The organism is Oceanicaulis sp. UBA6590, from assembly GCF_002433705.1.
Lineage (GTDB): Bacteria > Pseudomonadota > Alphaproteobacteria > Caulobacterales > Maricaulaceae > Oceanicaulis.
In genome coordinates, this window is sequence record NZ_DJIQ01000051.1 from 57,672 (window position 1) to 113,681 (window position 56,010).

Sequence of the window (56,010 nt, forward strand, 5' to 3'; positions counted from 1 at the left end):
CGGCGCTGTAAAGGCCGAAGAGTTCGCGCATTTCGCTGACGGAGCCGGCTTCGGGGAACTGGGCCCAGAGGCTGTTCTGGATCAGCGTATTGTACGAGCCGCGCCGCAGGGAGGCTTCGCTGGCGTCGCCCCGCGGATCCGCGATCTCGGGGCGGATGTCGACATCCAGCACCAGCTTGTGCGCGGTGAAGGCGGGGACCGACTGTATGATCAGCGAGCCGAGCAGGACGGCGAGGAACAGCACGGCCGCGCTGATCGCCGCCAGTCCATAGAACTGGAATCGCTGCTCGGCGCGATGCCGCTTGGCCAGGCGCGCCTGAACCGCGTCGCGTATGGTCGGCGCGTTACTCATAGCGTTCCCGGAAGCGTTGCACCACGCGCAAGGCGATGATGTTCAGGATGAGGGTCATGATGAAGAGCACGAGACCCAGCGCGAAGGCGGAGAGGGTTTTCGGGCTGTCGAATTCCTGGTCGCCCGTCAGCAGCATGACGATCTGCACGGTGATGGTGGTCACCGATTCCAGCGGGTTGGCGGTCAGGTTGGCGCCCTGACCGGCAGCCATGACCACGATCATGGTCTCGCCCACGGCGCGCGAGACCGCCAGCAGCAGCGCGCCGACAATGCCCGGCAGGGCGGCCGGGAAGACCACATGCCGCACGGTCTCGGACTTGGTCGCGCCCATGGCGTAGCTGCCGTCGCGCAGGGCCTGGGGCACGGCGTTGATCACATCGTCAGACAGCGAGGAGACAAAGGGGATGATCATCACGCCCATGACCAGGCCCGCCGACAGGGCGGACTGGGTCACCGCATCCTCATAGCCCAGCATCATCGCGACCTGACGCAGGAAGGGCCCCACGGTCAGAAGCGCGAAGAAACCGTAGACCACAGTGGGCACGCCCGCGAGAATCTCGAGCGCCGGCTTGGCCCAGGCGCGCAGGCGCGGGCTCGCGTACTCAGACAGATAGATCGCCGCCATCAGGCCGATGGGGGCAGCCACCAGCATGGCGATCAGGGTGATCAGGGCCGTGCCGGCGAACAGGGGCACCGCGCCGAAGGCGCCGGACTGGCCCACCTGGTCGGCGCGAATGGCGATTTGCGGGCTCCAGTGCAGCCCGAACAGGAATTCATGAATGCGCCAGTCGATCGAGGCGAAGAAGCGGATCGATTCAAACAGGAGCGAGAACACGATCCCCAGCGTGGTGAGGATGGCGATGGCCGAGGTCATCATCAGGGCCAGCCCGATCACGCCCTCCACCCGGTCGCGCGCCCTGAACCCGGCGCGAATGCGGGTGCGGGCGAAGGCGAGGCCGCCGACCGCGAGGGCGAGGGCGACGCCTGCCGCGCTCCAGCGGAACAGGTCTTCCCAGGGGCGCAGGGCCAGGGCGGCCGCGCGGATTTCCTCGGTGTTGCGGCTGGCGAGCCCTTCATTGAAGGCGAGCGCGCGGGCGTCCGAGATGAACAGCTCGCGCCGTTCGCTGGGCGCGCGCCAGTATTCGAAACCGGCCCGGGCGCGGACCCCGGGGACAGTGTGCGGCGCACGGGCCGCCACAGAGATGGCGACGCGATCGCGACGCGCCTGGCGTTCAGCGGCGATTTCATTGCGCTGGGCGGTCAGGGTTCCGAGCGCGCGCAGATAGCGCTCGGCGTCGCCGCCTTCGCGTTCCGCGCGGAACATCTCGTTCCGGGCGGACAGGGCTTCCGCCTCGATCTGAAGCGTCTCCTCAGCCAGCGCCTGGTATTCGGGATCCCGCGCCAGCTGCGCCTCGTATTCCCGGATCAGCGGCGCCGCCTCACGCTCGAGCTCGCCCAGGGCCAGCGTGTTGACGAGGCTGGCGCCGAACAGGCCGTACAGGGCCAGCAGGATGAAGGCCGGCAGGCCGGTCCAGAGCGCCAGATAATACCCGTAATAATTGGGCAGGGAGTGCAGCCAGGACGCACGACCATTGGCCGCCGCGACAGCGCGGCGCCGACCGATCAGAAATCCGACCGCTGTCAGCACCAGAAGGGCGAGGACAGCGAAAAGCGAGGACTGCATGAAACCACCTGGTCAGGGAGCTGAACTCTGCGCCGGGCGCAAAACTCCCCAAAGCTTGATCAGCGGCGGACCATGGTCAGGAACGATCAATCCAATATGTAAGTTTGGTGACAGTTATGTGACGCCGCGCGTGCCTCACTGCGCCGCCGAGTCCGATTGATCCCTGAGCTCAGGCGTTTCAAGGGTTTTCATCGCCGCAGCGACCGGGAAGAAGACTGTAAAAACCGAGCCGGTTCCGGGCGCGCTCTCCACCGTGAAGCCGCCCCGGTGGCGATTGACGATGTGCTTGACGATGGCGAGGCCCAGACCGGTGCCGGAGGTGGGGCCGCTCTTTTGTCCGTCCACCCGGAAGAAGCGTTCCGCCAGACGCGGCAGATAGCGCCGCTCGATCCCGCCGCCCTGATCCTGCACGCGCACAACGCCGAACTTCGCCTCGGGGTCGAGCGCAGGCGCGGTCAGGGTCAGGCGTCCGGAATCAGGGTCGATCCGGGCGCCCAGATGTTCGGCGGCGTCCCGGGAGATCCCGTATCGCACGCTGACCTTCACCTGCGAGCCGTCCGGAGAATACTTGATGGCGTTCTGGACCAGGTTTTCGATGACTTCATAGAGCTGGTCGCGATCGCCGCGCACCTGCGCGCCGCCCTCGGTTCCCGCTTCATCGATCTCGACACTGATATTCCGGCTCGCGGCCACAGGCGCGAGGGCTTCGGACACATCCGCGGTGAGATTGTCGAGATCCACCGATCCCGTGGGCGGCATGTGCTCGTTCATCTCGACCCGGCTGAGAGACAGCAGGTCATTGATCAGACGGCGCATGCGCTCGGTCTGCACCGTCATGATCTCGAGGAAGCGGTCGCGCGCCTCTTCGTCATCCCGGGCGGGACCGGACAGGGTCTCGATGAAACCCGCCAGCGAGGCGAGGGGCGTGCGCAGCTCGTGGCTGGCGTTGGCGAGGAAGTCCGCCCGCATCCGCTCGGCGCGCTTGGAATTGGTGTCGTCCGCCAGAACCAGCATGGCGCGAAACGGCATGGGGCCGGGCGCTGAGAGGCGGATTGGCTCCACATAGGCGCGCACATGGCTCTCCAGCGGCGCCAGGGTTGAATATTCGACCGTCGCGCCGCGATCCCCGCGCAGCGCGGCGCTGACCGCCTCCAGAACGCGCGGCTGGCGCAGAACCGTGGACAAAAGGCCGCGTTCGGTCCCCAGCCCCAGGAAAGTGCGCGCGGCTGGATTGGCGCGTTCGATTCGTCCGCCTGCGCCGATCAGCAGCACCGGAATGGGCAGGCGCTCCAGCATGGTGACGCTCGCCTCGGCCTCCAGGTCTCGCGGCGCGTTCACCGCCAGCGGGCGCGGATTGGGCTCTGCCGTGGTCAAGGCGGTGAGATAATAGACAAAAGCCAGTGCGATGAAGGCGGCCGCCCCGCCCAGGAACGCGCCGCCGGAGAGCTCGCCGGCCACAGCCAGAACCAGCATCACGACCACGCCGATCGAGGCCGTCAGGGCAATATCACGGCGACGCGGCCGGTCCCCGGTCATGCGTTTCGCAGGGGTGTTACGATCTTCAGTCATACCTTCTCGTAGCATGGGAATGTGACACCTCGGAAACCCTTGTTGTTTTGCGGATTTGTTCGGAGGCCCGGGAAGAATGCCTGTATAAATTTTTTGTAATTCGAGAAACTTTTATCGTTTTTCGATAAGTTTTGATTGACTTTCGAGAGCGCCCAAATAGGGTGCAGTTCAGGTTTTGTAATTTTCCCGGGGGAGGGCCCGTGTCCCTTTTGCGTATTTCACCGTTTTTTGCGCCCTTGCTGTTGAGCGCCTGCGCCAGCGTCGTCACGCCGGGCGCCAGCGATCTTGTCCTGGCGCCGGAAACGTTCTCTGCGGCGCCGGCCGAGCTGGACGCCTCGCCGTCCGACTGGATCGCGGCGTTCGAGGATCCGGTGCTTCAGGTGCTGGTCGCCGAGGCGCTGGACGCCAATCCGACGGTTGCGTCCGCTCTTGCAAGCTATGATGCGGCCCGCGCCGGCGCCCGGTCTGCGGGCGCAGCCCGTCTTCCAACGCTGGACGGCTCTGTGGGCTACACTGACCAGGAGCCGGGCAATACCGGCTTCAGCACCGGTCTTGAAGTCAACTGGCAGGCGGATGTCTGGGGGCGTCTGGGTGACCAGGCGCGCTCTGGCGCCCTGACGGCGGAAGCCGCGCGCGCCGACTGGTATGGCGCGCGCCTGTCGATCGCCGCCTCCGTGGCGCGGTCCTGGTATGCCCTGATCGCCGCCAGCCAGCAGGCTGAGCTGGCCCAGGCTGATGTGGAGGCCCGGACCAATCAGCTCGAAATCGTCGAACGGCGCTTCCAGCGCGGCGTGGTCCGCTCCTCGGATGTGCGTACGGCGCGTTCGGCCCTGGCCTCTTCCGAAGCCACGCTGGCCTCGCGTCTGCGGGCGCAAGCGAATGCGGCGCGGGTGCTTGAAGTGACGCTGGGCCGGTATCCGTCCGCCTCGATCGCCGCTGGCGCCGAACTGCCAGCGCTGGGCGCCTTGCCCAATCCGGGGCAGCCTGAAACGCTTCTGGCGCGTCGTCCGGATGTGGTCGCTGCGCAAGCGCGCCTCGCCGCCGCCGGCTATTCGGCGTCCGCGGCTCAGAAGGCGCTCTATCCGGGGCTTGGCCTGCGCGCCAGCCTGGCCGATGGCGGCGCGGACATCGCCGATGCGCTGAACTTTGATGATCTGGTGAAGACCGTTGTCGGGTCGATCTCGGCGCCGATCTTCCAGGGCGGACGCCTGCGCGCCGAGCGCGACCGGGCCGAGGCCCAGGCGGAACAATTGTCCGCCAATCTGGTGAGCACCGCCCTGACGGCGCTGCGTGAAGCCGAGGACGCGATCGAAGCGGATCGCCGCCTGGCGCAACGGGTCGATGCGTTGACGGTCGCTTCTGATGAAGCCCGCGAAGCGCTGGCTCTCGTGCAGCGTCAGTATGCGTCGGGCCTGTCGACAATCTTCGAGCTGATCGACGCTCAGACGCGTCAGATCTCGGCGCAGTCGGCCCTGATATCAGCGCGCAATGAGCGGGTGGACAACCGCATCGCGCTGCATCTGGCCATTGCTGGCGACTTCAGCGCCGGCGGCGGCGTCACTGCATCCAATATCGAGAACTAGGACATCATAAGACCGGTAAAACCGGTCAGGGGACAAAAGAGGTTGGTCATGAGCAAGTTTTTGGGTCGTTTGTTGATTATAGGGCTGCCGGTTGCGGTGCTCTTTGCGTTCATCGTCGTCTATGTCGTGCTGGCTGCGGCGGCGCCCAAGCCCGAGCGCGCCGAGATCGTCGCGCGTCCGTCTGCGGTCTTCGTCACCGAAGCCGCTCTGAGCCCGGTGCAGCTGTCTGTCACCACACAGGGCGAGGTCACCCCGCTGACCGAGATCGATCTCACCGCCCAGGTGTCAGGTCGGATCACCTATGTGAACCCGAACTTCGTTGATGGCGGCTTCTTTGAAGCGGGCGAAGTGCTGGTGCGTCTCGAGGACGCCGATTATCGCCTGGCGGTCACGCGCGCCGAAGCGCTGGTCGCCCAGAGCCGTCAGGCGCTGGTGCGCGAGCAGGCCGAATCCGAGCTGGCGCGTGAAGAATGGGAATCGCTGGGCGATGGCGAAGCCAGCGCGCTGACCCTGCGCGAACCGCAGATGGCGGAAGCGCGCGCCCAGCTGGCCTCGGCCCAGGCCAGCCTGGACGAAGCCCGTCTCAATCTGAGCCGGACGCGCATTTCCGCGCCGTTTGACGGCCGCGTTCGCGCCAAGTCGGCCGATCTCGGTCAGTATGTCGGCCCCGGCACCCGTCTGGGACGTGTCTTCGCGACCAATCGCGTTCAGGTCCGTCTGCCGCTGACCAATGCCGAGCTCGCGATCCTGAACCTGCCGCTGGCCTTCCAGTCCAGCGACGCCAATCCGGGCCGCCCCGCGCATCTGAGCGCCAGCGTCGCCGGTCAGGAGCGTCACTGGGAAGGTCGCCTTGTGCGCACCGACAGCGCCATCAACCCGCAAACCCGCACCATGAGCGCCATCATCGAGGTCGAGGACCCCTATGGCGCGGCTGCTGAAGAGGCGGGCGCCCCGCTGGCCGTGGGTCTGTTCGTCGCCGCCAACATTGATGGTCGCGAGCTTGAGAACGCCATCGTGCTGCCCCGCAGCGCCCTGCGCGGCTCGAACGAGGTCTATGTGGCCGAACTCGACGGCACCCTGTCGATCCGTCAGGTCAATGTGGTGGACACCAGCGCCGAGCGCGTGGTTCTGACCGCCGGTCTGGAACCGGGCGATCGCGTTGTCACCTCGCCGCTGCGCGGCGCCGCCGAAGGCATGCTGGTGCGGGCGATGGACGCCAATGGCGATCCGCTCGATCCCGAACCGGAAGCCGACGCCGCCAATGATAATGACGCCGAGAGCGAAGCGCTGGTCCAGGAGACCACGACCGCCTCGCGCGCCAACTAGTCAGGATCGGGGAGAACGGACATGGTTCACAATCCTGAACACGACAAGCACAAGGGGTTGCTGGCCTGGTGGGCCAAGAACTCCGTCGCCGCCAACCTCTTGATGCTGATCGCCCTGATCGGCGGCGTGGTCGGCTACTTCTCCATGCAACGGGAGAACAATCCCGGCGCCGTGTTCCCGGGCGCGTCGATCTCGGTCGCCTGGCCGGGCGCGTCGCCCCAGGAGATCGAGGAGCAGATCATTGTCCGCATCGAAGAGGCGCTGAGCGATCTGGACGGCGTGGACGAGCTTGAGGCCGTCGCCCGCGAAGGCTCAGGTTCGGTCTATGTGTCCGGCCTGCCGTCCCAGGAAGCGTCAGCCTTCATCGACGAGATCAAGCTGCGCGTGGACTCCATCAACAACATGCCGCGCGAAGCCTATCGTCCGCAGGTCCAGCGCTGGCAGAACTCTGACCAGATCGCCGGCTTCGCCCTGCACGGCCAGGTGGAGCGCCGCGACCTGCAACGGGTGGCGCGCGAGATCCGGAACGAGATCTCCTCCACCATTCCCGGCGCCTCGCTGGTCGAGGTGATGGGCACGCTGGGCGAGGAAGTCGCGATCGAGGTCTCCGAGGAAGACATGCGCCGCTATGGCGTCAGCTTCGCCGAGATCGCCCAGGCCATCGCCAACTCCTCGATCAACACCTCCGCCGGTTCGGTCCGCACCGATCTCGGGGATGTCCGCATCGCCTCGCGCGAGCTGGCGGACACCGCTTACGAATTCGAGAACATCATCGTGCGCCAGACCTCTGACGGCGGCGTGGTGCGCGTGGGCGATGTCGCCACCGTGATCGACGGTCTCGTGGACGCCAATCTGAACGCCACCTTTGATGGCGAGCAGATGGTGATCATCGCGATCCGCTCCACCGGCAGCTCGGACATCATCGATGTGTCCAACGCCATGAAGGAGTATCTCGAGCGCAAGAACGCCGAACTGCCCTCCACCCTGCAATTGTCGGTGTGGTGGGACGGCGCGGACCAGTTCAACTCGCAGCTGACCGTCATCGGCAGCTCGGCCCTTCTGGGTCTGGCGCTGGTGCTGGGCGTGCTGGTGCTGTTCCTGCGTCCGATCGTGGCGTTGTGGGTGACGGTGGGCATCGCCACCGCCTTCGCCGGCGCCTTCCTGATCCTGCCCATGCTGGGCATCACCCTGAACTTCCTGTCGCTGTTCGCCTTCCTGATCGTGATCGGGGTGGTGGTGGATGACGCCATCATCGTGGGCGAGAACATTCACGCCCGCGTCGAGCGCGGCGAGCAGGGGCTGACGGCGGCGGTCGTGGGCACCCAGATGGTGGCCAAGCCGGTCGTCTTCGCGGTCATCACCACCATGATGGCGTTCGCGCCCTGGATGATGCTAACCGGGCCCGAAGTGCAGTTCACGCGTCAGATCTCTCTGGTCATCATCGCGGCTCTGGCCTTCTCGCTGGTGGAAGCGCTGTTCATCCTGCCGGCGCACCTGGCGCACATCAAACCGCAGAACACGAACGGCTTCTTTGGTCCGTTCATCAAGTTCCAGGCGATGATCGCTGACAGCCTGATCGCCTTCGCGCACCATGTCTACGCGCCGGTTCTGGCGACGGCGATCCGCCTGCGCTACGCCACCTTGATGTTCTTCATCGGGGTGTTCGGCCTGGCCATCGCCCTGCAGGCGAACGGCTATGTGAAGTCCGCCTTCATGCCGGAGATCGAAAGCGACCTGATCCGGGTGAACATCCAGCTGGCCGAGGGCACGCCCTGGTCGCGGACCGACGAGATCCGCTCGCGTCTGGATGAAGCCGAGCTGGAAGTGCAGCAGGCCTATCGCGAGGAGTTCCCGGGCGAGGACGACATGATCCGCTCGCGCTCCACGCTGGCGACCGACGGTTCGGTCCGGGCCTGGATCAATATCGCGCCGCCGGAGAACCGTCCGGGCCGCACGCCCACCGCCGAGGTGGCGCAACGCCTGCGCGACGCCCTGGGGCCGGTGCCGGATGCGGAGGAAATCCGTTTCGAGGCCACCCTCAATGACAGTGGCCCGGCCATCCAGTTCGCCATCAACCATCCCGATCTGGATGTGTTGCGGGCGGCGGCGGCCGAACTTCGCCAGCATCTGGCGACGTTCGAGACCACCTATGACATCGTGGACAATCTGCAGTCCTCCGCCGACGAGCTGCGCCTGACCCTGCGTCCGGACGCCCAGGCCCTGGGCCTGACGCTGGCGGACGTGACCCGTCAGGTGGGCCAGGCCTTTTATGGCTATGAAGTCCAGCGCCTGCCGCGCGATGGCGAGGATGTCCGGGTGATGGTCCGCTATCCCCGGGAGGCCCGGAACAGCCTGGATGCGGTCAACAATCTGCGCATCCGCACCAATGACGGCCGCGAAGTGCCGCTGGCGGCGGTGGTCGACGCCGAGTTCGCGCCGGGGATCAACCAGATCCGCCGTCGGGAGCGTCAGCGCACCGTCACGGTGAGCGCCGAGCTGACCGACAATGACGCCGCCGCCAACATCCGCCAGGAGCTGGAGGAAGAGTTCTTCCCGCAATGGCGCGAGCGGTATCCGGGCATCTCCACCGGCGCCATCGGCGAAGCCGAAGGCGAGGCGGAATTCCTGTCCGAGGTCATCCGGCTGCAGCTGATGATGGTGGTCATGATGTATGTGCTGCTGGCGGTGGCGTTCCGCTCCTACGCCCAGCCGCTGATGATCATGACGGCCATTCCCTTCGCCTATGCCGGCGCGGTCTTCGGCCACATGATCCTGGGCGAGCCCTTCGCGCTGTTCTCCATGTTCGGCATCGGGGCCGCCGCCGGGATCGTGATCAACGACAACCTGGTGCTGGTGGACTTCGTGAACCGCCTGCGTGAACGCGGCGTCGGGGCCATGCAGGCGCTGGTGGATGCGGGCGTGCAGCGCTTCCGCCCGATCCTTCTGACCACGGTCACCACCTTTATCGGCATCCTGCCGATGATCGCCGAGCGCTCCACCGCGGCCCAGTTCCTGAAGCCGATGGTGATCTCTCTGGGCTTTGCGGTGATCTTCGCCCTGTTCCTGACGCTGCTGATGGTGCCGGCGCTGTATGCGATCGGCGCGGATATCGGCCGCTTCTTCAAGGGGCTGTGGACGGGTGAGAAGCAGCCGCGCGTCGGCGAGAGCTACATCGGCCATGACTCGGGCCCGGACGGGGTTGATGTCGGCCATCCGGATGAGGGAACGGCTCCGGCCGAATAACCCTCACGATCCTGCGGCGCGGGCGACGCCTCACACGCTTCGCGCCGCAGGACCTAACTTCAGCGCCCGCTTTTTCGGCGCCTGCAATGACACGATTACCAAGGGGAAAACGCATGAAAAACCTGTTGTCTGGCGTTGCGTTCATCGCGCTCGCCGCCGCAGCGCCCGCCTTTGCGCAAGATGCGCCGGTTCTGGGTGATTTCGGTTTTGACGTCACCGGCATGAACGCCGAGCTCGATCCGGGCGATGACTTCTTCCAGTTCGCCAACCAGGCCTGGCTTGAGCGCACCGAGATCCCGTCCGACCGCTCCAATTACGGCATGTTCACCAAGCTCGCCATCGAGGCGGAAGACCATGTCCGCGAGATCATTGATGAAGCCGCCGCGGTTGATGCGCCGGACGGCTCCAACACCCAGCTGGTGGGCGGTCTGTACAAGTCCTGGATGGACGCGGACGCCATCAACGCCGCCGGTCTGGCGCCGGCACAGCCCTATCTTGACCGGATCAACGCCGCGTCGAGCTGGGAGGATGTCGCCTCCCTGTTCGCGACCGTGCATTACGCCTCGCCCTGGGGCGTGGGCGTGATCCCCGATCCCGCCGACACCTCCCGCTACACCCTCTATATGGGCCAGGGCGGTCTGGGCCTGCCCGATCGCGACTATTACCTTGAAGAAGACGAGGCGTCCGAGCGTTATCGCACCGCCTATGTCGCCTATATCGAGCGCATCTTTGACCTGGCCGGCATTGAAGGCGGCGCTGACAAGGCCCAGGCCATCATGGCGCTGGAAACCGCGCTGGCCGAGGTTCACTGGAGCCAGGAGCGCACCCGCGAGATCACCGAGATATACAATGTGCTGTCGCTCGACGAAGTGGTCGAGCTGGCGCCCGAGTTCGATTTCCGCGCCAATCTCGAGGCTTTCGGCCTTGGCGGTCAGGAAAGCTTCATGGTCGCCACGCCGAGCGCCATCGCGGACGCCGGCGAGATCTTCTCTCAAACCGATCTCGACACGCTGAAGGCCTATCTGACCTTCCACTTCCTGTCCGACCGCGCCAGCTGGCTGGGCGATGACTTCGACCAGGCGAGCTTTGACTTCTTCTCGCGCACCCTTAACGGCGTGGAAGAGCAACGCGAGCGTGAGAAACGCGGCGTGGACCTGATCGGCGGCGCGCTCGGTCACGCCATTGGCCAGATCTATGTGGACCGTCATTTCCCGCCCGAATCCAAGACCCAGATGGAAGAGCTGGTGGCCGGTCTTCAGACCGCCTTCCGCGAACGTCTGGAAAATCTCAGCTGGATGGATGACGAAACCCGCGCCCAGGCGCTGGAGAAGCTCTCCACCTTCGAGCCGCGCATCGGCTATCCCGAAGTCTGGGACACCTATGAGGGTCTCGAGATCCGGGCGGATGACTATTTCGGCAACCGCATGCGCATGGCCGAGTTCGCCTGGGCCGAGCAGCTGGAAGACCTCGCTGGTCCGGTGGATCGCCGCGAATGGGACTGGCCGCCGCAGATCGTGAACGCCAGCTATAACCCGCTGCTGAACCAGATCACCTTCCCGGCCGGCATCCTGCAGGCGCCGTTCTTTGACCCGAACGCCGACATGGCGGTCAACTTTGGCGGCATCGGGGCGGTGATCGGCCACGAGATCGGCCACGGCTTCGACGACCAGGGTCGTCGCTTTGACGCTCAGGGCCGCATCCGTGACTGGTGGACTGAAGAGACCAATGAGCGTTTCCTGGAGCGCTCTGACGCGCTGGTCGCCCAGTACGACCAGTACGAGCCGCTGGAAGGCCACACCGTCAACGGTCGTTTTACCCTGGGTGAGAATATCGGCGATCTGGGCGGCATGGAAATGGCGTATTCGGCCTGGCGCGATTATGTCGACGCGCACTATGGCGGCGAGGCCCCGGTCATTGACGGCTTCACCGGCGATCAGCGCTTCTTCCTGGGCTGGGCCCAGGTCTGGCGTCGCCTGTATCGCGAGGACAACCTCATCAGCCGTCTGCGGACCGACCCGCACAGCCCGTCCGAATATCGGGTGAACGGCGTGGTGCGCAATATCGACGCCTGGTACGCCGCCTTCGGCGTGGATGAGAGCGACGATCTCTACCTGCCGCCCGAACAACGCGTTTCGATCTGGTAGACCAACCTCGATCGGAACCGTTCAAGCCCGGCGCTCAGGCGCCGGGCTTTTTCATGGGTTTAGCCTTGTCTGTCCGCATTTTCACTTGCCATCCATCTTGGCGGGCGTGAGGGTGCGCCACATTTATGACATCATCTCGCACTCCGGGCGGGTGTCGTTTGTGAATGCTAAGGGGAACCCTATGAAACAGATTCTGATGTCGTGCTCGGCGCTGGCCGTGCTCAGCCTGGCCGCGTGCGGACCGACCGACGCGCCCGAGAGCAACACCTCGGCGCAAACCGAGACCGCCGCCCAGACCGAGACCGCGCAATCGGGCGCGCCGGTCTATGGCGAGTTCGGCTTTGACGTCGCCGGCATGAACACCGATGTCGATCCGGGCGACGATTTCAACCAGTACGCCAATGGCGGCTGGATGGAGACCACCGAGCTGCCGGGCGACCGTTCGCGCTTCGGCATGTTCACCGTGCTGTCCGAAGAAGCCGAGGAAGACGTTCAGGCGATCATCTTTGAAGCCGGCGAAGCCGACGCCGAAGCCGGTTCGAACAACCAGCTCGTGGGCGATCTCTATGCCAGCTACATGAATGAAGCGGCGATCAGCGAAGCCGGCACGGCGCCGCTGCAGCCCTACCTGGCCGAAATCAACGCGGTGGAGAGCCTGGACGACGCCACGGCCCTGTTCGCCAGCGTGCATCATCAGTCGCCCTATGGCTTCGCCGTCTGGGCCGACCCGGCCGATCCGTCCGTGAACGCGCTGCGCCTGTTCCAGGGCGGCCTGGGCATGGGCAATCGCGACTACTACCTCGATGAAGGCGAGCGCTTCCAGCAATACCGCGACGCCTATGTCGCCTATATTGCGCGTATTTTCGAACTGTCCGGCATTGAAGGCGGTCAGGAGAAAGCCGAAGCGATCCTGGCGTTCGAAACCCGCATCGCGGACGCGCACTGGACCCGTGAAGACAGCCGCGACGTCACCCTGACCTACAACGTGATGTCCGTGGCCGAGCTCGACGAGCTGGCGCCGGCGCTGAACTTCCCCGAAGGCATGGCCAATCTGGGCCTGAACGTGGACGAGCTGATCGTGGTTCAGCCCACCGCCATCGCCCAGACCTCCGCCATTCTGGAAGACACCGACCTTGAGACCATCAAGGACTGGATGGCGTTCAACTTCATCTCCGACCGCGCCGGCTGGCTGCCGACCGAGTTCGAGGACGCCAATTTCGACTTCTTCGGCCGCACCCTGCGTGGTCAGACCGAGCAGCGCCCGCGTGACCGTCGTGCGGTCAACCTGGTGGGCGGCGCCCTGGGCCACGCCGTGGGCCAGATCTATGTGGAGCGTCACTTCCCGCCGAGCTCCAAGACCCAGATGGAAGACCTGGTCGCGCGTCTGACCACGGCCTTTGAATCGCGTCTTGAGAACCTTGAGTGGATGGACGACGAGACCCGCGCCGAAGCGCTGACCAAGCTGGCCGGCTTTGAAGCGCGCATCGGCTATCCGGAAATCTGGGATTCCTATGAGGGCCTGGAAATTTCCGCCGACGACTATTTCGGCAACCGCACCCGCATGGCCGAGTTCAACTGGGCCGAGCAGATCGAGGATCTCAACAGCCCGGTCGACACCCGTGAATGGGGCTGGCCGCCGCAAATCGTCAATGCGTCCTACTCTCCGCTGGCCAACCAGATCACCTTCCCGGCCGGCATCCTGCAGGCGCCGTTCTTTGACCCGAACGCCGACATGGCGGTCAATTTCGGCGGCATTGGCGGCGTGATCGGTCACGAGATCGGCCACGGCTTTGACGATAACGGCCGTCGCTATGACGCCGAAGGCCGTCTGCGCGACTGGTGGACCGAAGAGACCAATGTCCGCTTTGAAGAGCGCGCCGGCGAGCTGGGCGCTCAGTACGAAGCGTTCTGCCCGGTGGAGGGCCAGTGCGTCAGCGGTCGTCTGACCATGGGCGAGAACATCGGCGATCTGGGCGGCCTGCAAATGGCCTACACCGCCTGGCGTCAGTATGTGGACGAAGTCTATGGCGGCGAAGCTCCGGTGATCGACGGCATGACCGGTGACCAGCGCTTCTTCCTGGGCTGGGCCCAGGTCTGGCGCAACCTGATCACCGAGGATGCGTTGCGCGCCCAGCTGCTGGGCGATCCGCACAGCCCGGCGCAGTACCGCATCAACGGCGTGGTCCGGAACCTGGACGCCTGGTACGACGCCTTCGGCGTGACCGAGGAAGACGATCTGTACCTGCCGCCGGAACAGCGCGTGCGCATCTGGTAACAGGGCGATTGCTCGCAAACGGAAAGCCCGGCGCATCGCGCCGGGCTTTTTGTTGGGCGGCAGCCGGTCCTAGCGGTGCAGGGCCTGTGTCTTCTGCGGCGTGAAGCGGTTCTCTCCGTCCTCGGCCGCGAACACCGTCAGGCTGAGCCCTTCGAGGGTGTGATCAAACAGGTTGAAGCTGGGCGGTTCGCCGCGCGTGCGATGTGACAGCGCCGTGCCCGCGCCGACAAACCAGCACGACCCGCCATCGGGCCGGCGCTGGGGCAGGGCGAAGACCTGGTGCAGATGGCCGGTCACCACAAGGTCGAGGCCCGCCTGCACGAAGATATCCGCCGCCTCGCGACCGCCGCGGGTCTTGGCCCGGCCTTTCAATCCGCCTGGCGCCATCAGCGGGTGGTGCGCTGCGACAACCTTGAGTCCTCTGAAATCATTGAAGCTCTGTGCGATCCGGGCGGCGTGGCGGGGATTGGCCCGGCCCAGAGACCAGTCGAGCTGGGCCTGCAGCCCGCGTGCGGTCAGATAGGATTCCACCGCCGCCGTGGGGGAGCGCCAGCTGGGCGTGACGCCCTTGCCCAGCCGTTTCTCGAAGCGCGCCCAGGGCGCGGCCACGCGGGCGGCGAGGTTGAGATAGGGGGTGTCGTGATTGCCCGGCGCCGCGATGACCGGCGCGTTGATGGCGCTGAAGAAGTCCCGCGCGGCGTCAAACTCGCGCCGGCGGCCATACTGGGTGAAATCGCCCGAGGCGATGACAGCGTCAGGCGCGAGAGCGTTGAGCGTCTCCAGCAGGGCCTCGGGCAGGCCAGGGGATTCCGCGCCGAAATGAAGGTCCGAGATTTGCGCCAGTCGCGTCATGCGTCAGGCTCCGGGGCTGCGAACAGGGCGGCGTTGGGTCTCAAGGAGATGCGTATCGGGGTCTTCAGGGTCAACACCTCCCCATCCAGCATCACGGTGATCTTCGAGGGCCCGTCGAGCACGGCGCACTCCTGCGAGCGGAGCGGATTGAGCTCGCCCATGTTCAGCATCTCCCCCAGAAAGCCGGTCAGCGCGCCCAGGGCGTCGGAGAGGTCTTCGGTATGAGTGAACACATGCTCGAGCACCTCTTCCCCGGGGCGGGCGCCATGGATCATGGCCGCCGCCCCGCCCGGAAGGGTCATCAGCGCGTTTGCGCGGCGCAGTTTCATCGTCTCGTCCTCATCCACCTTCAGGCGCATGCGGGTCTGTCCAAACGCCTGCATGGCCTTGCGCAGATAGGTCAGGGCGCGTCCGGGCTGACGGCCCTCGCCATCCGGTCTCAGGGCTTCGCGCGCCTGTCCGAAGCGGACCGGGAAACCGGCCATGAGCGCGCAGAAGAACAGATGCCCGTCCACCTCGCCTGCGTGCAGCGGCTCAACGGGATATTCCGGCGCCTCGCGCAGGATCGTCTCGATGGACCGGGCGCCATACAGCCGCTTGGGCAGAAGGTTTGCGGTGCCCAGCGGCAGGGGAATGACCGGCGTGCGGCAATTCGTCCGCACCAGCTCGTTCAGCACCGCCGCCGCCGTGCCGTCCCCGCCCGCCACGGCGATATAGTCGGAGGGTTCGGCGCAGGCCTTGCTGACGCGCTCTTTGAAGGTTTCCGAGCAGTCATGCACGATCACCTTCGCCCAGTCCGCCGACCCGTGCACCGCTTCCAGCACTTTTTCCCTGCCCAGCTCGCGCGTGGTTCCGGAATGGGCGTTCAGCACAAGGGACAAGGTTTTCAAGGCGGTGGTCTCCGATGAAGGCGGCGTACTTGTTCTATAACGCATGATTGGCAGGAGGGATGCTTTGATCCGTCACAAAGCCGCGCTAAACCAACGCCAGTGTCAGAGAAGGGATCCATCATGATCTTCCGCGCCGCCCTGTTTTCCGCCAGCGCGCTCGCGCTGTGCGCCTGCCAGAACGTCTCCGTTCAGTCTGATCTGGACTGGTCCGGTCGCAGCGAGGCTCCAGCCCCGACCATCGCCCAGCCGGCCGAGTTCGAGGGGCCTGGCGCGGAATGGCGATCCCGCTCTCAGGACGAGATCCTGGCGCGCCTGAACCGACCGCACCGCGAAGGCCGCGCGCGCAATGTCATCGTCTTTGTCGGCGATGGCATGAGCCTGGGGACCATCGTCGCCAGCCGCATCCTTGACGGTCAGAACCAGGGCATGAGCGGGGAGGAGAACTATCTCCCGTTCGAGCAATGGGGCCACACGGCGCTGATCAAGACCTATTCGGAAAACGCGCAGGTGCCTGACAGCGCCGCCACCGCCTCGGCCATCCATACCGGGGTGAAGACCCATTCGGGCGCGATCTCGGTCTATGCGCGCGACATTCTTGAACCCTGCGAAGGCGGCCCGGTGCCGCAAACGCTGGTGGAGATGGCCGAAGAGCACGGACTGTCCACCGGCATCGTGTCGTCCGCGCGCCTGACGCACGCCACCCCGGCCACCACCTATGCCCACGTCACCGACCGGGGCTGGGAAAGCGATGCAGCGCTGCCCGACTACGCCGTCGCGGCGGGCTGCACCGATATCGCCGCCCAGCTGATCGGCACCCGGACGGGCCCGTATGGCGACGGCCTTGATGTGGCGCTGGGCGGGGGTCGCGCGGCGTTCACCACGCAAGACCAGGGCGGCCAGCGTCGCGATCGCGACCTCACGGCGGAATGGGTGTCCGAAGGCGGCATCTATGTGGACGATCTCGCGGGTTTCAACGCGCTGGACGCCGATGACGACAAGCCGGTGCTGGGCCTGTTCACCAACTCCCACCTCAGCTACGCCATCGACCGGGACCCGAACGAGGAGCCGTCGCTCGCTGATCTGACCGAGTTCGCCATCAACCGCCTGTCCAATGACGAGGATGGCTTCTACCTGCTGGTGGAGGGCGGCCGGATCGACCACGCCCATCACGGCGCCAACGCCGCGCGCGCGCTCAATGACGCGCTTGCCCTGGCCGAGGCCATCGAGACCGCCCAGTCCATGGTGGATCTCGATGAGACGCTAATCATCGTCACCGCCGACCATGGCCATGTCTTCACGATTGCGGGCTATCCGCGTCGCGGCAATCCGATCCTGGGTCTGGTGCGTCCGCCGGCGCCGAACCTGACCGACGCCGAGACGCCGCCCATGCCGGCGGGCGACGGCCGTCCCTACACCACGCTCGGCTATCAGAATGGCGGCCCGCTGCGTCCGCGCGGCGAGGACGCCGAACCGCTGACCGACGAGATCGTGATGGATCCGAACTATCGCCAGCAATCGGCGATGCCGATGGGCTCTGAAACCCATTCGGGCGAAGACGTCATCGCCTTCGCCGTCGGCCCCTGGGCGCACCTGGTGGACGGCACGATGGAGCAGAACACCCTCCACCACGTCATCACCCACGCTTACGGGTGGAGCGCCACCGCCGCGATGGTCGAGGCGGATGACGACGACGATGAGGACGATGAGGATGGCGACGACGACTAGGTCGCGTCACCCCTGATACGAAAAGCCCCGGTCGATGTGACCGGGGCTTTTTGTTGTTAGGGACTATTCAGGCCTGTTACCTGCCCAGCTCAGCAAGGCGTCGAGCGCGGGACAAAGGGACTGGCCCCAGTCGGTCAGCGCATATTCCACCTTGGGCGGGACTTCGGGATAGACGGTCCGTGCGACAATGCCATCCGTTTCCATCTGCCGCAGCTGCTGGATCAGCATTTTCTGGGAGATGTCGGGGATCGCCCGTTCAAGCTCGGAAAAGCGCAGGACCTGTCCGCCGAAGAGATGGAACAGGATCGCCAGTTTCCAGCGCCCCTCAATCATTTTCAGCGCCGCTTCAAGGCCTTCGGTTGCGCTTTCGCGGGTGTGTTCAACGGGGGCGGGGCGGATTTCCTGCATCTCCGGACCCCGTCAAGCGTTACATGACGGCGCAAAGCCCAGAAGACATTGCATCCTGCTTCACCGAGGACGGCGTCGTCACCGACGAGCGCCAGTCCCATCACGGGCGAGCCGCCATCCTGAAATGGCGCCAGGACGTACAGGCCATCAGCTTCAGGGAACGGGTCCTGTCCGCCGAAGGCGACGACGCGGCGGTGACGCTGACCTGTGAAGTTTCGGGCGCCTTCAAGAACAGCCCGATCCTGTTCACCTATCGGTTTGTCCTGTCTGAGGGGCTGATCCGGTCGCTGGAGATCATCGATGAGCTTTGATCTCGGCCTGAACGGCAAACGTGTTCTGGTGACGGGCGGCACGCGCGGGCTCGGCCATGCGACCGCCCAACTCTTTCGCGATCAGGGTGCGCGCGTGCTCGTCGCGGCGCGCAGCCTGCCTGAGGCCCCTTTGTCGGGCGTTGACTATATTGCTGCGGATCTGATGTCGGCGGAGGGGTGTGCGCGACTGGCGGGACAAGTCGAGGATCTCTGGCGTGGCGTCGAGGTCGTGGTGCATGTGCTCGGCGGCTCCAGTGCGCCGGCGGGCGGCTTCGCCGCGCTGACCGACGCGATCTGGGAAGACGAGCTGTCGCTCAACCTCATGGCCGCGGTGCGCCTGGATCGCGCGCTGGCGCCGGGCCTGATAGAGCAAGGCGCGGGCGTGATCGTGCATGTGACCTCCATCCAGAGCCGCATGCCTCTGCCGCAATCCACCACCGCCTATGCGGCAGCGAAGGCGGCGCTCTCCACCTATTCCAAGAGCCTGTCCAAGGAGCTGGGCCCCAAAGGCGTACGGGTCGTGCGCGTCTCGCCGGGCTGGATCGAGACCGAGGCCGCCCTTGATCTCGCCGACCGGCTGGCGGACGAGGCGGGCACGGACCGGCAGGGCGGCATGGACATGATCATGCAGGCGCTGGGCGGCATTCCGCTGGGCCGCCCGGCGAAACCCGCCGAGGTCGCGGCGCTGATCGCCTTCCTCAGCTCAGACCTCGCGGGCGCCATCACCGGTAGCGAGCATGTCATTGACGGGGGCACCATCCCGGTGGCGTGAGCTATGCAGATGGTTGAATTCCCGGCTCTGCGCTGTGCTTGGCCGGGGTTTCAATTCCTGTGAATAGCCCCCTAAATCACCACTTCATCCGCGGGTTCGCGCAGATTGTAGCGGCTGGACATGACCGCGCCATAGGCGCCGGCTTCGGCGATGGCGATGATATCGCCTTCCTTTGTCTCCGGCATCAGGCGGTCCGCGCCCAGAAGGTCCGCGCTTTCGCAGATCGGGCCGACAATGGACGCCATGCCCGTGCCCTCTTCATCATAGCGGCTGAGGTTCACGATCTCATGGCGGGCGCCATAGAGCGCGGGGCGGATCAGCGAGTTCATGCCGGTGCCAAGACCGATAAAGCGCGTGCCGAAGGCGTGCTTGATCTGGGTCACCGCTGAGAGCAGCACGCCGGATTCCGCGACCGGATAGCGGCCCGGCTCCATCCAGATCTCGTAATCGGGCAGGGCCTGTTTGAGCTTGGCGAGCTCGGCGTCCACCAGCGCCAGATCAAGCGCCGGCGCTTCGGCGCTTTCGGGCACCCCGAGGCCGCCGCCCACATTGAGGACGCGGATATCGGAAAAGCCCTCGGCGGCGCGGGCGAGGATCGCCCCGATCTCGCGCCAATGGCCCGCCTCGATCACGCCGGAGCCGGCGTGGGCGTGCAGTCCGATGACCGTGGCGCCGGCCTTGGCCGCGGCGTCGCGCGCCGCGTCAAGCTGATCAAGCGGAATGCCGAACTTGGCCTTGGGGCCAGCCGTTTGAACATGCTGGTGGTGGCCGCGCGGACGATCCGGGTTGATGCGCAGGATGACCTCGACACCCTTGAAGAGTTCGGGCCATTCGGTGAGCGGGTGCAGCCCGTCAATGGTGAGGTTGGTCCCCAGTTCGATCGCGGCGGCGTATTCATGGCGCGCGGCGAAATTGGGGGTGAACAGCACCTTCTTCGGATCAAGACCGGGGAAGGTGTCCTTGAGCCGCATGAGCTCGCCCGGCGAGACGCACTCAAAGCCCAGCCCGGCCTCGAAGATGGTTTTCAGAACGTCCGGGTGCGGGTTGGCCTTCATGGCGTAGAAGGCGCGATTGACGCTCTTGATGTTTGCGACAGCGCTGGCGCGCGCCTTGATGGTCTCAAGGTCATAGACATAGCGTCCGCCGGTTTGCGGCGCGATCTTGATGAGCGCGTCGCGCTTGGTCACCCACCACGGATCGGGGCGCTGCGGCTTGCTCGACGCGGTCTCATTGAGCTCTGCCCAGCTCGGCCCGAACACGGGACCGGACGGGGCGGGCGCGATCAGTTCTTCATGCAGGCGCGCAGCGAGGGCGCGGCCTTCGCTGGCGTCCACCACCACGGTGAAGTTGAGGTCATTGGCGGCCTGGCTGACCAGCCGGATCGGCTTGTCCTGGAACATTTCCAGCGCCGGGGCGAGCTTGTGCAGGATGCGGCGCACGCCATATCCGACAAGGGACACCGCCGCGCCATCGTCCATGATCTTGACCCGGCAGAAGCGTTCCAGCCGGGCGCGCAGGGCGTCGAGCCGCGCCTGATCAAGGCTGGGATCGGGATCAAGGCTGACGGTGACGTTGGTCTCGGAGGTGGAGACGAGGTCCACCGACACGCCGCATTCCTTGAAGCAGGCGAAGACATCGGCGAGGAAGCCCGCCTGACGCCACATGCCCGCGCCTTCCATGGCGACGATGCGCACACCCGATTTCACCGACACGGCCTTGAGCTGCGGCGCGTCATCGCCGGGCTTGGCGGTGATCAGCGTGCCAGCGAGTTCGGGGCGCAGGGTGGAGCGCACTTCCACGGGCACATTGGCGCGGCGGGCCGGGCCGATGCAGCGCGGATGCAGCACCTTGCCGCCCATGGTCGCGATTTCCTGCGCCTCGTCATAGGACAGCGCCTGCAGGAGCCGGGCGCCCTCGGTCAGGCGCGGATCGGCGCTGAACAGGCCCGGCACATCAGTCCAGATCTCGAGCTTGGCGGCATCGAGCTTGTTGGCGAAATAGGCGGCAGACGTGTCCGACCCGCCCCGGCCCAGCAGGACGGTCTCGTCGCGGGCATTGCGGGCGATAAAACCCTGGGTCAGCACCAGCTCGGCGTCCTTGAGGCGCATCTGCAGACGGGCGTCCGCGCCCTCGATCACCGAATTGGACAGATACCCGCCCGCATCCTCGCTGTTGGAGGCGGCTTGCAAGGCGTCGCGCGCATCGAGAAACACCGGGCTCAGTCCTTCCTGGCGCAGGCGCTCCATGCCCAGAACGCTCGCCATCTGTTCCCCAAGCGCCAGCAGTTCGGCGCGCACGCGCGGGCTGGCCTCACGCACCAGCGCAATGCCGGCGGCGAGACGGTCGAGCGTTTCGAAATGGCCGGCCAGCAGGGTGGAGCCGTCCAGAAGCGCGGCTTCGGCAAAGTCCAGATGCACCGCCTTGATGGCCGCGATCTCGCTGCTGACATCGCCCAGCAAGGCCTGATCAGGCAGGGCCTCAAGGCGGTTGGACACGCCCGACAGCGCGGAATGGACGATCAGCACCTTCCCGCCCGGTTTGTCCTGTTTGAGCCGGGCCTTCGCAAGCTTTGCGATAACAGCCCAGTTTTCCGGCTTGGCCACGGAGGTGCCGCCGAATTTCAAAACAGTCCAGACACGGTTGGCGAGAGGGGTTTGATCAGTCATCGGATCGTCCAGAATTCAAGAGAGGCCGATCCCATAGCGCGCCATGTTGCAGTGCGAAAGTTTTCATTCGCGATGTTCACTTTACCCCGGTTCGCGCATGGGCTAGGGCGGGCTGGAAATTTCCAGTCATCGCATGGGGATGCGTCATGTTTCGATCATTTGTCTATACTATAGCGGCGTGCAGTGCGCTGGCTCTGGCGAGCTGCGCCAGCGTGTTTGACACGGCGTCCGCGCCGGACGTCGCTGCAAGCGAGCAGCCCGAGCGCGTGCTGATGATCGGGCTCGACGGGTTCCGCGCCGACTTCCTTGATCTCTATGATGCGCCGAACATCGAGGCGCTGGCCGAGCGCGGCGCCCGCGCCGAGCGCATGATCCCGGTCATGCCGTCCAAGACCTTCGTGAATTTCTACTCCATCGCCACCGGGCTCTATCCCGAGAACCACGGCATGACCGAGAATGCGCCTTACGACCGCGAGGCGCGCACCGGTTTCGTCAACCCGATGTCGGCCCAGGACCCGTTCTGGTGGCAGGGCGAGCCGATCTGGATCACGGCCGAGAAACAGGGGGTGGAAAGCGCGATCATGTTCTGGCTGGGCTCGGAGGTCGAGCATGATGGCGTGCGTCCGTCCATCTGGACGCCTTATCAGCATGACAAGCCCTATCAGGAACGCGTGGACGAGGTTCTGGCCTGGTTCGACGCGCCCTCTGAAGACATGCCGGGTCTGGCGGCGGTCTATTTTGATCGTGTGGACAGCGTCGCGCACCGCAATGGGCCGGAGAATGACGCCGTCGCCGAAGCGGTCGCCGAAGTGGACGGCTATGTGGGCCAGCTGGTCGAGGGCCTGCGGGCGCGCGGCCTTCTGGAGACGACCGACATCATCATCGTCTCTGACCACGGCATGGCCCAGCTGTCGGACGAGCGCATCGTGGCGGTGGATGAGTGGATCGATTTTGACCGGGTCTATTCCCCGCACATGGAAGGGCGCTGGGGCGCCGGCGCGCAGCCCTATATCTTCCTGTTCTCCGAAGAGGGCGAGGAAGCGGCCATCGACGAGGCCTTCGAGGCCATCAACAATTCGGGCAACGCGCATGTGGTCGCCTACAAGGCCCATGAGATGCCGGCCCATTATCATCTCGATCACCCGACCCGCGGTCCGGACCTGCTGGTGGTGGCGGATGCGGGCTGGTCGCTTGTGGCGCCGAGCCTGGAGCAATCGCCGCGCCGGATCATTCCGGGCAATCACGGCTATGACAATCTCGATCCGATCATGGGCTCGACCTTTGTGGCCGCCGGTCCGCGTTTTGACGGCGTGGGAATGGTCGCTCCGTTCGAGAATGTGAACGTCTATCTGATGATCGCCTGCGCGCTGGGCCTGGAGCCGGCCCGGACCGATGGCGATCCGGCCGAGGTCGCCCGTGTGACCGCAGGTCGCTGCCCGGCGCAGTAAAAGCCTCGCCCCAGACGGTCATCCCGGCTTGGAAGCGCGCGGAGATAGCGGTACGACTTAAAGGACCGCGCTCCGCGCGCATCTAAGTTTCTAAGGAGGCCGCCATGGCAGACGAACCGCATCGCATCACCTTCCTGGCCAAGACGTTTTCGGCGGCGGCGCTCGAATTCCATCGCGGCCGCATGGCCGAACGCGGCTATCGCATGGAAGGTCGCATCGAGCCCACCTCCTTCCAGATGATTGATGAGGAAGGCCGGACCGAGCCGGTCTTTGACGGCGAACCGCTGTTCACGGTCACCTTCATCAAACGCGAGGACTAGATTTTGGGCGATACCGACATCGTGTCTCACGAAGCGGTCGAGAAGACTTTCAAACGCGCCGCCAGCGCCTCTGAAGCGGTGGATCGGCTGTGCCTGTTGTTCGACGCCTCGGTCAAGGCGCTGCGCGACGAGTTGAAGATCTATCTCGATGGCGGACCGCCGCCGTCCGAGGCGGATCGCTTCGCCGGCGCTTTCGCCTATCCCGCCTTGCGCATCATCTATCAGCCGGACGGCGCCGTGCCGCCGATCAGCCGGGCTTTCGGCAAGTTTTCCGAAGCGGGCGTCTATGAGCAGACGATCACCCATCCCGAACAGTTCCGCCGTTATCTGGTGGAGCAGATCGAGCTTCTGTCCGACACCTATCCGGTGAAGATCGAGACGGGTCTGTCGGTGCAGGAGATTCCGTTCTCCTATGTGCTCGACGGCGCGGATGATCTGGATATGGACGCCGCCTCGCCCGCCGAGCTCGTGCGCCATTTCCCCTATGCCGATCTGGCCGGAATTGATGACGCCCTGCCCAATGGCGAGCGTCCCTCCATCCCCGGACGCCCCCGTCCGCTGAGCCTGTTTGACGCGGTGCGCACCGATTACTCGCTGCAACGCATCCGGCACTATACGGGCACGCCCTATGAGGACGTGCAGCCCTTCATCCTGTTCACCAACTATCATCGCTATGTGGATGCGTTCGTGGACTGGGCGGTGGAGCAGGTGAAGGATGACAATACCGATTATGTCGCGCTGTCGGCTGCGGGTTTCGTCAATGTGGACGCCAATACCGACGATCCGGTGGGCGAGATCAGCGCGGCGCCCTGGCGGCGCTTCCAGATGCCGGCCTATCACCTGAAGGCCAAGGATGGCCGGGGCATCACCCTTGTGAATATCGGGGTGGGTCCGTCGAACGCCAAGAACATCACCGACCATCTCGCGGTGCTGCGACCCGAATGCTGGATGATGATCGGCCATTGCGGCGGCCTGCGTCACTCCCAGCGTCTGGGCGACTACGTGCTGGCGCACGCCTATCTGCGCTATGACAGCGTGCTCGATCGCGATCTGCCGGTGGAGATTCCGATCCCGCCGATCGCGGAGATCCAGGTCGCCCTGCAGGAGGCGGTTGAAAGCGTCAGCGGCGATGACGCCGGCGAACTCAAGCGCCGTCTGCGGACCGGCACGGTGGTGACTTATGCCGACCGGAACTGGGAGCTGCGCTATAATCAGGAAGCGCGGCGCATCAACCAGTCGCGCTCCATCGCCGTGGATATGGAAAGCGCCACCATCGCCGCGAACGGCTTCCGCCTGCGGGTGCCGTACGGCACGCTGTTGTGCGTGTCCGACAAGCCGCTGCATGGCGAGCTGAAACTGCCCGGCGCGGCCAACCGCTTTTACGCCAAGTCGGTGTCCGAGCACCTGGCGGCGGGCATTGAAGCGGTGGAAATCCTCAAGCGTCAGGGGGCGGACGCCCTGCATTCGCGCAAGCTTCGCAGCTTTGACGAGCCGCCTTTCCGCTAGGGCCTAGCCCGCGTGTCCGGACGCCTGTGTGGCGGCCTGCTCTGCGGGTCGCCACATCACGTCCAGCGCAGCGGGCGGTTGCCCGTTCACGCTGGGCGCCGGGCGACCGATGAGATAGCCCTGAGCCTGCTCGCATCCCATCATGTTCAGAAGGTCCAGCTGGTCGGCGGTCTCCACGCCCTCGGCGAGGACGGGGATGTCGAGATTGTGCGCCAGCGTCACCACGGCGCTGATCACGGCGCGCGACCGGCCGCCATCGGACAGGCCGTCGGTGAACCCCTTGTCGAGCTTGATCTTGTCGAACGGGAAACGCCGCAGCGTCTCGAGCGCCGAATATCCCGTGCCGAAATCGTCCAGCGCCATGGACACGCCCAGCGCCTTGATCCGCCGCAAAACATTCAGCGACTGACCCAGATCATGGATCAGGGCGGTCTCGGTCAGCTCGATCTCGAGCTGGCTGGGGCTGAGCCCGGTCGAGACCATGGCCTGCAGCACCTTGCCCACAAGGTGGGGGTCATTGAGCTGTATGGCGGACAGGTTGATCGCCACCTTGGGCGCGCCCGGCCATTGCGACACTTCCTCGCACGTGGTTTCGAGCACCCAGTCGCCCAGACGCCCGATCAGGCCATTGGCCTCGGCCAGGGGCACGAATTCGGCGGGCGAGATCATCCCTCGCACCGGATGCGGCCAGCGCACCAGCGCTTCATAGCCGCAGACCTCACCGGATTTCAGGTCGATCTGGGGCTGGTAGAACATGCGCAGCTCGCCGGTTTCGAGCGCTGTGCGCAGATCCTGCGCCAGCTCGCGGCGTTGACGGACCGCCTCGCCCAGGGCGTGTTCGTAATGCTGGATGCGATTCAGCGGATCGGTCTTGGCCTTGTACATGGCCAGGTCCGCGTTGCGCATCAGGGTTTCACAATCGCGTCCGTCCTCGGGGTAGACGGCGACGCCCAGGCTGGCGTTGGTGACGATCTCGAAATCGGCGTGGCGGACCGGCGTCATGAAGAGCGATTCAATCAGCTTCAGCTCTTCGACCAGCTCGGTCTCCCCCTCTACCGGGAAGACGATGCCGAACTCATCCCCGCCCAGTCGGGCGGCGTACCCGCCCGGCCGTTCATGCCCGCGCAAGCGATCGGCGATGTCGCAGAGAACGGCATCGCCCGCCTGATGTCCCCAGACATCATTGATTTCCTTGAAGCGGTTCAGGTCAATGACGAGCACGGCGATATTCTTGCCCTTGCGGTTCTCGATCGCCTGTTCGACGAGCGCCGTGAAACAGGCGCGGTTGGGCAGGTCGGTGACGATGTCATGCAGCGCCAGGTGCCGCAGACGCCGATCCGTGCGTTCGCGCAGGCTCGCCTCCACGGCATAGCCCGCGCCACCGGCGCCCACGACCACTAGCGTGGTCACGGCGGTGGTCAGCGCCAGGATCTGGAAGGTGACCGGATCCAGCCCTTCGGACACGCCCAGGGAGACCACGGTCATGGCGCCCATGCCGGTGAAGTGCAGCGAGACCACGCCGATGGCGAGCAGACCGCCCGGAATGAGCCGGTGCAGACCCTTGTCGAATTTCTCGGAGGCTTCGAAGGCGAGGGCGCCGAAGAAGACGGCGAACACGACGGACGCGATGACATAGCGCATGTCCCATGCCACGATCGCATCCAGATTGTACGCCATCATCCCGGCATAGTGCATGCCGGTCACGGACACGCCGATCACAGAGCCGGCCAGGGCTTTGGCGAATGTGAATTTCAAGGTGGCCACATAGCAGCCGATCAACGCGCCGCACATGATGATCAGCGCGGAAAGCGCGGTTTCATCCACTTGCAGGCTGACCGTTGCGGAGGGCCGATAGCCCAGCATGGCGATGAAATGGGTTGACCAGATGCCGGCGCTCAGACAGGTGGCGGTGACCACCAGCCAGGCGACCTGGACGACGCTGTCGCTCTCTTCGCTCCGCCGGAGCAGGCGCATGCTGAGCAGGCAGCTGATCACACAGACCAGCCCCGCCAACAGAACGCTCGGGAGATGATGTTCGAATGCCAGGCAGGTCAGGACGCGCAATGAGTTCTCCTTGAGGATGAACTCTGTAACGTGCCAGTGTTAATTTGCACTTAGCCGCACAGACCTGTTTCGCTTCCCCTTGCTCATAATCTTATTCGGACTTAACTCAGCGCCATGACTGATCGTGTTCTGCCGCTCGCCGGCGTCTACAATTTCCGCCATTTCGGCGCCTATCCGCTCCAGTCGGGGGGGAAGGTGCGAGACCGCCTGTTTCGTTCGGGCCAGTTTTCCAGGGCGACGGAAGACGACGTCCAGACCCTGGCCGGCCTGAATATTCGCTATGTCGCCGATCTGCGCCGACCGCGGGAGCGCGAGGCGGAACCGTCCCACTGGGTGGATCATGACGGGGTGACGATACTCAGCTCCGATCATGCCGGTCACGCCGAGCCGCCGCATCTGGCCTTCCTGCGCGAGTCTGATCTGACGCTCGACAATATTCGCGGCTTCATGATGCAGACCTATCAGCGCTTGCCTTTCGACGCCGGCAACAAGGCGGTGTTCAAGGCCGGCTTTGAGGCGCTGGCCCAGTCCGACGTCGAGGACGGGTTTGTGGTCCATTGTGCGGCGGGCAAGGACCGGACCGGGATTTTCTGCGCCCTGCTGCTGACCGAGCTGGGCGTCGATCCCGAGGCCGTGCGCGAAGACTATCTGATGACCAACACGGCCGTGGACTATGACGAGCTGGCCCCCCGTTTCGCCAAGCGCATTCGCGACACGATGGGCCGGGATGTGGGGGATCGGGAAATCCGCGCCTTCCTGGGCGTCGAGGGTGACTATCTGACCACCGCACTGGACGCCATGGGAGATGTGTCGGGCTATCTTCGCAATGAGCTAGGCTTGAGCGAGACCGTGATCGCGCAATTGCACGAGCGGCTGAAAACTCCGTGAGTCCCGCCCCTGACCGGGCTTCGGCGCTGGGCTGGGTCGAGCCGGTCCAGGCCTTGAACGCCTTCGAGGCCGAACCCTATACGCTATTGCTGCACGGCGGCGGCCCACAGCCCTGGGGGCGCAAGAGCTATCTGTGCGCCTATCCGGATTTCATCGTGGAGGATGCCGATCCGGCTCGCGGCTTCGACCGGTTGAAATCCGGATTTCGACCCGCCCGCCAGCCCGACCAGCACGGCTTTGCGGGCGGCTATGCGGGCCTTCTGGGCTATGATCTCGGACAGGCCTTTGAAAAGACGCCCGCCAGCCCGCCGGGGCTGGGGCCATGTCCGGCTGTCGCCATGGGCTGGTATGACGCCGTTTTGGAGTTTGACCACCAATCGCGTCAGGTGCGTGCCTTGGGGCAGGCGGATGCGGCGCAGCGACTTGTGCGTCAGTTGAAGAACTGTCCTCGACGGCCCCTCCAGGCGCGAGGCCTGACGGGCGAGGCGCTCAGACAGGACTGGCCCGATAAGCGGTATCTGCAAGCGGTGGCGCGCGCCCGCGACTACATCGCCGCAGGGGATGTGTTCCAGGTCAATCTCTCCCATGCCTTCACCGGCCATGTTGACGGCGAGCATGCGCCCCTGTCGGTCTTTGAACGTCTGACAGCGCGCAGCGCCGCGGCTTTCTCCGCCTTTTTCAGGCTGAGCGCGGACCAGGTGATCGTGACCAATTCGCCGGAACGGTTTGTTCAGGTGTCTCGCGACGGCGCAGTGGAGACCCGTCCCATCAAGGGTACGCGGCCGCGCCGCGCCGATCCTGAACAGGACCGGGCCGAAGCCGAGGCCCTGGCGGCGTCCCTGAAGGACCGGGCCGAGAACCTCATGATCGTGGATCTGATGCGCAATGATCTGGCGCGGGTCTGTGAAGCGGGCAGTGTGAAGACGCCCGAACTGTTCAGCGTCGAGAGCTACGCCAATGTCCATCATCTGGTCTCGACGGTGCAGGGGCGGTTGAGTCCCGGGCGAACGGCATTCGACCTGATCCGGGCCACATTCCCGCCGGGCTCGATCACCGGCGCTCCCAAGGTGCGCGCCATGGAGATCATCGCCGAGCTCGAACAGCAGAGCCGGGGTGCCTATTGCGGCGCGCTGGGGTGGCTGGGGGCGAACGGCGCTTGTGATCTCAATGTGATGATCCGGACCGCAAGCCTGTTTCGAGCGGGCGGCGGCTGGGATGTCGAGGTCCGGTCCGGCGGCGCCATCACTATCGATTCCGATCCCGAGGCCGAGCTTGAGGAGACCCGCCACAAGGCGGCCGCTCTCAGGGGCGCGCTGGAGGACGGAGCATGAATCCGGTCTGGCTGAACGGGGAGCTGGCGCCGATAGACGCCGCGCGGATCGATCCGCAGGATCGCGGCTTTCTTCTGGGCGATGGCGCCTTCGAGACGATGCGCCTGGAGGCGGGCGAACTGCGGCGCTGGCCCCGGCACAGATTGCGTCTGACCCGGGCGCTCGAAGCGCTTGAGATCACCGCGCCGGACTGGAGCCGGATTGAAACAGGGATCGCCGATCTGGTTCAGGCGGTCGGGCTGGAGGCGGCCGTTGTGCGTCTCACCGTCTCGCGAGGGCCTCTGGGCGGCGGCATGACCGCGCGGTCCGGCGACACGGCGACTGTGCTGGCGACAGCACAGCCTGCCCCCGAGCGCCCGAGCGCCCTGTCTGCGCATCTGGTGGACGAGAGTCGGCGGGATGTTCGCAATCTCTCCAGCCGGCACAAGCTCACAGGTTACGCCGACATGCTGGGAGCGCGCCGTGCGGCGCATCGCGCCGGGGCGGACATCGCAATCGTGCTCTCCGGCGCGGGGCATGTGTCGAGCGCGGATAGCGCGAACCTGTTCTGGGTGAAGCAGGGCGTGGTCTTCACGCCCGCGCTGGCCTGCGGTTGCCTGCCGGGCACGACGCGAGCGGCCCTGATTGAAAGCCTGAAGGCGCGGGGCGTCGCCGTCGAAGAGGGCGCGTATTCTGCTGACCAGCTCGGCGATGCAGACTGGATCTTCGTCACCAATGCCGTGACGGGGCTGACCCCGGTGGCGGAACTGAACGGACGCCCGGCGCCGGCGCTCGGCGCGGATGTCGCGCTGTTTCGGGCGGTCTGCGACAGCGCGCTCTAGCCCCGGCGAACCCAGGGGCCGCGCCTTGGGCGCAGATAGGCGGTATCCGACAGGGTGATCGGCGTCTTCGTCAGCTCGCCCAGATTGGTCGCGAACCGGTAGTTCGCCTCGACCATGATGATCGAGTTCATGGGCGCCAGCAGCCCGTCCGGCAGGTCCGGCAGGCTGTCGGTGTCGAGCGCAGGCATGCCGTCGCCCTCGCTCCAGTCCACAAAGATCTCGCCATCCGCATCCATGCGAACAGACGTGATGCGCAGGCTCAGCGGGGCAGGGGCGAACGGGTTCAGGATGGCGTCCGCAGCGGCGTAGATGTCCAGCAGGTCTGCATCCGTAACGAAATCGTCCTGGGTGACGAGATCCGCCACCGAATTGGCGACCTGGGAGACCTTGCGGTCCGCAGTCAGACCGAGCGTGAGCTGGACCGAACCCAGATACAGCGCGATCATGAAGGGGGCGAGCAGGGCGAACTCCACCGCCGAGACGCCGCGCTCATCACGGTGAAAACCCAGACATTTGCGGATTAGCTGGCGCATGGCTTACTCGAAAGGCTCGTTCCGGAAGACGGCGGTCGCCGAGATCAGGCGCTTGTTTCCGCTCATATTGGTCATGCCGGACACCACGCCGGGCGCCATGAGCTGCCAGTCATAGAAGACGCGCACCACGACCACATCCCCGCCGCCGCCGGGATCGAAGGTGAAGTTCGTATCGTCGATCTCGCCATCCGCGTTCAGCGGGCTGGTCATCGAGCTGGAGGAAAAGGAGTCAAAGGTGCGCACATCGAGCTGGATGCGGCTGCAATCCGCCACCGAGCTGATCCGCTCGCAAATGGCGCCGCGAAAGTCTTCGACCGTCTGTCCCGATTGCTGCAGCTGGCCCGTGCGGATGCTGCGCGCGGCTTCGTTGACGCCATTCTCGATGATGGTTGAGCCCAGAAAGAACAGCGCCACTTCCAGCGTGGCGAAGATCAACAGGAAGAACGGCGCGGCGATCAGGGCGAATTCAACCGCCGCAGCGCCCTCGCGCGCACGATGAAACCGCGTGATGCGGTCCCTGATCCTGGCAGATGCTGACATCATTCATCCCTCAAACAGACGAATAATCTGTCAGACAGCGCTTAATGCCCGATGAAGCGGCGAGGTTAATTGGAGTTGGCCCCGGTGCGCGTGGTCTCGCGCTGCTGGCTCATTTCGGCAAACCAGTCCGCATCGTCGCCGATTTGCGGGATGGCCTGACAGGTCGGAGCGCAGACAAAGGTTTCCGGGCGGCTCTTGCTGCGGAACACCTGAACCGTCTGGGAGTCAGGCTGGGTCACCACAAGGTCGGAGGTGTAGAGCACCCGACCGGCCTCATCGAGGACAATCAGATTGGTGCGCCCGAAGACCTTGCCGGTCACAAAGAGCGTGCGGGAGTCATAGAGCATGGCGTCCGCAATGCCCGGATTGCCCACGATCACCCCGGAGGCGTCGCCCGGCAGACGGATCAGTCCCGCCTGGTCAGCGGTGACGACAAACTCCCGCGCCTGGGCGACGCCCAGACCCAAAGTCATCACAAGTGCGGCAGCGATCGCTCGAAAACCCATGACAGGCCTCTCTGTATATGGCTGGCCAGAGTATGGGGGCGGGCCGTGAAGGAAACCTAAACAGGCAGAGCATGCAGTCCGTCGCTTGCCAGACGGGTAGGGGAGGCGTAGTAGAGCGTGCTCTTAATGCCGCATTTATTTGTATTGATTTGCGCTGGATAGCGATATCTGGCGTTTACGCTTTATTCACCATGCTCTGCGTTTCGCAGATTTACAAAAAATAAAGCATGGATTTTTACCCGGTTTAAATCGTCTTCGGGTTTTACTCACCGTGCATTCAGGACGGGGCGGGACAAGTCTGCGATCCTGGGTCTGATAAAACCAAACGGAGTGGATGGGATGAAAAACCTGGTTTCGCGCTTTCTGAAAGATGAGTCTGGCGCTACTGCTATCGAATACGGTCTGATCGCCGCGCTGATCGCCGTCGTGATCATCACGGCCGTGACCACGCTGGGCACCAACCTCAGCACCACCTTCACCAATGTCGGGACCCAGCTCTCGACCGCCAACAGCGCCGGCAGCGGCGGTTCTGGCGGCAGCGGCACCTAAGCCGTTGCGCTGATCATCTGATCGCATGTCTGAAAAGCCGTCCCGGAAGGGGCGGCTTTTCTGCATTTGCGATCAGGTGCGAGCTGTTTGAAAAGCCTTAAGCATGACGGCCTAGGCTCCGCACATCGAATTGACGGATGCGGGCGCCAGCCATGATTTCAAATATCGCCCTTCTGGGCTTTGCCTTCCTGATGCTGTGCGCTGTCTGGTATGACGTGCGGAGCTTCACCATCCCCAACTGGGTGCCGGGGGCGCTGATTGCAGGCTGGGTCCTGGCGGCGCCGTTTCTGGGGCTGAGCTGGATGGATGCGGGCTTCTCGCTCCTGACCGGGCTGGGCGTGCTGGCTCTGGGCATGGCCTTGTGGGCGCCGGGCTGGGTCGGCGGCGGCGACGTCAAGCTGCTGGCGGCGGGCGCGCTCTGGTTCGGCTGGCCGGACGGGCTGGCTTTCGTGCTGATTGCGGTGGCGGCGGGCGGCGTGCTGGCGGTGATCCTCGTGATCCTGCGCCAGATGGCGCATCTGCTGCCCATCTCGTCGGACCGCCTGGGATCCACGGCGCTCGCCCAGGGCGCGCCGGTGCCTTACGCCATCGCCATTGCGGCGGGGGCTTTGCTTGTCTTGCCGCAAGCCCAGATGTTCGCCGTCTACACAGGCTAGTTAACGGTGTAATCACCGTGCATTAACGCGGCCTTGAGAATTATCGGCTCTGATGCCTGCTGACGCCTTGTGCGCAAAAGGGTTTTGGGGTCCGTCATGAATGCTGTCCGCCTGATCGTGCTTGCTGTCGCTGCGCTGGCGGCCGTGTTCGCCGCACTCTTCGTGCGCAGCGCCATGCAGCCTGCCGCCGCGCCGGCGCCCGTCGTGGTCGAACAGGCTGCGGCTCCCGAAGTTGTTCAGGTGCTGGTGGCGGCGCGCGACATGAGCCCGTCCTCACGCGTCAGCGGCGCGGATTTTCGCTGGACCAACTGGCCGGTCGAGGCCGTGATGCCGGCCTTCATCACACGTGAGGCGCGTCCGGACGCCATGGATGAGCTCAGCGGCGCCGTGACGCGCGCCGCCTTTGTGGATGGCGAACCGATCCTGCCGGGCAAGCTGGTTCAGCCAGGCGAGGCGGGCTTCATGGCCGCCGTCATTGATCCGGGCATGCGCGCCGTCGCCGTGCCGATCTCGGCGGAGTCCGGCGCCGGCGGCTTCATTCTGCCCAATGACCGGGTGGATGTGCTGGTCACGACCTCTGCGCGTGATATGGGCTATATCTCTGAAGTTCTTGTTGAAAATGTTCGCGTTCTCGCCATCGACCAGACCTATGTGGATGACGGCGAAGGCGTGGTGCTCGGTTCCACCGCCACGCTGGAACTGACCCCGCAACAGACCAGCTCGGTGGCTCTGGGCGTCGCCGAGGGCGATATCGTTCTGGCGCTGCGCTCGGTCGCTGATCGCGAGGGCGGCCCCCGCTTGCCCAATGGCGCGGACGACGAGGCGGGCGAGCGGCGCGGTCGTGAAGTGCGCATCATCCGCTATGGCGCCGAACAGCGCGTCGCGTTGGGAGGGACGCCGTAATGGCCCGCTTCTCTCAAACCCTCTGCGCGGCCGCCCTGATGGCGGTTGCCTGCGTGTGTCCGGCCGAGGCGCAACTCTCCGGCGGACGCACCGAGGCGAACAACACCCTGCAGGTCCATATTCGCGAACCCGGCGCCGGTCCGGCCTCCGAAAGTCTGCAATTGCCGCTGGGCCAGGCGGCCGTGATCCATCTGCCAGAGGATGCCGCCGACGTCGTCATCGCCAATGACGAGGTGGCCAGCGCCGTGGTCCGCACCACGCGCCGCGCCTTCGTGATGGGCCAGGCCGTGGGGCGCACCAATATCTTCTTCTTCAACGCCGACGGCGGACTGATCCTGGATCTCAATGTCCGGGTCGAACGCGACATCGCCGCCTTGCAGGACGCGCTTGACCGTTTCGTGCCGGAGGGCCGCATCCAGGCCGAAAGCATGAACGCCAATATCGTGCTGTCCGGGCAGGTTCCCTCCGCGGCGGCCGCAGACACGGCGCTTCAGGTCGCCCAGCGCTGGGTGGACACGCCCGAGCAGGTGGTCTCCTTTCTTACAGTGGAAGGGCGCGACCAGGTCACGCTGCAGGTTCGCATTGTCGAGATGGAGCGCACGCTGGTGCGCCAGCTGGGCGTCAATCTCAGCGGCGAACAGGCCTTTGGCGAATTCACGCCGACCGTGCGCACCGCCGCCACCAATGATCGCGGCGATCCGTTGTTCGACCAGAATGGCGCGCCGATCTACGAAGTCTATCAGCAGGGCCGCTTCCAGAACTCTGCGGGCTGGGGCACATCGAACGCCTTTGGCGTGGCGGGCGCCGCGCTGGGCGGGCTGACGGGCACTCTGGGCACTCAGAATCTGGTCGACGGTGTGCTGCAGAGCTCGATTTCCGCCACCCTCAATGCCCTCGAACGCGTCGGGCTGGTGCGCACCCTGGCCGAGCCGAACATCACCGCCATTTCCGGCGAGCCGGCGCAATTCCTGGCGGGCGGCGAGTTTCCCGTGCCGGTGGGCCGTGATCGCGACGGCAATGTCACCATCGAGTTCAAACCCTTCGGGGTCGGTCTGGGCTTCACGCCGGTCGTGCTCTCCGAAGGCCGTATTTCGTTGCGGGTCTCGACCGAAGTCTCGGAGCTGTCCAATGAGGGCGCCATCTCGCTGAACTCCCAGGTGATCACCGATGATCAGGGCAATGTCACCGGGACGGTTCAGGGCGTCACCATTCCGGCCCTGTCCGTGAACCGGGCTGAAACCACCGTGGAGTTGCCCTCGGGCGGTTCGATGGTCATCGCCGGCCTGATCCGCGAGGAGACGCGTCAGGCCATGGACAGCGTGCCGGGCATCGAGCGCATGCCGGTCCTCGGCTCGCTCTTCCGGTCGCGTGATTTCGCCAACAATGAGACCGAGCTGGTCGTGGTCGTCACGCCTTATCTGGTCGACCCGCTGAATCCCAATGATGTGGAAAGCCCGGCGGAGGGCTTCGCCGTGTCCTCGCTGGCCGCAGGCGCCTTTCTGGGCCGCCTGAACCGGGTTTACGCCGCGCCGGGCGCGCAGGTCGAGAACCGCGGTTGGTCGGGCCCCATCGGCTTTGTGCTGGAGTAGCTGAGATGAAATCTGTCTTCAAAGGCCTGCTGGCCCTGAGCGCTCTGACACTGGCGGCCTGCGCCGCAACGCCCCAGCCTCTGCCGCGCGCCACTGCAGCGCCGGAAACCGTCCGCGTGAGCATGGATGTGAGCGCGCTCGACAATGGCCTGACCTGGAACCAGATCGATGTGATCGAAGCCGTCGCCGCCGAGTACAAGGCGCGCGGTCACGGTCCGCTCGTGATCTCCTATCCCCAGAACGCCGGCAATGCGGACGCCGCCATTGGCGCAATCGCGGAAGCCCGGACCCGGCTCTACGAAGCCGGTCTGGACTGGCGGCAGATCAGCGGCGGCGCCTATGAGGCCGGCGGGCAAGTCAGCGCGCCTGTGATTTTCTCCTTCACGCGCTACCAGGCCGTTGCGCCTGAGTGTTCCACCGCCTGGAACGATATGGCCCATATGCGCGCCAATCAGGACTGGCCGCGCTTTGGCTGCGCGACGGCGAACAATCTCGCCAACATGGTGGCCGATCCGCGTGATCTCGTGGCGCCGCGGGGCATGGATGCGCCCGACAGCGCGCGCCGCCAGACCGTTCTAGACAGATACCGGCAGGGCCAGTCGACGGCCAGCCAGCGTTCCGAACGCGAGAGCGGCGCTGTCAGCTCTTCGGTCGGCAATTAACAGGGTATGGCTATGAACCGCACCGCTGACGCCTTTGATGATGACTCCTTTGACGCGGCTGACGAATTTGTCTCCGACGACGCCTTTGCGCCGATGGAGCCTCTGGACGAGGCTCAGGATGACCCGTTCCTGGGCGCCGAGAGCATCGAGCGCCGCCTTCTGGGCGAGGATGACGGCTTCGGGGATGTCAGCGACGCCCCGCTCAATGAATCCCCGGGCGCCCGTCCGTTCGGCGCCCGCCTGGCCGACGCCAACCGTCATTCCGATTACGAGGATGATTTCAGCGGCTATGAGCCTGCCGAACCCATGCGACCGATGGCTTCCGCGCCGAAGCCGGCGCCGTCATCCGCTCCGGCGTCCAATCCGTTTGAAGATGATGAGACCTTGCCCCTGACCACGCCGCTCGGCGCGAGCGGGATCAGCGGGGAGATCTCGGCGGTATCCGGCCCGGATGACTCGCTGCTCAATCAGCCTGTGCCGCGGATCGCCATCCACGCATTCTGTGAAAGCCCGGAAACCGGTCGTCTGATCCATCATGCGGCGGATGATCGCCGCATGGCGCGCACTCATGTCACCGTCGAGCTGGGCGGGCTCTCCGCGGCCATCGAGCGCTTTCATGACGAAAGCACGCCCGAGCTTCTGATCCTTGAAACCGGCATGCGCGGACGCGAGCTCTTCCAGCAGCTCGAGGATCTGGCGGCGGTCTGTGATGGCGACACCAAGGTGATCATCATCGGCGCCGCCAACGACATTTCGCTCTATCGCGAGCTGATCAAGCGCGGGGTGAGCGAATATCTCGTGCCGCCGATGACGCCGCTTCACCTGATCTCGACGATTTCGGGCCTGTTTCTGGATCCCGAGGCGCCGTTCGCCGGCCGTTCGATCGCCTTCATCGGCGCCAAGGGCGGGGTGGGCTCCTCCACCATTGCTCACAATGTCGCCTGGCAGATGACCGAGGGGTTGCGCTCCGATGCGGTGCTGGTCGATCTCGATCTGTCTTTCGGCACCGCGGGGCTCGATTTCAACCAGGACCCGGCCCAGACCATCGCCATGGCGCTGGAAGAGCCGGACCGACTGGACGACGCCTTGCTGGATCGCCTTCTGGTGCGCTGCACCGAGCGGCTGAGCCTGTTTTCCGCGCCGGCCACGCTCGAGCGTGACTGGGATTTCCAGCCGGACGCCTTCGAGACCGTGCTCGACAAGGTGCGCCGTCAGGCGCCGTTCGTGGCGCTGGATCTGCCCCATGCCTGGAGCCCCTGGGTGCGACACACGCTCCTGAGCGCGGATCAGGTGGTGGTCACGGTGACTCCGGACCTGGCCAGCCTGCGCAACGCCAAGAACCTGTTCGATCTCGTGCAGAACGCCCGGCCCAATGACGAACCGCCCAAGGTGGTGGTGAACATGGCCGGATGCCCGAAAAAGCCTGATATCCCGCTCAAGGATTTCTCGGATGCGCTGGGCGCGGCGCCGGTTCTGGTGCTGCCGTTCGAACCGGCGCTCTTTGGCAAGGCCGCCAATAACGGTCAGATGATCGCCGAGGTGGATCCCAAGTCCAAGGCCTCTGACGGCTTCGCCCATCTCGCCGCGCAGCTGACGGGCCGGGCGCCGGCTGCGCCGCGCCGCAAATCCCTGTTCGGCTCCCTGTTCGGAAAAGGCTAACGCGCGACGATGTTCGGAAAGCGCCCCACCGGAATGCAGACCCCGCCCCGCCAGTTCGGCGGCGGCGCGACCCGTCCGTCCCAGGACAGCGCAAGCGGTGTTGCGACGAAGCCGCGTCCGGCCGCGCCCAGCCCCGCTCCGGCCAAACCCGCCAGTGCGCCAGCCGCCGCGCCCGTCTTGCCGGCCGCCAGCGCCACCCGGCCTAAAGCGGCGGCCTCTGCGCCCATCAAGGCCAAACCCGCCGCCCAGCTCGCCAATATCGGGGCCGAACGGTCGGCGGAGTACTATGCCGTCAAGACCACGATCTTCAACGCGCTGATCGACACCATCGATCTGGGTCAGCTGGCGCGTCTCGATAATGAAACCGCGCGCGACGAGATCCGCGACATCGTCACCGAGATCATCTCGATCAAGAACGTGGCCATGTCCATCGCCGAGCAGGAGCAGCTGCTTCAGGACATCTGCAATGATGTTCTGGGCTATGGCCCGCTCGAGCCGCTTCTGGAGCGCGACGACATCGCCGACATCATGGTCAATGGCGCCGGCGACGTGTTCATCGAGGTGAAGGGCAAGGTCCAGAAGACAAATATCCGCTTCCGCGACAATGGCCAGCTGATGAACATCTGCCAGCGCATCGTGTCCCAGGTGGGGCGGCGCGTGGATGAAAGCTCGCCGATCTGTGACGCGCGCCTCGCCGACGGCAGCCGTGTGAACGTCATCGCGCCGCCGCTGGCGCTGGACGGGCCGACGCTGACCATCCGGAAGTTCAAGAAGGACAAGCTCAAGCTCCAGAACCTCGTGGAGTTCGGCTCGATCTCGCCTGAAGGCGCGCGCATTCTGGAGATCATCGGCGCCTGCCGCGCGAATGTGCTGATCTCGGGCGGTACGGGCTCGGGCAAGACCACGCTGCTGAACTGTCTGACCGGTTTCATTGGCGAGGATGAGCGCATCATCACCTGTGAGGACGCGGCCGAATTGCAGCTGCAGCAGCCGCATGTGGTGCGTCTTGAAACCCGCCCGCCCAACCTTGAAGGCCAGGGCCAGGTCACCATGCGCGACCTGGTGAAGAACTGTCTGCGGATGCGCCCCGAGCGGATCATCGTGGGCGAGGTGCGCGGCTCGGAGGCGTTTGACCTGCTGCAGGCGATGAACACCGGCCATGACGGTTCGATGGGCACGCTGCACGCCAACTCCCCGCGCGAGGCGCTGAGCCGGATTGAATCCATGATCACCATGGGCGGCTACAACCTGCCCACCAAGACGATCCGCGAGATGATCTCGGGCTCGATCGACGTGATCATTCAGGCCGCCCGCCTGCGCGATGGCTCGCGCAAGATCACACACATCACCGAAGTGCTGGGCATGGAAGGCGATGTGATCATCACCCAGGACCTGTTCCTGTACGAGATCACCGGCGAGGATCAGAACGGCGACATCACCGGCCGTCACGTCTCCACCGGCATCGCCCGTCCGAACTTCTGGGAGCGGGCGCGCTATTTCGGTCTCGACGCCCAGCTGGCCGCCGCGCTCGACGCGTCGGAGGCCTAGTCCCATGTCGCCTGATCTCGCCCTATTCGTCGCAGCAGCCTGCGCCTTCATGGCGGTCGCCGGCCTTGGCTGGGTCTTTGTCGGCTCCAGTGCGGACAAGGCGCGGAAGGCGCGCCTGGAAGGCGCTGTCGGCGGACCCGTGCAGAGCACGCGTCGACGGGTCGGCGCGGTGGACGCGGCCGCCCAGAAACGCCGTCAGATCCAGGAAGGCCTCAAAGAGCTTGAGGACAGCCAGAAAGCCGAGCGCAAGAAGTCGCTGACCCTGCGGGCGCGGCTGGATCAGGCGGGTCTGTTCAAGACCGGTCCCACGCAATTCTGGATTTTCTCCGCCATACTGGGCTTTGTGGCGGCGTTCATGGTGGTCGTGACCGGGCTGAACATCCTGTTCGCCGTCGCCGCCGCCATCATCGCCGGTCTGGGCCTGCCGCGCTGGGTGCTGGGCATGATGCGCAAGGGACGGCAGAAGAAGTTCACCGAGAATTTCGCCGATGCGCTCGACATCATTGTGCGCGGCGTGAAGTCCGGCCTGCCGCTGAACGAGACGCTGAAGATCATCGCCCAGGAGGGCGAGGCCCCGGTGAAACAGGAGTTCCAGCTTCTGGTCGAGGGCCTGGCGGTCGGGGTCGATGTCGAGGAAGGCATGCGTCGCATGCATCGTCGCATGCCCTTGCCCGAACTGTCCTTCTTCACGACTGTGCTGGCGATCCAGCAAAAGACCGGCGGCAATCTCGCTGAAGCGCTCAACAACCTGTCCGCGGTCCTGCGTGCGCGAAAGATGATGCGCGAGAAGGTCGGCGCGCTCTCGTCCGAAGCCAAGGCTTCGGCCTGGATCATCGGCTCGCTGCCGCCGGGGGTGGGCGTGATGGTGTCCATCATGTCGCCCGATTACATGACGCCGCTCCTGACCACGCCCATGGGACACTTCCTGCTGCTGGGCGGGGGCGTGTGGATGCTCACCGGCATTCTGGTCATGCGCAGCATGATCAATTTCAAAATGTAGGGGGCGGTCATGGACGATTTCATCCGCTGGATCGTGACCCCGGCCAATCTGTTCGCCGTGATCGCCGCAGGTCTGGTCTTCGCGACGGTCTGGACGCTGTCCGCCCCGGCCATGGGCGGGGACAATCTCAACAAGCGCATGAAGGCGGTCGCCAACCGCCGCGAGGAGCTGCGCCGCAAGGCGCGCGAAGAGCTTGAGAAATCCGCCAATGAGAAAAAGGGCGGGCTTCGCGGCAAGGATACCCGCTCGCTCTATCGCAAGGTGGTGGAGAAACTCAATCTCGCCACGCTTCTGGAAGACGCCAACCTCAAGACCAAGCTCATCCAGGCCGGCTATCGCGGGCAGGGGCCGGTCTACGCCTTCTACTTCGCCCGCTTCGCCATCCCGCCGGTCATGGGGCTTCTGGGCTTTGTCTATCTCTGGGTCGTCAACGATTTCGGCCTGCCGGTGATGCAGCGCCTGACCATCGTCATGGTGCTTGCGGTGCTGGGCTATTATGCGCCGGGCATCTATCTGTCCAACCAGGCCGCCAAGCGGCGCGATTCCATCATGCAGGCATTCCCGGACTCGCTGGATCTCATGCTGATCTGCGTGGAGGCGGGCATGTCCATCGAAGCGGCCCTGCACAAGGTCGCCGCCGAGATCGGGACGAACTCGATGGAGCTGGCCGAAGAGCTGTCGCTGACCAATGCCGAGCTGGCCTATCTTCAGGACCGGCGCGCCGCGTTCGAGAATCTGGGCATGCGCACCAATCTGCCGGGGGTGAAGGCCGTGGCGACGGCGCTGATCCAGGCCGAGCGCTATGGCACGCCGCTGGGGCAGGCGCTCCGGGTCATGGCCAAGGAAAACCGGGACATGCGGATGAGCAACGCCGAGAAAAAGGCCGCCGCCCTGCCGGCGAAGCTGACGGTTCCGATGATCCTGTTCTTCCTGCCGGTGCTGTTCGTCGTGATCATCGGACCCGCCGCGATCAGTTTCCAAAACATGTAAGCCCAGCTAGTCTGGCGCCTTCGCCCTGCACCCGGATGGGGCGTTGCGTTCTGAGGGAGCCGTCAAGGCATGTTCGGTGGTGAAAAGGCTGTGGCCAAGCGTCGTGAAGCGATCCGCATCGCTGATCAGGCGGCGGAACACGCCCTGGACGCATTGGCGGAAGGTGATCTGGCGCGGGCGCGCCAGGAATTGTCCGCCGTGCCGCGCAAGCTCAAATTCGCTGATGGCGGCTGGAAGCCGGCCCTCGCCCTGGCTGTGGTGGAGCTGGCCAGCGGCAAGCGCCGTTCGGGCAACGCCAAGCTGCTGGAAGTCTGCGCGGGCCTGGATGAGACCTCGCTGAGCAAGGACGACAAGGGCTATCTGCGCCTGTACGCGCTCTATCGCGCGATCGAGGCGTCCAAGGATGGCCGCGCGCCGGCGGAGTTGCGCGAGGAGGCGGAGGATTTCCGCTTTGACCAGATCATGGTCAGCAAATGGCTGAAGACGCGCTTTCCGCTGAAGAAGGTGGAGGAAGTGCAGACTGCGCCTCCCCCGATGGCGCCGCCGCCGGATGTGGACGACGTCTGACCGGTTCCGCCTAACCGCCCAGGGCTTCCGAACGACGCAGCTGGTCCCAGCTGCGCGGGCTGCTCATCAGATTGCGGATGTAATCAAGATTGGCTTCCGCCATTTCCGGCGTGGAATCGATCAAAGCGATTTCCCGCGCCTCGTCGAACCGGCCTTGCAGGGCCAGCGCCATGGCGAGGTTCTGGCGCACTTCCGGGCCGGCGGAGATGTTCTGCATGGCCTGGCGCAGCACCGCTTCGGCGCGTTCAGGTTCGCCCGCCAGCAGATGAGAGAGCGCCAGATTGTTCATGATCGCCGGTTCGCCCGGTTGCATTCCGAGCGCTTCCATGAAGCGCGCGCGCGCCTGATCGGGCCGGCCGCTCTGTTCCAGCGCCACGCCCAGCGTGTTCACCAGTCGCCAGTCGGGCGTTCCGGCGTTCATCGCCCGCATCAGGTATTCCACCGCCTGGGCGCCGCGCCCATCGGCGGTGAGCGCCATGCCGTAGGCGCTGAGCAGGTCCTGATCGTCGGGGTAGAGCGCCAGAGCCTGCCGGGAGACTTCCGCGGCGCGCTGGGTCGATCCCAGCTGCCGCAGGACGCTCGACAGCTCGAACGCCGCTTCGCGGTCGCCGGGGTTGAGTTCATAGGCCTCGGCCCAGAACGCAGCCTGGGTCAGCAGGTCCTGATTGTGAATGGCCTCGCGTTCGGCCGCGGTCGCCGGAGCGATCGAGCGGCCCTGAAGCGTCTCGGTGAGCTCCGCTTCCTGTTCGGTCGGCTGCAAGTCGGCATGGGTGGCGCAGCCCGTCAGGGCCAGCAGGCACGCGCTCATGCTCAGTAGGGCGATTGCAGGAGACGGGGTGGCCATGCTCTACCTTTTTGCTGTCAGGCGCTCTGTATCTATCTGAGTGTCGCGAGAGTGCCTGTGCGCTGGTCAAGAAGTCGTTAACGTTTCCGGGGCGTTCACCGTCCGGGCGTCGACGCGGGGCCGGGCGTCCGCAGCAAGTTCATGAGTGAAAGACGTATTATGACAGACCTGTTTGCTTCACCTTCCGACTTCGCCCGTACTGCGCGCCTTGTGCCATTTGCTGATCTCGATGCCGAGCTTGAGCGACTGAGCGATTCGAGTGCGGCGCACGCCCGGGCCAGCGGATTTGAAGGCGCGCCGGGTCAGGTCGTGATGCTGCCGGGTGAGGCCGGGCTTGATGCGCTGGTCGGCGCCGGGACAGCACAATCCCCGTTCGAGGCGGCCGGCGCGGCTCTGGCCCTGCCCGAAGGCGACTGGAGCTATGACGGGCTGCCCAAGGGCTGGGACGCCACCCAGACCGCCATTGCGTTCGCCCTCGGCGCTTATCAGTTCACCCGCTACAAGACGCCCAAACGGGCGCCGGCGCGTCTTGTAGCCCCGCAGGGCTGTGATGTGGCCGAAGCCGAGCGTGTGGCGCGCGGCGTTTACCTCACCCGTGATCTCATCAATACGCCCGCCGGCGACATGCTGCCCTCTGATCTTGAAGCGGCGGCGCGCGAGCTGGCTGAAGCCCATGGCGCGAGCGTCAGCGTCATCACGGGCGATGAGCTGCTGGAGCAGAACTATCCCATGATCCACGCCGTGGGGCGGGCGGCGGACGACGCCCCGCGCCTGATCGAGTTTGAATGGGGCGATGAGCGCCATCCGCGTCTGGCGCTGGTGGGCAAGGGCGTGTGCTTTGATTCAGGCGGTCTCGACATCAAGCCGGCCGACGGCATGCTCCTGATGAAGAAGGATATGGGCGGTTCGGCCACCGTGCTGGGCCTCGCCTCCATGATCATGGACGCCAAGCTGCCCGTGCGTCTGCATGTGCTGATCCCCGCAGTGGAGAACGCCATCTCGGGCAACGCCTTCCGTCCGGGCGACATCCTCAAGAGCCGCAAGGGGCTGACGGTCGAGGTTGGCAATACCGATGCGGAAGGACGGCTCGTACTGGCGGACGCCATCACGAAGGCGTGTGAATCCGACCCGGAGCTTCTGATCGACATGGCCACGCTGACCGGCGCCGCACGTGTGGCGATGGGCCCGGATGTTGCGCCCTTCTATACGGATGTGGAGGCGATCGCCGACGGCGTGTTCGAAGCGGGGGGGCGCATTGACGACCCGGTTTGGCGACTGCCGTTGTGGAGCCGATATGACGAGTGGATGGACAGTCCGATCGCGGATCTCAGCTCGACCGGCAATGGCAAGTTCGCAGGCTCCATCACCGCGGCCCTGTTCCTGCGCCGCTTCGGTTCTGACGCGAAGGAATGGGCGCATTTTGACATCTTCGGATGGACGCCGTCGGCTCGTCCGGGCCGACCGCAGGGCGGAGAGATGCTGGCGGGGCGCGCGGTGTTCGACTATCTCAAAACACGCTTCAAGAGTTAGGCTCGGGCCATGAGCGAGACGTCCAGACCCTACCAGGTGATCGCCAGCGTCACGGCCCTGCGCAAATCTCCCTCGCGGGAGGGCGCGCGGGAGACCCAGATGCTGGCGGGCGAAGTCTTCCACGTCCATGACCATGTGGATGGCTGGGCGCAGGGCGTGGCGACGCTCGACGGCTATGAGGGCTGGGTGAAGCTGGATGATCTGGCGGAGCCGGCCCTGATCCCGACCCATACCGTCAAGACGCTGCGCACCTATGTCTACGCCCAGCCTGACATGAAGAGCGAACCCCTGGCGCTCATCTCCATGAACGCCAAGATCGTGGGGGCCCGGCGCGAAGGCCGTTTTCTTGAGGCCCAGCGGATGGGCTGGGTCCTCGAGGATCACTTGCGAGCGGTTGGCGAACCGGTCGAACCCGACTGGGTCGCCGTGGCTGAACGCTTCGAGCATGCGCCCTATCTGTGGGGCGGCAAGGAAAGCCTGGGGCTGGATTGCTCGGGTCTGATCCAGAGCGCCATGGAGGCGGCGGGCCGCTTCATCCCGCGCGATTCCGGTCCTCAGGAAGCCTGGGCCAAACAGCACGGCCGCGCGATTGAAATCACCGAGACCTTCAGCGGACTGCAACGCGGGGATCTGGTCTTCTGGCCGGGCCATGTGGGGGTGATGACCGACCCCGAGACCCTGCTGCACGCCAATGGCCATCACATGCTGGCGGTGAAGGAGAATCTGTCCCGCGCCGCCAAGCGGATCGCGTTCAACTATGCGCCGATCAACGGGATTTACCGTCTGGGCTGACACAATCCGGTTCTCTTGATTAAAGCTTGATCAAACCTGCATCCCCATTCTTGGCGCTGGCTCTGGCCAAGACCGTTGAGGATGGAGGCGCCCTTGCTGGGCAAGGTGAAACTGGGCGACGAGACCGGCCGGCTGGCCGCCTTGCGCCGATACCAGGTGCTGGATACCGAGGTTGAACGCCCGTTCGAAACGGTCGTTTCCCTGGTCGAGGATATTCTGGAAGTCCCGATGTGCGCCGTCAGCCTCGTGGATGCGGACCGCCAATGGTTCAAGGCCAAGCGCGGACTTGCGGTCTGCGAAACCGAGCGGGATATCGCCTTCTGCAGCTATGCGATCGAGCAGGAAGAGCCGATGGTCGTGCCCGATGCGACCGAGGATCCCCGCTTCAGCGCCAACCCGCTGGTTACTGGCGATCCGCACTTGCGGGCCTATGTCGGGGTGCCGCTGGTCAGTCCGGACGGATACCAGGTGGGCACGCTGTGCGCGATGGATGTCCGGCCCCGAGATTTTTCAGATCACGAACTCAAAATTCTTCGCAAGTTCGCAAGGCTTGTCGTGGATGAACTTGAGCTGCGGATCCAGGCGGGCAGTGATCAGCTGACAGGCGTCATGGCGCGTCGGCACTGGGTCTCGATGGTGAAGGAAGAGATCCAGCGCGCCGCGCGGAACTCCAATCTGCTCTGTATCGCGTTGTTTGATATCGACCGGTTCAAGCGGATCAATGACGCCTATGGTCATGCTGTCGGTGATCAGGTCATTCGCAATGTCATCGCGACCTGCAAGCACGAACTGCGCGCGGGCTCCAAGCTGGGCCGGATTGGCGGCGAGGAATTCGCCATCCTGTTTACCGAGTGTGCGCTGGATCAGGCCGTGGTCGCCGCAGAGCGCTGCCGCAGGGCCATCGAGCGCCTGACGCTGACTGCGCCGGATGGAGAGGATATCGAGATCACCGCAAGCTTTGGGGTGGCCCCGCTGTTTTCCTACGCCCTGTCGCCGGATGAACTGATCGAGCTGGCGGACCGGGCGCTCTATCAGGCGAAGTCCGGCGGACGCAATCGCGTCGAGGTCGGTCAGGTGGTGAACACCTTCTATCCCGGAACGGCCTGATCAGCTCAGCGCCCTGGCCAGCCAGGGCAGGCTGACATCCATGCGGTAGTCGATGCCGGAATGGGTGTCGGGGAATTCCTCATAGCGATGGGGGACGTCCAGCGCCTCAAGGCGTCTGTGCAAGCGACGCGCGCCATAGACTAGGTCGTACTGGTCCACATCGCCGCAATCAATGAATAGCGCCTTCATCCCCTTGAGGCCCTCGAAATGGGTCTCCACCAGCGTTAGCGGATCCCAGGCCAGCCAGTTCGCCCAGAGGTCCTCAAGGCGCTCGCAGGTGTCGAGCGTCACCGGCAGGCGCACGCCGAAAGGCTGGCCGGGATCCGGGTCATAGGTCGCCGCCATGGCCAGCGACATCAGGGCGTGAATATCATCACCCTTGGGCTTGTTGCTGGTCTCGATCTGATCAATGAAGGCTTCGACCGAGCCGTGTCTGGCGATGGCGCGCAAAGCTGCGGGAAAATCGCGCGCATAGCACAGCTCGAAGGCCATATCGCCCGAATGACACGCCGCCGCTGACCAGAAATCATTATGCTTGAGCGCGTGGATGATCGCGCCATAGCCGCCCGAGCTCTTGCCGAACACGCCGCGCTTACCCGCTCCGCCGCACTTGAAACGCGCTTCCACAGCGGGCACGAACTCGCTGATCAGGATGTCCTCCCACGGCCCCATGGCCGCGGAGTTGATATACTGGTTGCCGCCCAGCCGGGTGAAGCAATCGGGCATGGCCACCACGACCGGCGGCAATGCGCCGTCCCCGATCAGCCGGTCCAGCCGTTCGGGCAGGTTCTCGCCGAAATTCTTCCACGCTGAATGGCTCAGCCCCGAGCCGGTATACCCCGCCAGATCGACCAGCAGCGGAAGGCCCGCCCCGTCATGGCCGTGGGGCACATAGACATCGATGACCCGCTCGGTCGGGTCGCCCAGCAGATTGCCCTCCAACAGCTTGGACTGGACCGTGATGCGTGTGACAGTACCGGCGGGATGGGTCGTGCGACGGGTCATGAAGGCTCCTGGGTCAGGCGGGGCGGCGTGATCTGAACGCCGCTGTCAGCGTGCCGTCATCGAGATAATCGAGCTCCCCGCCGACGGGCACGCCGCGCGCCAGCGAGGTGATGTCCACGCTCGCTTCGGCCAGTTTGTCGGCGAGGAAGTGGGCTGTGGTCTGACCATCGACCGTGGCGTTGAGCGCCAGGATGACCTCCTTGACGTCTTCACGGTTCGCCCGCTCGATCAACTTGGCCACATTCAGGTCTTCCGGCCCCACGCCGTCGAGTGCGGACAGCACGCCGCCCAGCACATGATAGCGGCCCTTGAAGGCCCCGGCGCGTTCGAGCGCCCACAGATCGCCCACGGTTTCGACCACACAGATCACGCTGTCATCGCGGCGATGGTCACGGCAGACCGAGCACGGATCCGTCACGTCCAGATTGCCGCATTCGGCGCAGGCGCTGATCTTGTCCGCGGCGTCCGCCATGGCTTCCGCCAGCGGCTTCATCAACTGATCGCGCTTTTGCAGAAGCGACAGCGAAGCGCGCCTTGCAGAGCGCGGCCCCAGCCCGGGCAGCTTGGACAGGAGCTGGATCAGACGCTCGATTTCAGGACCGGCAGACATGGAAGCCTCGACGCAGGGAATCACGCTGACACCCTAAAGCCATAGGTCCGGAGCGGCTAGCAGACCGCGCGGATCCATCATGATCAGGCGCGAGAGGATTCAAGCGTGTCGTCTTGACACGCATCAGGTGAGCTGAGCCTATTTCGGGCACACTCATTGGGGGATGAGGGATGTCGAAATCACTCCTGGATACGGCGGTGGACGCGGTTCTCGCCATGCGCGAGGTCGGGTTCCTGGATCGAGCGGCGCTGGAAAACGGGCTGAGCGCGGCTTTGCAAACGGCGGATCACAAGCCGAGCTGGTTTGAAAAACTGCGCAAGGTCTTCGGGCTTCATCGCCCCTATGCCCGGAACCTGCCCGGGCAGATCGCGGAATTCATAAGGACTCCGGACACTCTGACCCGGGCCGAGATCAGAGCCGGGCTTGAAGCCCTTCTCTCGCGTGAGACGGTTCGCCAGACAGTCGGGCGCTATCTGCGCCAGGCCGGCTACGCCGAGTACGGGTTCCCCATCCGGGAGCTGAGCGCGCTGGCCTTCTCCCGTGTCCTGTCCGGTTTCACCTATCGCTTCGCCTATGGGGAAGCGGCCGCCGTTCGGTCTGACGAGATGACCAAGGCGTATGAGTATCGGGGATGTTACAAGATGATGGTGCGCGCCCAGGGCGCGGACTGGACTCGCGTCCACCTTCTCTTCGTCTTTGATGTGGGCCACCACAGGATCGAGTGCCTGGAAGTCTTTCCCGTGGGGGATGGACTGACCGCTCGTGCGGGCTTCCTCGTTCCGGCGCATGACGGGATCACAGCGATCCTGTCAGATCAGTATGATGAATCCATGGCCCGCGAGACCCTGTCCCAGTTCATAGGCGACTGGGAGGCCTCTGACCGGCGGGTGGATCTTGATGTCGAGGCGCGCCCCTCCAATCAGATGGATATCGTTCAATCCAGGAACCTGGCCCATCTGGAGCTGGTCTTCACGGCCGATCGTCTCAAGGGCCGGTATCTGACGGGCGAGGAAGCCGGCCGGGTGGCGGGATACCGCCTGACCCAAGACGAGCTGAAAGCCGACCTCTTCCAGTCGCTCCGGGAATTCCCCAAGGACAAGGCGTCAGACCGATTGTCAGAGCGCGAATTGCGCATCTTTGACGAGATGGGATTGTTCAGCCTCAAATCGCCCAAGGGTGAGGCCCCGCCCCCGGTCAGCCCCTAGAACGGCCCCGGCTTGGTCCCGAACGGCAGGTCGATGCCCGGCGGCAGGCCCATGCCCTTGGTGGCCTCGCTCATGGCCTCGGCCTGAGCCTGGTCGGCCTTGCGCTTGGCGTCGTTATGGGCGGCCTTGATCAGGTCCTCAAGCATGGCCGGATCTTCAGGATCGATCACGGATTTGTCGATCTCCAGCCCGCGCATCTCGCCCTTGGCGGTGAGCGTGAGTTTCACCAGACCCGCGCCAGCCTCGCCGGTGACTTCCAGCGTTTCGAGGCGCTGTTGGGCCTCGGTCATCTTGGCCTGCATTTCCTGGGCTTTTTTCATCAGCCCGCCTAGGTCTTTCATCGGGAGGTCTCCTGCCGCGCAGTGGTGTCGTCTTCGTCTTCAGATGTGGGAAGCGGGGCGGCGTCGTCAACGGTGAGGATTTCCGCGCCCGGGAACAGGGTCAGAGCCTTCACCATGGCCGGATCGCGCCGCACGGCGTCCATGCGCTCTTCATGCTGACGCTCACGACGTTCCGCGATGGTCTCCCCGCCCTTGGATTTGGGCTTGGAATCCACCAGCCAGCGCTCGCCGGTCTGCTCCTGCAGGAAGGCGGCGATGCGCCCGCCCAGATTGCTGGGCGCGTTTTGCGTGGGTTCAAAGACGATGGCGCCAGGCTTGATCGAGACCGGGCGGAAGCAGCGCTCGATATCGAGCTTCAGACCGATATCGCGCGCCTCGTCGACCAGGGCGATGAGCGCATCAAGATCCTTGGGCCCGTGAAATTCGGGTTCGGGCGCAACGTAACTCGCTTGCGGTCCGGACGGCGCGCCCCCCGGACCGGTGCTAGGGTTTGCCCCACCGCCTGACGGGGCGACCCCGGCGAGAAGACGGGCCGCGTCTTCGGGGCTGGGCAGGCTGGCCGCGGCCATCAGCCGGATCACCGCCATTTCCGCCGCCGAGACCGGGTCGGGGGCATTGCGCACGTCTTCAAGCCCGGTCAAAGCGGTCTTCCACAACCGACCGAGCGAGGCGAGCGAATGGGCCTCGGCCAGCTTCGCCAGCCGGTCCACGGTCTCCTGCGCCTCGCCGAGATCGGCGGACGGGCCCGCCGCCTTGATGCGGCTGACCGCGTGCAGATGATCGAGAAGATCGCGCATCAGCACTTGCGGATCCGCGCCGCTATCATACTGGTGGCGCAGCTCATCAAGCGCATCCTTGGCGCGGTTCTCGAGCGCGGCTTCGAGAAGGTCGAGCACGCGGGAGCGGTCCGCAAGACCCAGCATGTCGCGGATCTGGTCCGCGGTGACGCTTTGCCCGGCATCCGCCTGAACGATCGCCTGATCCAGAAGCGACAGCGCATCGCGCACCGAGCCTTCGGCGGCGCGGGCGATGGCGGCGAGGCCGTCGCGTTCGACGCTGGCGTTCTCTTTCTCGCAGATGCGCGCCAGATGATCGGTGAGCACGTCGCGATCCACACGCTTGAGATCAAAGCGCTGACAGCGCGACAGCACGGTGACGGGCACCTTGCGGATCTCGGTGGTGGCGAAGATGAACTTCACATGCTCGGGCGGTTCCTCGAGCGTCTTGAGGAGCGCGTTGAAGGCCGAGGTGGACAGCATGTGCACCTCGTCAATGATGTAGACCTTGTAGCGCGCGCTGACGGGGGCATAGCGCACCCCGTCGAGAATCTCGCGGATGTCGGAAATGCCGGTGCGGCTCGCGGCGTCCATCTCCATCACATCTACATGGGCCGAGCGCGCAATGGCGTCGCAATGCCGGCCCGGCGGGGTGAGCTTGATGGATGGCTGGTGGACCTCGTCGGTCTCGTAATTGAGCGCGCGGGCGATCAGGCGCGCGGTCGTGGTTTTTCCGACCCCGCGCACGCCGGTCATCATGTAGGCATGGGCGATCCGGCCGGAGGCGAACGCATTGGTCAGCGTGCGCACCATCGGCTCCTGGCCGATCAGGTCGTCAAAGGTTTGCGGGCGGTATTTGCGCGCCAGCACCTGATACCCCGAATCCCTGGGCGCTTCAGGCTCGAGACCGGGCAGAGCCGGGCCGTCATAGGCCTCATGGGCGTCAGACTCAGGCGCGTCGGAGTGGGGATCATCCATCACAGGAGCGTGTCCTTCGCGCGGGGCCGCGCGCCCGGATGCGGGTGCTGCGGGAGATGAACTGACGCGGAAGACGGCGGAAGACCGGACGGCGACCCGAACCGAAACTCGTTACGGCTGCTTCCTTCCGGACCTGACCGGGTTGGCGAGGGGCTCGTCCGCCGCCGGCCTTCCTTCGGCTAATATCGCGATTGAGGGGCTGAAACGCAAGGCGGGCCCGCAGGTGTCCACAGTTCTGTGAACCGGGGCGGTGGAGCGCCATTGAGCGCCCTCCCTCTGACAGGGTGAGCCCGATCAGGATTCAAGGGAAGCGAATTAACCAACTGAATTTATTGAAGCGGGTCCGCTTTCGCTTGCCAATTCGCTGGAGCGGTGTTCCACTTTTCCCAGAAACGGGGAAAGAGATGGCCGAGACGCTCCTCAGCTTTCTGGAGCAAAGCGCCCAAGCCGACACCGATGAAGCCTTGTGTCATGCGTTCAAGGCCTTCGTGGAGACGTTTGGCGTTGAAGCCTTCGGCTATCAGGTGCTGCCCAGCCCGTTTGATGCAGCCGACACCTCCTTTGACTTTGAATACAATACTTTTCCCGAAGCCATGCAGGACGTCTATTTCGAGGAGCGTTTGTATGACCACGATCCGGTGACCAGCCGGGCCGCCACGGCCTTGCAGCCGCAATTCTGGTTCGAGGTGGAACAGACCACGCCGGGAACCCGGTTCAGCCAGCGCCTGTTTGAACTGCTTCGCCAGTCCGGGTTCGTGGACGGGTTCACCATTCCGGTGTTCGGCCCGTACGGCCTTGCGGCTTTTGTCGCGTGCGGGCGGTTCTCCGGGGCGTTCAACCTCACAGCCATCCAGCTGCGGATGCTGCAGCTGGGGTGCCAGGAGCTTTATAGCCGGACGATCATGCTGCGTGATTACGATGCTCCGGCGCCGCCGCACCTCTCCGAACGCGAGGTTGAGATCCTGCAATGGCTCGCCCGTGGCAAAAGTAACGCAGTCATCGCTGCGATACTGGGTGTTTCGCCTCACACTGTGGATACGATCATGCGGCGCGCCTTTGTGAAGCTGAATGCCTCCAACCGGATCGCGGCCGTGCTTAAAGCGCTAAGGGTCGGATTGATAACGTTTTAGTTGCAGCGTTTCAGAGGCGTTCTCGTCAGCAAGGCGACAATAAGGAAAAATAAGGCAGCCTTGCCCTTGTTTGTCCCTGAATTACGCGACGTGACCCCTATTCAATTTTAACTATACCCCGCGCTTCGGTGTTTGAACGCCGTTCAACCCCAGACGGAGTGTGTGTGTGAACGACTCTGAATTCATAGAATTTGTCTTCGAGCAGCTCAAACAGATGAAAACCGAGGGTGAAAACCCCGACCTTGTCCATTTGCTGCCGGCCGTCAGCGCGCAGAAAGCGGATGACTGGTCCGGAATCGCCCTCAAGCTGGCGATCTGGCGCTGGGCGCGCATCCGCGCCAATGGCGACGCCGAGCGGGAGATGAGCCTGTCTGACCGGCTGATCTATTCCGCCTTTCGCGACGCCGTGAAGCTGAGCGGCCGTGACGGTCTCGCGGCCAACGCCGATTTTGAGAACGACTTCTACGCCGAGCTGATCAGCTCGGCCGCCTAGACGGTTTCGCCGGCCGCGCTGCGCTCGAGCGCATCACGCAGGAAGGCGGCGTGCTGATCGAGCACTGCGATCAGCCCGACATCGCCGCCTGTCGCCACCAGACGATCAATCCAGATCTCTATGACCCGCGCCTGACTGTCGAGCCAGTCGGTGACGGACGGGGCGCACGCCTCTGTCCTTGAGGCGGGAAATTCTACGACGGCGCAGGTCATGGCGACTCTCCTTATTGCGAACAATTCGCATTTTCAGAAAGAGGCGCCGATTTGTCCAGCCCCCCTGAGGGGGTGAGGGCGCCATGCCGCACCCGCAGCCCGTCGCCAGGAAGAAAGACCCGTGCGCGGGCTCAGAGAGGGAAGAGGTGCGCTCGTATCCGGGCGTCTGACTCTGGGCGCAAACAAAACGGGCGCGGCCATGGCCGCGCCCGTTTCTCATGCCGATATGGCGATCGCCTAGAAGCGACGCACATAGTTGATGGAGAAGGCGTCTGCGTCGCCGTCGCCATCATATTCGTACCGGGTGTAGTCCAGACGCACCGCGTTCGGGCCGGACACGGTCCATTCCAGACCGCCGCCGAAGGCGAAGGCGTCCGAGCTGTCGTCCAGGTTCACGGTTGCGACAGAGGCGTCGAACTCGTGATAGGCATAGCCCAGACGGCCGTAGACGGAGACTTGCTCGGCCAGCGGGTATTGCGCCTTGGCGTAGATGCCCAGGCCATAGTCGAGGCCGACTTCCGCCGGCACGCCGGCGACGGAGAGGTCTTCGTCTTCCAGGCCGACCAGAAGCTCGCCTTCAAGGCCGAAATACGGGGTGAAGTCATAGCCGCCGCGGACGTTGATGACGTCCAGTTCGACGTCAGAGGCGTCGAAATAGGTGTAGCCGGCGCCGATATTCCATTTGGACTCTTGCGCGGAAGCGCCGCCAGCGATCAGCAGGGCGGCGGCGGTGGAGAGGAGGATCGTCTTTTGCATGGTTTTTGTCTTTCTGTGACGCTTGAGGGTTCCGGTTCGAGCCCCAGCCCGCGCTGAGAGTTGTGCCCGGAGATCAGGGTTCGCAAGCCTGCTTGTGCTGCGAAAAATGTCAGTAAAAACGCAGTGTTGCAGTTCTGCGACGCATTGTGGCCAAGCCGTGGCGAAGGGTGTCCGGGCCATGGCGAAACGCCGTCGGAATTCCGTCATGGCCTGGGGTCGTTAACCTGTCGGCAAGGATCAGGCGGCGGCCGGTTTCGCCCAGGTCTGGGCCTGGAAAGGCGCATCGACCGGGGTTTCGGCAATGTGGTTGGCGTAGTTCGAGATCGTCTTCAGCGCGGTGGCGGTGATGACGTCGAAGATGTTCGCCTTGGTATAGCCGGCGTCCAGGAAGGCCTTGATCTCGGCGTCGCTGGCATAGCCGCGCTCGCGCACCAGGGTGCGGGTGAAGCGGGCCAGGGCTTCCTGCCGGGCGTCGGGCAGGGGCGCGCCATTGCGCAGGGCGGTCAGGGTCGCGGCGTCAACGCCCGCGCCGCCAGCCAGCGTGGAGTGCGCGGCCATGCAGTAATGACAGGTGTTCTCATAGGACACGGTCAGAAGCACGATCTGACGCTCGGCCGGGGAGAGGCTTGTCTTGTCCACAATGCCGGCAAGGGTCAGATAGGCTTCAGCCGCCGCCGGGCTTTCAGAGAGCGTGCCCAGAAGGTTCGGCACAAAGCCGAAGGCGCTCTTGGCGGTCGCCAGCACCGGACGCGCCGCTTCCGGGGCGTTGGTTTCGTCGTAGAGATTAAAATCGGTCATGGAAGGCTCCATCCTTGGGGGCGGCGCAGCGAATTGCGACGCCGGTCAATGCGACGACCCGCAGATGGGGGAGGGAGCGGAAGCTGAAAAGAGACTGATTGATCAACAGGTTTTCACACGATAGCGAGCGAGGCGTGAGGTCGTTTCTCTCTGGCGTCCGCCCCCCGATGCGCGCTAGAACGCGGGACATGAAACTGACGTTCACCGACGCCGCGCTCGATCACGCGGGATTGCTCCGGTCTGATCCGGACTGGATCGAAAGCCAGCTTGCGGACCGCAAGGCGCAGGCTGTCCTGTTTGCAGGCGGGGATCTGGCCATGGATGAGCAGGGCGCGCCCCTGATCATGCGCGCCAAATACGCTGCGCGCCTGCCGCTCAAATCGCCGGGGCTGATATTCCTGGGCCTGCTGGATGGCGCGCCCTGGTTCGCCGGCGCGGTGGAAAAGGGCGTGGCCGAGAAAGGCCCCGACTTCCGACAATCGGCCATTCACGCCCCGCCAGAGCTCGCCAGCACGTTCGGGCGCGCCCGCTCGCTCCTGATGTGGCATCGCGAGCATGCCTTCTGCTCCAATTGCGGCGAGAAGACTGTGGGCGCGGATGCCGGGTCCAAGCGGATCTGTCCCTCCTGTCAGACCGAGCACTTCCCGCGGGTCAATCCCAGCGTGATCATGCTGGTGCATGCAGGCGACAAATGCGTGCTCGGCCGCCAGCCCAACTGGCCGGAAGGCATGTACTCCACGCTCGCGGGCTTCATGGAGCCTGGCGAAACCGTGGACGCGGCCTGCGCCCGTGAAGTGGCCGAGGAAGTCCACCTCAAGGTGACCTCGGTGGAGTATGTCACGACCCAGCCCTGGCCGTTTCCCTCCCAGCTGATGATCGGTCTGATGGCCGAAGTCGAACCGGGCGAGGTCGTGCCCGATGATGATCTGGAGGATGCGCGCTGGTTCATGCGCGAAGAGGTGCGCACGCTTTTCAACAGCGAGATCGCCCGGATGATGCCATCGCACTTCTCAATCGCGCGTATGCTGATAGAAAGATGGCTCGCTGCCGGTTCGGACTGAGACCTGCGACGCCCTGTCGCGCTTGTCAGATTGAACTGGGCAATACCTTTCGAAGCGGTGTGAACTGGTTGCCTCTTTCGCCGGAGCGTGCCAAACACCGCCACACTCCGTTTGTATCAGTAGGGATCGGTGAGGACGCTCATGGGCTCTCTTTTCTTCAATAAGCTGGCTGCCGCTCTCCTGGCGATCGCTCTGGTGGTCCTGGGGCTGACCACTCTTGGTGACAGCTTGTTCCATGTCGAACAGCCCGAGGAATATGGCTACCCGGTTGACCTGGCCGCGCTGGAGAACACTGGCGCCGCCGAGGAAGAGGAAGAAGGACCGGTCGATTTCGGTCTTCTGCTCGCCAGCGCCGATGTGAGCGCCGGTGAGCGCGTCGCGCGTCGCTGCGCCAGCTGCCACACATTTGATTCCGGCATGGCTGATGGCACCGGCCCGCACCTGTATGGTGTCCTGGGTCGCGCCGTGGCCGCCGTGGACGGCTTCAACTAT

The 56,010-nt window shown here is 64.8% G+C and carries 51 protein-coding genes and 1 other RNA gene (2 of these 52 running past the window's edge); 32 read left to right on the top strand and 20 right to left on the bottom strand.

What is annotated here, in order from left to right:
- The 3 genes from pstA to B2Z70_RS10745 form a co-directional block, all read right to left on the bottom strand.
- A protein-coding gene (gene pstA / locus B2Z70_RS10735) for a phosphate ABC transporter permease PstA (RefSeq protein WP_292983186.1) crosses the window boundary here: on the bottom strand, nucleotides 1-352 show its start. It extends 1,394 nt beyond the left edge of the window; only the first 352 of its 1,746 coding nucleotides appear in the window; its start codon is at nucleotides 350-352; its stop codon lies off the left edge, out of view.
- The gene (gene pstC / locus B2Z70_RS10740) at nucleotides 345-2,036 is read right to left on the bottom strand and encodes a phosphate ABC transporter permease subunit PstC (RefSeq protein WP_292983188.1); all 1,692 of its coding nucleotides are present in this window, start codon (nucleotides 2,034-2,036) and stop codon (nucleotides 345-347) included. The genes pstA and pstC overlap by 8 nt, the downstream gene beginning before the upstream one ends.
- A gap of 135 nt (nucleotides 2,037-2,171) precedes the next feature.
- The gene (locus B2Z70_RS10745) at nucleotides 2,172-3,605 is read right to left on the bottom strand and encodes a sensor histidine kinase (RefSeq protein ID WP_292983190.1); all 1,434 of its coding nucleotides are present in this window, start codon (nucleotides 3,603-3,605) and stop codon (nucleotides 2,172-2,174) included.
- A gap of 200 nt (nucleotides 3,606-3,805) precedes the next feature.
- On the opposite strand from B2Z70_RS10745, the gene B2Z70_RS10750 reads away from it, so the two are divergent.
- The 5 genes from B2Z70_RS10750 to B2Z70_RS10770 all read left to right on the top strand — a co-directional run bounded on the left by B2Z70_RS10750 (nucleotide 3,806) and on the right by B2Z70_RS10770 (nucleotide 14,176).
- Nucleotides 3,806-5,188 carry an efflux transporter outer membrane subunit gene (locus tag B2Z70_RS10750; protein ID WP_292983192.1) on the top strand — a complete coding sequence of 461 codons (1,383 nt, stop codon included), beginning with the start codon at nucleotides 3,806-3,808 and terminating at the stop codon, nucleotides 5,186-5,188.
- A gap of 48 nt (nucleotides 5,189-5,236) precedes the next feature.
- Complete coding sequence (locus B2Z70_RS10755; protein WP_009803003.1) at nucleotides 5,237-6,514, top strand: efflux RND transporter periplasmic adaptor subunit; 1,278 nt, start codon at nucleotides 5,237-5,239, stop codon at nucleotides 6,512-6,514.
- Nucleotides 6,515-6,535: 21 nt separating this feature from the next.
- Nucleotides 6,536-9,757: an efflux RND transporter permease subunit gene (locus tag B2Z70_RS10760; protein ID WP_292983195.1), complete on the top strand. Its 3,222-nt coding sequence runs from the start codon at nucleotides 6,536-6,538 to the stop codon at nucleotides 9,755-9,757.
- A gap of 113 nt (nucleotides 9,758-9,870) precedes the next feature.
- Nucleotides 9,871-11,901, top strand: coding sequence for a M13 family metallopeptidase (locus B2Z70_RS10765; RefSeq protein WP_292983197.1), 2,031 nt, complete (start codon nucleotides 9,871-9,873; stop codon nucleotides 11,899-11,901).
- Between the two features lie 181 nt (nucleotides 11,902-12,082).
- Nucleotides 12,083-14,176, top strand: coding sequence for a M13 family metallopeptidase (locus tag B2Z70_RS10770; RefSeq protein ID WP_292983199.1), 2,094 nt, complete (start codon nucleotides 12,083-12,085; stop codon nucleotides 14,174-14,176).
- Nucleotides 14,177-14,245: 69 nt separating this feature from the next.
- Here the strand turns inward: B2Z70_RS10770 and B2Z70_RS10775 are convergent, their stop codons facing one another.
- Together B2Z70_RS10775 and B2Z70_RS10780 are read right to left on the bottom strand one after the other, a co-directional pair.
- Entirely contained in the window at nucleotides 14,246-15,028 is a 783-nt protein-coding gene (locus B2Z70_RS10775) for a metallophosphoesterase family protein (protein WP_292983201.1), read from the bottom strand.
- Nucleotides 15,025-15,918, bottom strand: a complete 894-nt coding sequence (locus tag B2Z70_RS10780) for a diacylglycerol/lipid kinase family protein (RefSeq protein ID WP_009803008.1) — start codon at nucleotides 15,916-15,918, stop codon at nucleotides 15,025-15,027. Before B2Z70_RS10780 ends, B2Z70_RS10775 begins: the two co-directional genes overlap by 4 nt.
- Nucleotides 15,919-16,038: 120 nt before the next feature.
- Here B2Z70_RS10780 and B2Z70_RS10785 point away from each other — a divergent pair, with 120 nt between their 5' ends.
- Nucleotides 16,039-17,643, top strand: coding sequence for an alkaline phosphatase (locus B2Z70_RS10785; protein WP_292983204.1), 1,605 nt, complete (start codon nucleotides 16,039-16,041; stop codon nucleotides 17,641-17,643).
- Nucleotides 17,644-17,706: 63 nt separating this feature from the next.
- Here B2Z70_RS10785 and B2Z70_RS10790 read toward each other — a convergent pair whose 3' ends face one another.
- Entirely contained in the window at nucleotides 17,707-18,051 is a 345-nt protein-coding gene (locus B2Z70_RS10790) for a winged helix-turn-helix transcriptional regulator (RefSeq protein WP_292983206.1), read from the bottom strand.
- 23 nt (nucleotides 18,052-18,074) lie between these two features.
- Here B2Z70_RS10790 and B2Z70_RS10795 point away from each other — a divergent pair, with 23 nt between their 5' ends.
- Nucleotides 18,075-18,362: a nuclear transport factor 2 family protein gene (locus B2Z70_RS10795; RefSeq protein ID WP_292983208.1), complete on the top strand. Its 288-nt coding sequence runs from the start codon at nucleotides 18,075-18,077 to the stop codon at nucleotides 18,360-18,362.
- Complete coding sequence (locus B2Z70_RS10800) at nucleotides 18,352-19,134, top strand: SDR family oxidoreductase (protein WP_292983210.1); 783 nt, start codon at nucleotides 18,352-18,354, stop codon at nucleotides 19,132-19,134. Before B2Z70_RS10795 ends, B2Z70_RS10800 begins: the two co-directional genes overlap by 11 nt.
- Nucleotides 19,135-19,205: 71 nt before the next feature.
- Here the strand turns inward: B2Z70_RS10800 and B2Z70_RS10805 are convergent, their stop codons facing one another.
- Complete coding sequence (locus tag B2Z70_RS10805) at nucleotides 19,206-21,800, bottom strand: bifunctional aspartate kinase/diaminopimelate decarboxylase (protein ID WP_292983212.1); 2,595 nt, start codon at nucleotides 21,798-21,800, stop codon at nucleotides 19,206-19,208.
- A 146-nt stretch (nucleotides 21,801-21,946) separates the two neighbouring features.
- Between B2Z70_RS10805 and B2Z70_RS10810 the strand changes: the two genes are divergently transcribed.
- From B2Z70_RS10810 to B2Z70_RS10820, 3 genes are all read left to right on the top strand, one after another.
- The gene (locus B2Z70_RS10810) at nucleotides 21,947-23,248 is read left to right on the top strand and encodes an alkaline phosphatase family protein (protein ID WP_292983214.1); all 1,302 of its coding nucleotides are present in this window, start codon (nucleotides 21,947-21,949) and stop codon (nucleotides 23,246-23,248) included.
- Nucleotides 23,249-23,352: 104 nt separating this feature from the next.
- Nucleotides 23,353-23,568 (top strand): hypothetical protein, encoded by a 216-nt coding sequence (locus B2Z70_RS10815; protein ID WP_009803012.1) that lies wholly within the window; start codon nucleotides 23,353-23,355, stop codon nucleotides 23,566-23,568.
- Between the two features lie 3 nt (nucleotides 23,569-23,571).
- The gene (locus B2Z70_RS10820) at nucleotides 23,572-25,074 is read left to right on the top strand and encodes an AMP nucleosidase (RefSeq protein WP_292983217.1); all 1,503 of its coding nucleotides are present in this window, start codon (nucleotides 23,572-23,574) and stop codon (nucleotides 25,072-25,074) included.
- Nucleotides 25,075-25,077: 3 nt separating this feature from the next.
- Here B2Z70_RS10820 and B2Z70_RS10825 read toward each other — a convergent pair whose 3' ends face one another.
- Nucleotides 25,078-27,138 (bottom strand): putative bifunctional diguanylate cyclase/phosphodiesterase, encoded by a 2,061-nt coding sequence (locus tag B2Z70_RS10825; protein WP_292983219.1) that lies wholly within the window; start codon nucleotides 27,136-27,138, stop codon nucleotides 25,078-25,080.
- 114 nt (nucleotides 27,139-27,252) lie between these two features.
- Between B2Z70_RS10825 and B2Z70_RS10830 the strand changes: the two genes are divergently transcribed.
- From B2Z70_RS10830 to B2Z70_RS10840, 3 genes are read left to right on the top strand one after another with little or no spacing between them, the layout of a single operon-like run.
- A complete protein-coding gene (locus B2Z70_RS10830; RefSeq protein WP_292983221.1) occupies nucleotides 27,253-28,026 on the top strand; it encodes a tyrosine-protein phosphatase in 774 nt (257 codons plus the stop codon).
- Complete coding sequence (gene pabB, locus B2Z70_RS10835) at nucleotides 28,023-29,357, top strand: aminodeoxychorismate synthase component I (RefSeq protein WP_292983223.1); 1,335 nt, start codon at nucleotides 28,023-28,025, stop codon at nucleotides 29,355-29,357. Before B2Z70_RS10830 ends, pabB begins: the two co-directional genes overlap by 4 nt.
- Complete coding sequence (locus tag B2Z70_RS10840; RefSeq protein ID WP_292983225.1) at nucleotides 29,354-30,178, top strand: aminotransferase class IV; 825 nt, start codon at nucleotides 29,354-29,356, stop codon at nucleotides 30,176-30,178. Before pabB ends, B2Z70_RS10840 begins: the two co-directional genes overlap by 4 nt.
- On the opposite strand, the gene B2Z70_RS10845 is transcribed toward B2Z70_RS10840, so the two are convergent.
- From B2Z70_RS10845 to B2Z70_RS10855, 3 genes are all read right to left on the bottom strand, one after another.
- Nucleotides 30,175-30,711, bottom strand: a complete 537-nt coding sequence (locus tag B2Z70_RS10845; RefSeq protein WP_009803018.1) for a TadE/TadG family type IV pilus assembly protein — start codon at nucleotides 30,709-30,711, stop codon at nucleotides 30,175-30,177. The genes B2Z70_RS10840 and B2Z70_RS10845 overlap by 4 nt on opposite strands.
- Nucleotides 30,712-30,714: 3 nt before the next feature.
- On the bottom strand, nucleotides 30,715-31,254 hold the full coding sequence (locus B2Z70_RS10850) for a TadE/TadG family type IV pilus assembly protein (RefSeq protein ID WP_206740509.1): 540 nt from the start codon (nucleotides 31,252-31,254) through the stop codon (nucleotides 30,715-30,717).
- 62 nt (nucleotides 31,255-31,316) lie between these two features.
- On the bottom strand, nucleotides 31,317-31,757 hold the full coding sequence (locus tag B2Z70_RS10855; RefSeq protein WP_009803020.1) for a pilus assembly protein N-terminal domain-containing protein: 441 nt from the start codon (nucleotides 31,755-31,757) through the stop codon (nucleotides 31,317-31,319).
- Between the two features lie 339 nt (nucleotides 31,758-32,096).
- Between B2Z70_RS10855 and B2Z70_RS10860 the strand changes: the two genes are divergently transcribed.
- The 10 genes from B2Z70_RS10860 to B2Z70_RS10905 all read left to right on the top strand — a co-directional run bounded on the left by B2Z70_RS10860 (nucleotide 32,097) and on the right by B2Z70_RS10905 (nucleotide 41,880).
- On the top strand, nucleotides 32,097-32,306 hold the full coding sequence (locus B2Z70_RS10860; RefSeq protein ID WP_009803021.1) for a Flp family type IVb pilin: 210 nt from the start codon (nucleotides 32,097-32,099) through the stop codon (nucleotides 32,304-32,306).
- 152 nt (nucleotides 32,307-32,458) lie between these two features.
- Complete coding sequence (locus B2Z70_RS10865; protein ID WP_040612724.1) at nucleotides 32,459-32,962, top strand: A24 family peptidase; 504 nt, start codon at nucleotides 32,459-32,461, stop codon at nucleotides 32,960-32,962.
- Nucleotides 32,963-33,058: 96 nt separating this feature from the next.
- Entirely contained in the window at nucleotides 33,059-33,865 is an 807-nt protein-coding gene (gene cpaB / locus B2Z70_RS10870; protein WP_292983230.1) for a Flp pilus assembly protein CpaB, read from the top strand.
- A complete protein-coding gene (locus B2Z70_RS10875) occupies nucleotides 33,865-35,454 on the top strand; it encodes a type II and III secretion system protein family protein (RefSeq protein WP_292983232.1) in 1,590 nt (529 codons plus the stop codon). The genes cpaB and B2Z70_RS10875 overlap by 1 nt, the downstream gene beginning before the upstream one ends.
- A gap of 5 nt (nucleotides 35,455-35,459) precedes the next feature.
- Complete coding sequence (locus B2Z70_RS10880; protein WP_292983234.1) at nucleotides 35,460-36,116, top strand: CpaD family pilus assembly protein; 657 nt, start codon at nucleotides 35,460-35,462, stop codon at nucleotides 36,114-36,116.
- A 12-nt stretch (nucleotides 36,117-36,128) separates the two neighbouring features.
- Entirely contained in the window at nucleotides 36,129-37,775 is a 1,647-nt protein-coding gene (locus B2Z70_RS10885) for an AAA family ATPase (RefSeq protein ID WP_292983236.1), read from the top strand.
- Nucleotides 37,776-37,784: 9 nt separating this feature from the next.
- Complete coding sequence (locus B2Z70_RS10890) at nucleotides 37,785-39,323, top strand: TadA family conjugal transfer-associated ATPase (RefSeq protein WP_414690867.1); 1,539 nt, start codon at nucleotides 37,785-37,787, stop codon at nucleotides 39,321-39,323.
- 4 nt (nucleotides 39,324-39,327) lie between these two features.
- Nucleotides 39,328-40,323, top strand: a complete 996-nt coding sequence (locus B2Z70_RS10895) for a type II secretion system F family protein (RefSeq protein WP_292983240.1) — start codon at nucleotides 39,328-39,330, stop codon at nucleotides 40,321-40,323.
- 9 nt (nucleotides 40,324-40,332) lie between these two features.
- Complete coding sequence (locus tag B2Z70_RS10900; RefSeq protein WP_009803029.1) at nucleotides 40,333-41,313, top strand: type II secretion system F family protein; 981 nt, start codon at nucleotides 40,333-40,335, stop codon at nucleotides 41,311-41,313.
- Between the two features lie 69 nt (nucleotides 41,314-41,382).
- Nucleotides 41,383-41,880, top strand: coding sequence for a hypothetical protein (locus B2Z70_RS10905; RefSeq protein WP_009803030.1), 498 nt, complete (start codon nucleotides 41,383-41,385; stop codon nucleotides 41,878-41,880).
- Nucleotides 41,881-41,890: 10 nt separating this feature from the next.
- On the opposite strand, the gene B2Z70_RS10910 is transcribed toward B2Z70_RS10905, so the two are convergent.
- Nucleotides 41,891-42,724 carry a tetratricopeptide repeat protein gene (locus B2Z70_RS10910; protein ID WP_292983245.1) on the bottom strand — a complete coding sequence of 278 codons (834 nt, stop codon included), beginning with the start codon at nucleotides 42,722-42,724 and terminating at the stop codon, nucleotides 41,891-41,893.
- A 159-nt stretch (nucleotides 42,725-42,883) separates the two neighbouring features.
- Between B2Z70_RS10910 and B2Z70_RS10915 the strand changes: the two genes are divergently transcribed.
- The 3 genes from B2Z70_RS10915 (at nucleotide 42,884) to B2Z70_RS10925 (ending at nucleotide 46,153) form a co-directional block, all read left to right on the top strand.
- A complete protein-coding gene (locus tag B2Z70_RS10915; RefSeq protein ID WP_009803032.1) occupies nucleotides 42,884-44,254 on the top strand; it encodes a leucyl aminopeptidase family protein in 1,371 nt (456 codons plus the stop codon).
- A 9-nt stretch (nucleotides 44,255-44,263) separates the two neighbouring features.
- Nucleotides 44,264-45,046 (top strand): C40 family peptidase, encoded by a 783-nt coding sequence (locus B2Z70_RS10920; RefSeq protein ID WP_009803033.1) that lies wholly within the window; start codon nucleotides 44,264-44,266, stop codon nucleotides 45,044-45,046.
- A gap of 81 nt (nucleotides 45,047-45,127) precedes the next feature.
- Nucleotides 45,128-46,153, top strand: coding sequence for a sensor domain-containing diguanylate cyclase (locus tag B2Z70_RS10925; RefSeq protein ID WP_292983248.1), 1,026 nt, complete (start codon nucleotides 45,128-45,130; stop codon nucleotides 46,151-46,153).
- Here the strand turns inward: B2Z70_RS10925 and B2Z70_RS10930 are convergent, their stop codons facing one another.
- Together B2Z70_RS10930 and recR are read right to left on the bottom strand one after the other, a co-directional pair.
- A complete protein-coding gene (locus B2Z70_RS10930) occupies nucleotides 46,154-47,158 on the bottom strand; it encodes an alpha/beta hydrolase (protein WP_292983250.1) in 1,005 nt (334 codons plus the stop codon).
- A 13-nt stretch (nucleotides 47,159-47,171) separates the two neighbouring features.
- Nucleotides 47,172-47,768 carry a recombination mediator RecR gene (recR, locus tag B2Z70_RS10935; protein ID WP_009803036.1) on the bottom strand — a complete coding sequence of 199 codons (597 nt, stop codon included), beginning with the start codon at nucleotides 47,766-47,768 and terminating at the stop codon, nucleotides 47,172-47,174.
- Between the two features lie 170 nt (nucleotides 47,769-47,938).
- On the opposite strand from recR, the gene B2Z70_RS10940 reads away from it, so the two are divergent.
- Nucleotides 47,939-48,973: a hypothetical protein gene (locus B2Z70_RS10940; protein WP_292983253.1), complete on the top strand. Its 1,035-nt coding sequence runs from the start codon at nucleotides 47,939-47,941 to the stop codon at nucleotides 48,971-48,973.
- Here the strand turns inward: B2Z70_RS10940 and B2Z70_RS10945 are convergent.
- The 3 genes from B2Z70_RS10945 to ffs all read right to left on the bottom strand — a co-directional run bounded on the left by B2Z70_RS10945 (nucleotide 48,970) and on the right by ffs (nucleotide 51,241).
- A complete protein-coding gene (locus B2Z70_RS10945; protein ID WP_292983256.1) occupies nucleotides 48,970-49,314 on the bottom strand; it encodes a YbaB/EbfC family nucleoid-associated protein in 345 nt (114 codons plus the stop codon). The two genes, B2Z70_RS10940 and B2Z70_RS10945, sit on opposite strands and share 4 nt — an antisense overlap.
- Nucleotides 49,311-51,068 carry a DNA polymerase III subunit gamma/tau gene (locus B2Z70_RS10950; protein WP_292983258.1) on the bottom strand — a complete coding sequence of 586 codons (1,758 nt, stop codon included), beginning with the start codon at nucleotides 51,066-51,068 and terminating at the stop codon, nucleotides 49,311-49,313. The genes B2Z70_RS10945 and B2Z70_RS10950 overlap by 4 nt, the downstream gene beginning before the upstream one ends.
- Nucleotides 51,069-51,144: 76 nt before the next feature.
- An RNA gene (gene ffs / locus B2Z70_RS10955) (signal recognition particle sRNA small type) lies at nucleotides 51,145-51,241 on the bottom strand.
- 231 nt (nucleotides 51,242-51,472) lie between these two features.
- Here ffs and B2Z70_RS10960 point away from each other — a divergent pair.
- A complete protein-coding gene (locus tag B2Z70_RS10960; protein WP_292983260.1) occupies nucleotides 51,473-52,198 on the top strand; it encodes a helix-turn-helix transcriptional regulator in 726 nt (241 codons plus the stop codon).
- Between the two features lie 166 nt (nucleotides 52,199-52,364).
- Entirely contained in the window at nucleotides 52,365-52,691 is a 327-nt protein-coding gene (locus B2Z70_RS10965; RefSeq protein ID WP_009803041.1) for a hypothetical protein, read from the top strand.
- Here the strand turns inward: B2Z70_RS10965 and B2Z70_RS10970 are convergent.
- From B2Z70_RS10970 to B2Z70_RS10980, 3 genes are all read right to left on the bottom strand, one after another.
- Nucleotides 52,688-52,903 carry a hypothetical protein gene (locus tag B2Z70_RS10970; RefSeq protein WP_009803042.1) on the bottom strand — a complete coding sequence of 72 codons (216 nt, stop codon included), beginning with the start codon at nucleotides 52,901-52,903 and terminating at the stop codon, nucleotides 52,688-52,690. The genes B2Z70_RS10965 and B2Z70_RS10970 overlap by 4 nt on opposite strands.
- 237 nt (nucleotides 52,904-53,140) lie before the next feature.
- Nucleotides 53,141-53,659: a porin family protein gene (locus tag B2Z70_RS10975; RefSeq protein WP_009803043.1), complete on the bottom strand. Its 519-nt coding sequence runs from the start codon at nucleotides 53,657-53,659 to the stop codon at nucleotides 53,141-53,143.
- 237 nt (nucleotides 53,660-53,896) lie between these two features.
- The gene (locus B2Z70_RS10980; protein WP_292983263.1) at nucleotides 53,897-54,457 is read right to left on the bottom strand and encodes a carboxymuconolactone decarboxylase family protein; all 561 of its coding nucleotides are present in this window, start codon (nucleotides 54,455-54,457) and stop codon (nucleotides 53,897-53,899) included.
- Nucleotides 54,458-54,645: 188 nt separating this feature from the next.
- Here B2Z70_RS10980 and nudC point away from each other — a divergent pair, with 188 nt between their 5' ends.
- Nucleotides 54,646-55,518 (top strand): NAD(+) diphosphatase, encoded by an 873-nt coding sequence (gene nudC, locus B2Z70_RS10985; protein WP_292983265.1) that lies wholly within the window; start codon nucleotides 54,646-54,648, stop codon nucleotides 55,516-55,518.
- Nucleotides 55,519-55,659: 141 nt separating this feature from the next.
- On the top strand, nucleotides 55,660-56,010 hold the 5' end (the start) of the coding sequence (locus B2Z70_RS10990) for a c-type cytochrome (RefSeq protein ID WP_292983267.1). It continues 387 nt past the right edge of the window; 351 of the gene's 738 nt are visible here — the first part of the coding sequence; it begins with the start codon at nucleotides 55,660-55,662; the stop codon falls past the right edge of the window.

Bases quoted from the DNA above. Each gene is read 5' to 3' on its own strand.
- B2Z70_RS10795 (WP_292983208.1), top strand. From the start codon at position 18,075: ATGACGGCGCAAAGCCCAGAAGACATTGCATCCTGCTTCACCGAGGAC.
- B2Z70_RS10910 (WP_292983245.1), bottom strand. From the start codon at position 42,724: ATGGCCACCCCGTCTCCTGCAATCGCCCTACTGAGCATGAGCGCGTGC.
- B2Z70_RS10755 (WP_009803003.1), top strand. From the start codon at position 5,237: ATGAGCAAGTTTTTGGGTCGTTTGTTGATTATAGGGCTGCCGGTTGCG.
- B2Z70_RS10885 (WP_292983236.1), top strand. From the start codon at position 36,129: ATGAACCGCACCGCTGACGCCTTTGATGATGACTCCTTTGACGCGGCT.
- B2Z70_RS10765 (WP_292983197.1), top strand. From the start codon at position 9,871: ATGAAAAACCTGTTGTCTGGCGTTGCGTTCATCGCGCTCGCCGCCGCA.
- B2Z70_RS10890 (WP_414690867.1), top strand. From the start codon at position 37,785: ATGTTCGGAAAGCGCCCCACCGGAATGCAGACCCCGCCCCGCCAGTTC.
- B2Z70_RS10775 (WP_292983201.1), bottom strand. From the start codon at position 15,028: ATGACGCGACTGGCGCAAATCTCGGACCTTCATTTCGGCGCGGAATCC.
- B2Z70_RS10900 (WP_009803029.1), top strand. From the start codon at position 40,333: ATGGACGATTTCATCCGCTGGATCGTGACCCCGGCCAATCTGTTCGCC.
- B2Z70_RS10930 (WP_292983250.1), bottom strand. From the start codon at position 47,158: ATGACCCGTCGCACGACCCATCCCGCCGGTACTGTCACACGCATCACG.
- B2Z70_RS10925 (WP_292983248.1), top strand. From the start codon at position 45,128: ATGGAGGCGCCCTTGCTGGGCAAGGTGAAACTGGGCGACGAGACCGGC.
- B2Z70_RS10980 (WP_292983263.1), bottom strand. From the start codon at position 54,457: ATGACCGATTTTAATCTCTACGACGAAACCAACGCCCCGGAAGCGGCG.
- nudC (WP_292983265.1), top strand. From the start codon at position 54,646: ATGAAACTGACGTTCACCGACGCCGCGCTCGATCACGCGGGATTGCTC.
- B2Z70_RS10800 (WP_292983210.1), top strand. From the start codon at position 18,352: ATGAGCTTTGATCTCGGCCTGAACGGCAAACGTGTTCTGGTGACGGGC.
- B2Z70_RS10875 (WP_292983232.1), top strand. From the start codon at position 33,865: ATGGCCCGCTTCTCTCAAACCCTCTGCGCGGCCGCCCTGATGGCGGTT.
- B2Z70_RS10945 (WP_292983256.1), bottom strand. From the start codon at position 49,314: ATGAAAGACCTAGGCGGGCTGATGAAAAAAGCCCAGGAAATGCAGGCC.
- B2Z70_RS10970 (WP_009803042.1), bottom strand. From the start codon at position 52,903: ATGACCTGCGCCGTCGTAGAATTTCCCGCCTCAAGGACAGAGGCGTGC.
- B2Z70_RS10805 (WP_292983212.1), bottom strand. From the start codon at position 21,800: ATGACTGATCAAACCCCTCTCGCCAACCGTGTCTGGACTGTTTTGAAA.
- B2Z70_RS10950 (WP_292983258.1), bottom strand. From the start codon at position 51,068: ATGGATGATCCCCACTCCGACGCGCCTGAGTCTGACGCCCATGAGGCC.
- pstC (WP_292983188.1), bottom strand. From the start codon at position 2,036: ATGCAGTCCTCGCTTTTCGCTGTCCTCGCCCTTCTGGTGCTGACAGCG.
- B2Z70_RS10960 (WP_292983260.1), top strand. From the start codon at position 51,473: ATGGCCGAGACGCTCCTCAGCTTTCTGGAGCAAAGCGCCCAAGCCGAC.
- B2Z70_RS10895 (WP_292983240.1), top strand. From the start codon at position 39,328: ATGTCGCCTGATCTCGCCCTATTCGTCGCAGCAGCCTGCGCCTTCATG.
- B2Z70_RS10815 (WP_009803012.1), top strand. From the start codon at position 23,353: ATGGCAGACGAACCGCATCGCATCACCTTCCTGGCCAAGACGTTTTCG.
- B2Z70_RS10880 (WP_292983234.1), top strand. From the start codon at position 35,460: ATGAAATCTGTCTTCAAAGGCCTGCTGGCCCTGAGCGCTCTGACACTG.
- B2Z70_RS10810 (WP_292983214.1), top strand. From the start codon at position 21,947: ATGTTTCGATCATTTGTCTATACTATAGCGGCGTGCAGTGCGCTGGCT.
- B2Z70_RS10845 (WP_009803018.1), bottom strand. From the start codon at position 30,711: ATGCGCCAGCTAATCCGCAAATGTCTGGGTTTTCACCGTGATGAGCGC.
- B2Z70_RS10940 (WP_292983253.1), top strand. From the start codon at position 47,939: ATGTCGAAATCACTCCTGGATACGGCGGTGGACGCGGTTCTCGCCATG.
- B2Z70_RS10770 (WP_292983199.1), top strand. From the start codon at position 12,083: ATGAAACAGATTCTGATGTCGTGCTCGGCGCTGGCCGTGCTCAGCCTG.
- B2Z70_RS10830 (WP_292983221.1), top strand. From the start codon at position 27,253: ATGACTGATCGTGTTCTGCCGCTCGCCGGCGTCTACAATTTCCGCCAT.
- cpaB (WP_292983230.1), top strand. From the start codon at position 33,059: ATGAATGCTGTCCGCCTGATCGTGCTTGCTGTCGCTGCGCTGGCGGCC.
- B2Z70_RS10785 (WP_292983204.1), top strand. From the start codon at position 16,039: ATGATCTTCCGCGCCGCCCTGTTTTCCGCCAGCGCGCTCGCGCTGTGC.
- B2Z70_RS10860 (WP_009803021.1), top strand. From the start codon at position 32,097: ATGAAAAACCTGGTTTCGCGCTTTCTGAAAGATGAGTCTGGCGCTACT.
- B2Z70_RS10915 (WP_009803032.1), top strand. From the start codon at position 42,884: ATGACAGACCTGTTTGCTTCACCTTCCGACTTCGCCCGTACTGCGCGC.
- B2Z70_RS10760 (WP_292983195.1), top strand. From the start codon at position 6,536: ATGGTTCACAATCCTGAACACGACAAGCACAAGGGGTTGCTGGCCTGG.
- B2Z70_RS10855 (WP_009803020.1), bottom strand. From the start codon at position 31,757: ATGGGTTTTCGAGCGATCGCTGCCGCACTTGTGATGACTTTGGGTCTG.
- B2Z70_RS10850 (WP_206740509.1), bottom strand. From the start codon at position 31,254: ATGATGTCAGCATCTGCCAGGATCAGGGACCGCATCACGCGGTTTCAT.
- B2Z70_RS10975 (WP_009803043.1), bottom strand. From the start codon at position 53,659: ATGCAAAAGACGATCCTCCTCTCCACCGCCGCCGCCCTGCTGATCGCT.
- B2Z70_RS10790 (WP_292983206.1), bottom strand. From the start codon at position 18,051: ATGCAGGAAATCCGCCCCGCCCCCGTTGAACACACCCGCGAAAGCGCA.
- B2Z70_RS10905 (WP_009803030.1), top strand. From the start codon at position 41,383: ATGTTCGGTGGTGAAAAGGCTGTGGCCAAGCGTCGTGAAGCGATCCGC.
- B2Z70_RS10840 (WP_292983225.1), top strand. From the start codon at position 29,354: ATGAATCCGGTCTGGCTGAACGGGGAGCTGGCGCCGATAGACGCCGCG.
- B2Z70_RS10920 (WP_009803033.1), top strand. From the start codon at position 44,264: ATGAGCGAGACGTCCAGACCCTACCAGGTGATCGCCAGCGTCACGGCC.
- B2Z70_RS10745 (WP_292983190.1), bottom strand. From the start codon at position 3,605: ATGACTGAAGATCGTAACACCCCTGCGAAACGCATGACCGGGGACCGG.
- recR (WP_009803036.1), bottom strand. From the start codon at position 47,768: ATGTCTGCCGGTCCTGAAATCGAGCGTCTGATCCAGCTCCTGTCCAAG.
- B2Z70_RS10865 (WP_040612724.1), top strand. From the start codon at position 32,459: ATGATTTCAAATATCGCCCTTCTGGGCTTTGCCTTCCTGATGCTGTGC.